At 36.9% G+C, this 57671-nt stretch carries 42 protein-coding genes and 1 other RNA gene (2 of these 43 only partly in view); 14 read left to right on the top strand and 29 right to left on the bottom strand.

The features are described from left to right. Nucleotides 1–241, bottom strand: partial view of a porin family protein gene (locus ACFSR8_RS15875; RefSeq protein WP_380293822.1) — the 5' portion only. The gene continues 341 nt to the left of window position 1, outside the view; the window shows 241 of its 582 coding nt (coding positions 1–241); the start codon lies at nucleotides 239–241; the stop codon falls past the left edge of the window. Nucleotides 242–465: 224 nt separating this feature from the next. Between ACFSR8_RS15875 and ACFSR8_RS15870 the strand changes: the two genes are divergently transcribed. Further along, nucleotides 466–1377 carry a site-specific tyrosine recombinase gene (locus ACFSR8_RS15870; RefSeq protein WP_380293820.1) on the top strand — a complete coding sequence of 304 codons (912 nt, stop codon included), beginning with the start codon at nucleotides 466–468 and terminating at the stop codon, nucleotides 1375–1377. A 67-nt stretch (nucleotides 1378–1444) separates the two neighbouring features. Here ACFSR8_RS15870 and rny read toward each other — a convergent pair whose 3' ends face one another. The 4 genes from rny to ACFSR8_RS15850 form a co-directional block, all read right to left on the bottom strand. Further along, a complete protein-coding gene (gene rny / locus ACFSR8_RS15865) occupies nucleotides 1445–3016 on the bottom strand; it encodes a ribonuclease Y (protein WP_380293818.1) in 1572 nt (523 codons plus the stop codon). A 58-nt stretch (nucleotides 3017–3074) separates the two neighbouring features. Continuing rightward, a non-coding RNA gene (ssrS, locus tag ACFSR8_RS15860) (6S RNA) lies at nucleotides 3075–3183 on the bottom strand. Between the two features lie 56 nt (nucleotides 3184–3239). Next, nucleotides 3240–3533 (bottom strand): cell division protein ZapA, encoded by a 294-nt coding sequence (locus ACFSR8_RS15855; RefSeq protein WP_380293816.1) that lies wholly within the window; start codon nucleotides 3531–3533, stop codon nucleotides 3240–3242. Nucleotides 3534–3547: 14 nt separating this feature from the next. Then, the gene (locus tag ACFSR8_RS15850; RefSeq protein WP_380293814.1) at nucleotides 3548–3838 is read right to left on the bottom strand and encodes a hypothetical protein; all 291 of its coding nucleotides are present in this window, start codon (nucleotides 3836–3838) and stop codon (nucleotides 3548–3550) included. Between the two features lie 174 nt (nucleotides 3839–4012). Between ACFSR8_RS15850 and ACFSR8_RS15845 the strand changes: the two genes are divergently transcribed. Further along, complete coding sequence (locus ACFSR8_RS15845; protein WP_380293812.1) at nucleotides 4013–5698, top strand: M23 family metallopeptidase; 1686 nt, start codon at nucleotides 4013–4015, stop codon at nucleotides 5696–5698. Further along, on the top strand, nucleotides 5652–8174 hold the full coding sequence (locus ACFSR8_RS15840) for a TonB-dependent receptor (protein ID WP_380293810.1): 2523 nt from the start codon (nucleotides 5652–5654) through the stop codon (nucleotides 8172–8174). The genes ACFSR8_RS15845 and ACFSR8_RS15840 overlap by 47 nt, the downstream gene beginning before the upstream one ends. A 15-nt stretch (nucleotides 8175–8189) precedes the next feature. Here the strand turns inward: ACFSR8_RS15840 and ACFSR8_RS15835 are convergent, their stop codons facing one another. Beyond that, nucleotides 8190–9332: a cysteine desulfurase family protein gene (locus tag ACFSR8_RS15835; protein WP_380294056.1), complete on the bottom strand. Its 1143-nt coding sequence runs from the start codon at nucleotides 9330–9332 to the stop codon at nucleotides 8190–8192. 143 nt (nucleotides 9333–9475) lie between these two features. Between ACFSR8_RS15835 and ACFSR8_RS15830 the strand changes: the two genes are divergently transcribed. After that, entirely contained in the window at nucleotides 9476–10387 is a 912-nt protein-coding gene (locus ACFSR8_RS15830) for a hypothetical protein (protein WP_380293808.1), read from the top strand. On the opposite strand, the gene ACFSR8_RS15825 is transcribed toward ACFSR8_RS15830, so the two are convergent. Further along, a complete protein-coding gene (locus ACFSR8_RS15825; protein ID WP_380293806.1) occupies nucleotides 10384–10947 on the bottom strand; it encodes a Smr/MutS family protein in 564 nt (187 codons plus the stop codon). The two genes, ACFSR8_RS15830 and ACFSR8_RS15825, sit on opposite strands and share 4 nt — an antisense overlap. After that, entirely contained in the window at nucleotides 10919–11113 is a 195-nt protein-coding gene (locus ACFSR8_RS15820) for a hypothetical protein (RefSeq protein ID WP_380293804.1), read from the bottom strand. The genes ACFSR8_RS15825 and ACFSR8_RS15820 overlap by 29 nt, the downstream gene beginning before the upstream one ends. 158 nt (nucleotides 11114–11271) lie before the next feature. On the opposite strand from ACFSR8_RS15820, the gene ACFSR8_RS15815 reads away from it, so the two are divergent. The 3 genes from ACFSR8_RS15815 (at nucleotide 11272) to ACFSR8_RS15805 (ending at nucleotide 13986) form a co-directional block, all read left to right on the top strand. After that, complete coding sequence (locus ACFSR8_RS15815; protein ID WP_380293802.1) at nucleotides 11272–13224, top strand: T9SS type A sorting domain-containing protein; 1953 nt, start codon at nucleotides 11272–11274, stop codon at nucleotides 13222–13224. A 126-nt stretch (nucleotides 13225–13350) separates the two neighbouring features. Continuing rightward, nucleotides 13351–13635 (top strand): DUF2752 domain-containing protein, encoded by a 285-nt coding sequence (locus tag ACFSR8_RS15810; protein WP_380293800.1) that lies wholly within the window; start codon nucleotides 13351–13353, stop codon nucleotides 13633–13635. Nucleotides 13636–13650: 15 nt separating this feature from the next. Then, a complete protein-coding gene (locus ACFSR8_RS15805; protein WP_380293798.1) occupies nucleotides 13651–13986 on the top strand; it encodes a CCC motif membrane protein in 336 nt (111 codons plus the stop codon). Nucleotides 13987–14233: 247 nt separating this feature from the next. On the opposite strand, the gene ACFSR8_RS15800 is transcribed toward ACFSR8_RS15805, so the two are convergent. Further along, on the bottom strand, nucleotides 14234–14407 hold the full coding sequence (locus tag ACFSR8_RS15800) for a hypothetical protein (protein WP_380293796.1): 174 nt from the start codon (nucleotides 14405–14407) through the stop codon (nucleotides 14234–14236). Between the two features lie 3 nt (nucleotides 14408–14410). Beyond that, complete coding sequence (locus ACFSR8_RS15795; RefSeq protein WP_380293794.1) at nucleotides 14411–15802, bottom strand: purine-cytosine permease family protein; 1392 nt, start codon at nucleotides 15800–15802, stop codon at nucleotides 14411–14413. 282 nt (nucleotides 15803–16084) lie between these two features. On the opposite strand from ACFSR8_RS15795, the gene ACFSR8_RS15790 reads away from it, so the two are divergent. The 4 genes from ACFSR8_RS15790 (at nucleotide 16085) to ACFSR8_RS15775 (ending at nucleotide 19641) form a co-directional block, all read left to right on the top strand. After that, nucleotides 16085–16837, top strand: a complete 753-nt coding sequence (locus tag ACFSR8_RS15790; RefSeq protein ID WP_380293792.1) for a (Fe-S)-binding protein — start codon at nucleotides 16085–16087, stop codon at nucleotides 16835–16837. Nucleotides 16838–16840: 3 nt separating this feature from the next. Next, nucleotides 16841–18208: a lactate utilization protein B gene (locus ACFSR8_RS15785; protein ID WP_380293790.1), complete on the top strand. Its 1368-nt coding sequence runs from the start codon at nucleotides 16841–16843 to the stop codon at nucleotides 18206–18208. Continuing rightward, nucleotides 18201–18779, top strand: a complete 579-nt coding sequence (locus ACFSR8_RS15780; protein ID WP_380293788.1) for a LutC/YkgG family protein — start codon at nucleotides 18201–18203, stop codon at nucleotides 18777–18779. Before ACFSR8_RS15785 ends, ACFSR8_RS15780 begins: the two co-directional genes overlap by 8 nt. An 85-nt stretch (nucleotides 18780–18864) precedes the next feature. Further along, nucleotides 18865–19641, top strand: coding sequence for a carboxylesterase family protein (locus ACFSR8_RS15775; RefSeq protein WP_380293786.1), 777 nt, complete (start codon nucleotides 18865–18867; stop codon nucleotides 19639–19641). 79 nt (nucleotides 19642–19720) lie between these two features. Here ACFSR8_RS15775 and aldA read toward each other — a convergent pair whose 3' ends face one another. The 6 genes from aldA to ACFSR8_RS15745 all read right to left on the bottom strand — a co-directional run bounded on the left by aldA (nucleotide 19721) and on the right by ACFSR8_RS15745 (nucleotide 28627). Further along, nucleotides 19721–21160: an aldehyde dehydrogenase gene (aldA, locus tag ACFSR8_RS15770; RefSeq protein ID WP_380293784.1), complete on the bottom strand. Its 1440-nt coding sequence runs from the start codon at nucleotides 21158–21160 to the stop codon at nucleotides 19721–19723. 49 nt (nucleotides 21161–21209) lie between these two features. Next, nucleotides 21210–22358 carry an alpha-hydroxy acid oxidase gene (locus ACFSR8_RS15765; RefSeq protein WP_380293782.1) on the bottom strand — a complete coding sequence of 383 codons (1149 nt, stop codon included), beginning with the start codon at nucleotides 22356–22358 and terminating at the stop codon, nucleotides 21210–21212. 3 nt (nucleotides 22359–22361) lie between these two features. Continuing rightward, nucleotides 22362–23651, bottom strand: coding sequence for a class II aldolase/adducin family protein (locus ACFSR8_RS15760; RefSeq protein WP_380293780.1), 1290 nt, complete (start codon nucleotides 23649–23651; stop codon nucleotides 22362–22364). A gap of 62 nt (nucleotides 23652–23713) precedes the next feature. Continuing rightward, the gene (locus ACFSR8_RS15755; protein WP_380293778.1) at nucleotides 23714–25087 is read right to left on the bottom strand and encodes an FGGY-family carbohydrate kinase; all 1374 of its coding nucleotides are present in this window, start codon (nucleotides 25085–25087) and stop codon (nucleotides 23714–23716) included. A 2-nt stretch (nucleotides 25088–25089) separates the two neighbouring features. Then, complete coding sequence (locus tag ACFSR8_RS15750) at nucleotides 25090–26370, bottom strand: sugar isomerase (RefSeq protein WP_380293776.1); 1281 nt, start codon at nucleotides 26368–26370, stop codon at nucleotides 25090–25092. A gap of 151 nt (nucleotides 26371–26521) precedes the next feature. Then, complete coding sequence (locus ACFSR8_RS15745) at nucleotides 26522–28627, bottom strand: bifunctional aldolase/short-chain dehydrogenase (RefSeq protein ID WP_380293774.1); 2106 nt, start codon at nucleotides 28625–28627, stop codon at nucleotides 26522–26524. Nucleotides 28628–29115: 488 nt separating this feature from the next. Here ACFSR8_RS15745 and ACFSR8_RS15740 point away from each other — a divergent pair, with 488 nt between their 5' ends. The 3 genes from ACFSR8_RS15740 to ACFSR8_RS15730 all read left to right on the top strand — a co-directional run bounded on the left by ACFSR8_RS15740 (nucleotide 29116) and on the right by ACFSR8_RS15730 (nucleotide 32374). Continuing rightward, complete coding sequence (locus ACFSR8_RS15740) at nucleotides 29116–30156, top strand: GntR family transcriptional regulator (protein ID WP_380293772.1); 1041 nt, start codon at nucleotides 29116–29118, stop codon at nucleotides 30154–30156. Nucleotides 30157–30306: 150 nt separating this feature from the next. Then, on the top strand, nucleotides 30307–31350 hold the full coding sequence (locus ACFSR8_RS15735) for a GntR family transcriptional regulator (RefSeq protein ID WP_380293770.1): 1044 nt from the start codon (nucleotides 30307–30309) through the stop codon (nucleotides 31348–31350). Nucleotides 31351–31462: 112 nt separating this feature from the next. Beyond that, entirely contained in the window at nucleotides 31463–32374 is a 912-nt protein-coding gene (locus ACFSR8_RS15730) for a Ppx/GppA phosphatase family protein (protein WP_380293768.1), read from the top strand. 48 nt (nucleotides 32375–32422) lie between these two features. On the opposite strand, the gene ACFSR8_RS15725 is transcribed toward ACFSR8_RS15730, so the two are convergent. The 13 genes from ACFSR8_RS15725 to ACFSR8_RS15665 all read right to left on the bottom strand — a co-directional run. Next, nucleotides 32423–33556, bottom strand: a complete 1134-nt coding sequence (locus ACFSR8_RS15725; protein ID WP_380293766.1) for a lactonase family protein — start codon at nucleotides 33554–33556, stop codon at nucleotides 32423–32425. Nucleotides 33557–33580: 24 nt separating this feature from the next. After that, on the bottom strand, nucleotides 33581–36088 hold the full coding sequence (locus ACFSR8_RS15720; protein WP_380293764.1) for a heparinase II/III domain-containing protein: 2508 nt from the start codon (nucleotides 36086–36088) through the stop codon (nucleotides 33581–33583). A 29-nt stretch (nucleotides 36089–36117) separates the two neighbouring features. Continuing rightward, a complete protein-coding gene (locus ACFSR8_RS15715) occupies nucleotides 36118–37188 on the bottom strand; it encodes a sulfatase-like hydrolase/transferase (protein WP_380293762.1) in 1071 nt (356 codons plus the stop codon). Nucleotides 37189–37268: 80 nt separating this feature from the next. Next, nucleotides 37269–38063, bottom strand: coding sequence for a rhamnulose-1-phosphate aldolase (rhaD, locus tag ACFSR8_RS15710; protein ID WP_380293760.1), 795 nt, complete (start codon nucleotides 38061–38063; stop codon nucleotides 37269–37271). Nucleotides 38064–38085: 22 nt separating this feature from the next. Beyond that, nucleotides 38086–39513 carry a sulfatase gene (locus ACFSR8_RS15705; RefSeq protein WP_380293758.1) on the bottom strand — a complete coding sequence of 476 codons (1428 nt, stop codon included), beginning with the start codon at nucleotides 39511–39513 and terminating at the stop codon, nucleotides 38086–38088. Between the two features lie 11 nt (nucleotides 39514–39524). Continuing rightward, nucleotides 39525–41006, bottom strand: a complete 1482-nt coding sequence (locus ACFSR8_RS15700) for a sulfatase family protein (RefSeq protein ID WP_380293756.1) — start codon at nucleotides 41004–41006, stop codon at nucleotides 39525–39527. A 9-nt stretch (nucleotides 41007–41015) separates the two neighbouring features. Beyond that, nucleotides 41016–43376 carry a GH39 family glycosyl hydrolase gene (locus ACFSR8_RS15695; protein WP_380293754.1) on the bottom strand — a complete coding sequence of 787 codons (2361 nt, stop codon included), beginning with the start codon at nucleotides 43374–43376 and terminating at the stop codon, nucleotides 41016–41018. 330 nt (nucleotides 43377–43706) lie between these two features. Next, on the bottom strand, nucleotides 43707–45194 hold the full coding sequence (locus tag ACFSR8_RS15690) for a sulfatase (protein ID WP_380293752.1): 1488 nt from the start codon (nucleotides 45192–45194) through the stop codon (nucleotides 43707–43709). A 9-nt stretch (nucleotides 45195–45203) separates the two neighbouring features. After that, nucleotides 45204–46532 carry a sulfatase family protein gene (locus ACFSR8_RS15685; protein ID WP_380293750.1) on the bottom strand — a complete coding sequence of 443 codons (1329 nt, stop codon included), beginning with the start codon at nucleotides 46530–46532 and terminating at the stop codon, nucleotides 45204–45206. A 9-nt stretch (nucleotides 46533–46541) separates the two neighbouring features. Then, nucleotides 46542–47978 (bottom strand): BNR-4 repeat-containing protein, encoded by a 1437-nt coding sequence (locus ACFSR8_RS15680; RefSeq protein ID WP_380293748.1) that lies wholly within the window; start codon nucleotides 47976–47978, stop codon nucleotides 46542–46544. Continuing rightward, complete coding sequence (locus tag ACFSR8_RS15675) at nucleotides 47968–51474, bottom strand: glycosyl hydrolase (RefSeq protein ID WP_380293746.1); 3507 nt, start codon at nucleotides 51472–51474, stop codon at nucleotides 47968–47970. The genes ACFSR8_RS15680 and ACFSR8_RS15675 overlap by 11 nt, the downstream gene beginning before the upstream one ends. A 94-nt stretch (nucleotides 51475–51568) precedes the next feature. After that, nucleotides 51569–54634: a glycoside hydrolase family 2 TIM barrel-domain containing protein gene (locus tag ACFSR8_RS15670; RefSeq protein WP_380293744.1), complete on the bottom strand. Its 3066-nt coding sequence runs from the start codon at nucleotides 54632–54634 to the stop codon at nucleotides 51569–51571. Nucleotides 54635–54836: 202 nt separating this feature from the next. Next, on the bottom strand, nucleotides 54837–57671 hold the 3' portion of the coding sequence (locus tag ACFSR8_RS15665) for a two-component regulator propeller domain-containing protein (protein WP_380293742.1). 1224 nt of this gene lie beyond the right edge of the window; the window shows 2835 of its 4059 coding nt (coding positions 1225–4059); its start codon lies off the right edge, out of view; it ends in the stop codon at nucleotides 54837–54839.

The following is a 57671-nucleotide window of genomic DNA, read 5'->3' as shown; positions in this document are numbered from 1 at the left end:
TTGTGCCTTGTTTAGATAGAGCAACTTCAAGTTGCATCATAAGATTTTCTAGTAATGACATCACAACAAACCCGCCAACATTAAAACCAGAAAGCAGCTTATTGTCTTGAACATCCCCGCCAAGATTAGATAAATTGTAACCCGCCTTGACACCAAATTGTAAGCCTTTTGTGTTGTCTTGTGCATTGGCTCCTAATAACACGAAAATGGCTAACGCCACCGATAAAAGTAATTTTTTCATAATAATAAAGTTTATAGTTTGATTGAAACAAAGTAAATACATTTTTCTATAATTTTTGATATCTCAAACCTAGTTATTAACATTTTTGTCAACATTTAACGATTAAGTGTTTGATTATCAAACAGCAATACATTAAAAGTTATCAACAATTCATTGAATCATCTTGTTTAAAACATGTTCAAAACCTTTACGCGAAGTCATCAAATTCCCTTATTTTAGTTCCTATGAAATGGGAAAGCGCCTTAAAGGATTACCAATTATACCTAAAGATTGAACGAGGGCTATCCAAAAATTCTATTGAAAACTACAGCCTAGATATTTTAAAATTGGTTTCGTTTTTGGAATCCAATGAAATAAAGGAAACTCCAATCACCATTTCTACTGATACTATCCAACAATGCATCTACGAAGAAGCAAAACGGCTTAACGAACGTTCGCGGTCGAGGTTGATTTCTGGCCTTCGCAGTTTTTTTGACTATTTAGTATTTGAAGACTACCGTAAGGACAACCCATTAGAATTGATTGAAACTCCTAAAATTGGCAGAAAGCTTCCCGACACCTTAAGTGTTGAAGAAATTAACGATTTAATAGGGGCCATTGACCTTTCAAAGCAATTTAACGGAATTAATATAGGTGAGCGGAATAGGGCCATGCTAGAGACTTTATACGGTTGTGGCCTTCGAGTAAGCGAACTCATTAACCTGAAAATTTCAGATTTGTTTTTTGAAGAAGGGTTTATCAAGGTGACCGGCAAGGGAGACAAACAACGTTTTGTCCCTATTGTTGAAGCCACGATGAAGTACATCAACATTTACAAAGACCAAATCAGAACCCACATAGATGTGAAGGAAGGGTTTGAGGACACATTATTTTTGAATCACAGGGGCAAACAATTAACGCGTGCTATGGTGTTCACCATCATTAAACAATTAGTGGAAAAAATAGGGCTGAAAAAAAATGTGTCACCGCACACTTTTAGGCATTCTTTCGCAACGCATCTTTTGCAGAACAACGCCGATTTAAGAGCCATCCAAATGATGTTGGGTCACGAGAGCATCACCACTACTGAAATCTATGTCCATTTGGATAAAAGCCACTTGGCAAAGGTGGTTGAGAAATACCATCCCAGAAAGTAGGTCTGAAAAAAAGAAAAGTCCAGTTTTTAAACTGGACTCTATCAAATAACTTTAAGACCGTAAGTAGTTATTTCGCTATATTAACAGCCCGTGTTTCCCTAATTACAGTAACTTTCACCTGCCCAGGGTAGGTCATATCCGTTTGAATCTTTTGAGATATATTAAAGGATAATTCTGCTGATTGTTCGTCACTTACCTTTTCGCTCTCTACAATCACGCGAAGCTCACGACCAGCCTGAATTGCATAGGCCTTTTTTACGCCTGTAAACCCAAAGGCAATATCTTCCATATCCTTCAATCGCTGGATGTAGCTATCCAAAACCTGACGACGTGCCCCGGGCCTCGCTCCAGAAATTGCATCACACACCTGAACGATTGGCGCCAATAAAGATTTCATTTCAATTTCATCATGATGCGCACCTACAGCATTGCAAACATCACCTTTTTCACCAAATTTTTCCACCCACTGCATTCCTAAAATAGCATGAGGTGTTTCCATATCCGCTTCCGCATCTGGCACTTTACCAATGTCGTGCAATAGGCCTGCTCTTTTAGCCAGTTTTGGATTCAACCCTAATTCAGCCGCCATTACGCCACAAAGTTTTGCCACCTCTCGCGAGTGCTGCAACAAGTTTTGCCCATAAGATGAGCGGTACTTCATCCTGCCGACCATTTTAATCAATTCTGGATGCAAATTGTGGATTCCTAAATCTATCACCGTACGCTTACCAACTTCGATAATTTCTTGTTCAATCTGTTTTGTGGTCTTTTTTACAATTTCCTCAATACGTGCAGGATGTATTCTGCCGTCTGTCACCAGTTTATGAAGAGACAACCGAGCAATCTCACGACGGACAGCATCAAAACAGGAAAGGATAATCGCCTCAGGGGTATCGTCAACGATAATCTCTACACCCGTTGCGGCTTCGATGGCTCTGATATTTCTACCTTCCCGACCTATTATTCTGCCTTTTACGTCATCAGACTCAATATTGAAAACCGACACACAATTATCCACAGCCTCCTCGGTTCCAATACGCTGAATAGTATTGATAATAACTTTTTTTGCCTCCTGTTCCGCAGTTAATTTTGCCTCTTCCAAAGCGCCTTGAATATAAGCCATGGCATCATTTTTGGCCTCGCCCTTTAAGGATTCCACCAGTTGTTCCTTGGCCTCCTCGGCTGATAAACTAGAAATCACCTCCAATTGTTGCACCTGGCTTTTATGAAGCTTATCCAATTCAGATTGCTTCTTCTCCAAAACATCTAAACGATGATCGTAATCCTTTATCTTGTTTTCAAGATTTCCGTTAAGCTTTTTATTCTTGGCCAATTCTTGGGATATTTGAGATTCTTTATCCCGGGTACGTTTTTCTGCTTCGGCCATTTTTTTGTCACGAGCCAATATAACCTTCTCGTGTTCGGCTTTCAGCTCAATAAATTTCTCCTTCGCCTGAAGGATTTTGTCCTTTTTTATCGTTTCACCTTCACTTTTCGCTTCTTTTAAGACGGTAGCGGCATTTTTCTTAGCGTTCTTTATAAGTTTCGATGCATTGTTTTTCTCTATTGTTTTGGCTATGATAAATCCTATGATTAGCCCTACTATTACTCCTCCGGCAATTAATACAATTGGGTCCATTTTTAATTTAGTTGAATTATATATATAAAAAAACCTACATCAGTAAAGCATTTTGTATAAACTCCTTAAAAACAAGTTTAGGGCTAACAAGCTGATCAAGGGTCTGCGACAAAGGCAGCATGCTTTTACAACTTAAACTCACCCTTTTTAAAGAATTAATGTTGAGTTTATCAAAAAAAATAACCGATGTAGGTAGTAACTTTTCTACTTATTTTAAAGAACGTTAAGAGCCTAAATGTGTTTCCAATAGTTGGTTAAGCGCATCTAACTTGCTCTCAACAACCTCATTGTTTGACTCTTTATCTATTGTTTTTTGCTCCGCTTGGGATGCAAACTGTAGGGCACACATGGCCAGTACATCCTGCTTATCCCTAACGGAATAACTTTGCTCAAATTGCCTAATCATGGCCTCAATGTTCTTCGCCGCCTTTCGCAATCCCTCTTCCTGTTTTGCATCGATGGTTAACGGATATACCCTATTGGCTATGGATAGCTTTATTTTAAGCTTCTCTGACATTGATTTTTACTGCATCATTCGGACAACTGTGTAATACAGTGGTCAATATCACGGATTAATGCATTTATTTTAAGCTTAGTCTCTCTTTTATTATCGTCACTACCAAGCATTGAGTTTGCCATTTTCAGAGTATTATACTTTTCTTCCCATTCGGCATTTTGCCTCTGTTGGTTTTGAATTTCTTGTTTTGCCACACTCAATTCATCTGATAATCTCGAATTTGAATGCTTTAAATTCTCTAATCGGTGCAAAACCTTACTGATTTTATTCTCTAGAGAATCAACAATTCCTTCAATGTTACTCATTTACAAAATTCAATACTTACCTTACAAAGTTAACATACCTTGCCTAAAATTACAATTGTTTTTTCATAAAATTTGGAAATGCCCTAGGAATAAGACTTTCGCCAATAATGGCTCGATTTTTGAATTCGCTTTGCCAATTAGTAGCAAATTAATATTTTAGCCCAATACATGCCTATGCGATCTATTTTTGCCCTATTACTGCTCTTTTCGGCATATGTCAAAGCCCAAAATATATATCCTCAAGACTATTTTTCAAGTCCATTAGAAATCCCTTTGATACTTTCGGGAACCTTTGCGGAACTACGCTCCAATCATTTTCATTCAGGGATGGATATAAAAACCCAACAACGCACAGGGTTGAAGGTGAAATCTTGTGCGGATGGCTATGTGAGCCGTATAAAAGTATCACATTTTGGCTACGGAAAGGCACTTTACATTACGCACCCAAATGGCTATACCACTGTTTATGCCCACCTCAAAAAGTTTGGGCCGGCCATCGAAAGTTATGTCAAAAAACGTCAATACAAAAAGGAGTCTTATGAAATTCAATTATTCCCAAAAGCTGATGAACTTTTGGTGAAAAAGGACTGTTTAGTGGCTTATAGCGGTAATTCTGGAGGTTCTGGTGGGCCACATCTTCATTTTGAAATTCGAGACAATGCTGAACGTCCAATTAACCCAATGCTTTTTGGTATCAATATAAAAGACAGTAAGTTACCGACGGTTACTTCAATTTTTGCTTACCCTTTAAACGAAAGCTCTCATGTAAACAATTCTAATAAAAAACAACAGTTGAGATTGATCCCATTGAAGAATGGCGATTATACGGTTGAAAATTTTGAAGCTTTCGGCAAAATCGGTTTTGGCATCACTACTTGGGATCGACAAGATTTGGCCGGAAACAAGAATGGTGTACACAATATCCAAACATTTTTAAATGGACGGAAGAATTTTGAACTGGATTTTAGACGATTTTCCTTTGATGAAACCAAACACATCAATCAACTGATCGATTATGAGCATTACAAGACGAAACGACAACGTGTTCAAAAATTGTTTGTGGACAACAACACATTGAGCCTTTACAAGGATGTTGAAAACGAAGGCGTAATTTCCGTAGAAGACAGTACTTATTTAGTCTATAAAATAAAGGTGAATGATTTTCAGAATAATGCAACCTGGGTCACCCTTTCCATTAAGGGCAAAAAGAGCCAATCAGTTACACCGAAAGTTTCAGACAAAACGCCTTATTTCATCTTTGCTGACAAGGCTACCACATTGAAAGAAGCCCCCGTTGAAGTCAATATTTTCCCCAGCACGTTCTACAACAATTTCTTTATGGATTACAAAATCTCAAACGATACATTAATGCTTCACAAGGACGTGGTACCCCTCAAAAAAAGCGCAAAGGTATCTTTTGATATCAGTAAATATGGCGATTCCGAAAAACAAAAACTATACATTGCCAAGCTATCCGGATACAACAAACGCCCTTATTATACGTTTACCAAACGTAGCGGAGACACCTTGACCACCTATACAAAAACACTGGGGACCTTCACATTGGCTACCGACAGTATAAAACCCTCAATTACGCCAATCAATTTCAAGGATGGGCAGTGGCTAAGCAAGTTCAGGTTTTTAAAAATCAAGATTGAAGATAAAGATTCGGGGATTTCAAACTATAGGGCCACAGTAAATGGAAAGTGGGTTTTAATGGAGTACGATTATAAAAAGAAGACCCTTACTTATGATTTTAATGATGGTATTGTTACCGACACAAAAAATAATTTAAAAGTAATTGTTACGGATAATGTCGGAAATAATTCTACTTTTGAAGCACTGTTTTACAGAAAATAAACTTTGGCAACATTTGAAAACTAACCTTCTCCAAACCCTCATTCTATTTTTTGTTATAATTTCTGCTGGATTTGCCCAGAAAGCAACCATTAAAGGTGTAATTCTGGACGACAATAACAAACCCATCCCTAAAGTTTCAGTTGCCTCTGGAAATTTAGGTACGGAAACCAACGAAAACGGCTTCTATTCTTTGGACATCCCTGCGAATCAGGATGTCGTTTTAGAATTTACGCATCTTTCATTTAAAAAGGTGGTGGCTACATTCAATTTAAAAAATGGGGTAATTAAAGAGTTTAACCCTGTGATGAATATTTCAGTGGAGCAGATTTCAGAAGTGACCATTTCTGGAACGCGTCGAAAAGAAGTCGAGGGCATTGTGACTTTGCAACCAGAAACGATTAGAAAAATCCCAGGAGCTAACGCAGGTGTGGAGAATTTATTGATGACATTACCCGGTGTCAGCAATAACAATGAACTAAGTACACAGTATTCTGTCCGTGGAGGAAACTTTGATGAAAATTTGGTGTATATCAACGGGATTCAGGTGTATCGCCCATTTTTGGTGCGCTCCGGTCAACAGGAAGGCTTGAGTTTTGTAAACTCCTATTTAGTGCAGAATGTGGATTTTTCCGCAGGTGGATTTCAGGCTAAATTTGGGGACAGGCTGTCCTCTGTGTTGGATATCACCTACAAAACACCTTATCAATTTGAGGTTAATGCCGACATAAGCTTGCTCGGCGCAAGTGTTTCCTATGAAAATGTCAGCAAGGATTCAAAGTTTACCAGTATTGTGGGGGCACGTTATAGAGACAACAGTTTGCTGGTAAACGCTAAAGAGACAGAAACTAATTTTCAACCGGTGTTTGCTGATTTACAGGGGTTTTTCACCTATAAGTTCACCAATAAGTTTCATATGAGTTTTTTAGGAAATGCATCTTTGAACACCTATGATTACGAACCGCTTTCTAGGCAAACCAATTTTGGTACACTATCAGAACCGATTGCACTTTTGGTTGTTTATGATGGGCAGGAAAAAACCAGGTATCAGACACTTTTTGGAGCGCTACAAGGCACCTATTTTGCTAATGACGATTTAACTTTGAATTTAACCGCATCTACCTACCATACCACTGAAGAAGAGTATTTTGACATTTTGGCACAGTATAGCTTAGGGGAGGTTAACGGAAATATTGGCGACGAGGATTTAGGTGAAGTAGAATTTAGCGAAGGCATCGGAAGCCAGTTAAGTCATGGAAGAAACGATTTGGATGCCCTAATTACAACTGTCGAGCACAAAGGCGACTATAATATTAACGACAATAGAATTGAGTGGTCCATCAAATACACCAATGAAGATTTCAGGGATCGTTTGGTGGAATGGGAAGTTATCGATTCGGCAGGGTTTTCCATCCGGCCACCCAGAACTATCCCAGGAAACGAACAGCCCTATGAAGCTTATGAAGGACCGCTAACACCATTTACGAATGTAAGAGCTACCAACAAAGTTCAAATTAACCGCATACAGGCCTATGCCCAATGGAGCAAACGCTCAACTATAGGCACTAGCGATGTATGGTACAATGCCGGGGTGCGTGCGCATAACTGGGGTGTTAAAGGTGAAGGGGTTTCTTCTTCAAACCAAACGGTTTTTAGCCCAAGAGCACAATTCGCCATAAAACCCTATTGGAAAAGGGATATGCTGTTCCGGATTGCAGGTGGACTTTACTACCAACCGCCTTTTTACAGGGAATTAAGGGATTCCATGGGCATGGTTCAACCAAATGTTAAAGCACAAAAATCTGTCCATGTGGTCCTGGGGAATGACTTCAGTTTCAAAATGTGGGACAGGCCTTTTAAGCTAACTTCTGAGCTGTTTTACAAAAATCTATCAGACGTAAACCCCTATACACTGGAAAATGTGCGTATTCGTTATCGCGCCAAAAATAATGCTAAAGCATATGCTTACGGGCTGGATATGCGCCTTAACGGGGAGTTCGTGCCAGGAACAGAGTCATGGTTTAGTTTCGGATATTTGAAAACTGAGGAAAATATTGAAAACCGGGGCTATATTTCGCGGCCGACCGACCAAAGATTAAAATTTGCAGCACTTTTCCAAGACTATGTTCCCAATATTCCTTCGTTAAAAATGTACTTAAATTTAGTCTATAATACTGGTTTGCCAGGTGGCTCGCCAAGCTATGCCGATCCTTACCAATATCAGACGCGCCTACCGGACTATAAAAGGGCGGATATAGGCTTTCAATTGGTGCTTGTGGACGCAAAGAAACAGTTCAGCAGAGGCTGGAAAAAACCGTTCAAGGAGCTTGCCTTCGGTTTTGAAATATTCAATGTTTTTGACGTACAAAACTCCATCACCAATACTTGGGTGCGAGATGTGTATACGAAACGCCAATTTGCCATTCCCAACTTTTTAACGCCAAGAGTGTTTAATGTTAGGACAACGATGAAGTTTTAGGTAGAGCAACCTGCATTACGTAGTCAATCTTTTTAATACCCCCACCACATAGTCAATTTCTTGTTTTGTGTTGAATACGCTTAACGAAAATCTTACAGAAGGTTTGTCTAGCTGATCATCATTAAGAATTTCTGTAAGCACATGGGATTTTTGATTACTCCCACTTTGACATGCACTCCCCCTAGAGCAAGCGATACCTTTTAAATCCAATTGAAATAAAAACATAGCCGATTTATTCAGGTCAATTGGCAATCTTACATTGAGAAGCGTATAAGTACTTTTTTCCAAGTCTTCTGAAAGGCCATTAAACTCAATATCTGGAATAGCCTTCTTTAATTTTGAGACAAAATAGGACTTTAAGTTTTGAACATATTCCACTTCGGATTCTAGGTTGTTATATGACATACTCATTGCCTTTCCAAGACCGGCAATATTATGCACACTTTCGGTGCCAGCCCTTAGACCACGCTCCTGCTCCCCACCAAAAATTAAAGGTTTTAGTCCTGAATTCTTTCTAATAAACGCGAAGCCCACCCCCTTTGGGCCGTGAAACTTATGGGCACTGGCAGCCAAAAAATCTACATTTATTTCTTGAAGATCAATATTGTAATGCCCTACAGACTGAACGGCGTCCGTATGGAACAACGCATCATAAGTCTTGCACAAATCACCAATTCGCTTAATATCTAAAATGTTTCCAATCTCATTATTGACGTGCATCAAACTCACCAAGACCTTGCCTGTAGTTTTCAGTAAAGCCCCCAGCTGATCAAAATCTATGGCTCCATTACTATCCAAATCCAAATACGTAATTTGAACGTCGTATTCCCTTTCTAGTTCATTAACAGTATGTAGCACGGCGTGGTGCTCAATTTTTGAGGTGATGATATGCTTTACACCCAAATCCCGAACCGCACTTCTTAATACTAGATTATCAGCTTCCGTGCCACTGGAGGTAAAGATAATTTCACCAGGAGAAGCATTCAATAGCTTGGCAATCGTCTTTCTTGAAGTTTCAATTATAGATTTAGATAACCTACCTAAACTATATGAAGATGAGGCATTTCCGTAGTTGTTTTTCATAACATCAGACATTACCTCAATGACTTCATCCCTCATAGCGGTAGTAGCAGCGTTATCAAAATAAACTGACTTTATTTCCATAAAAAATTATCTCTGCAAAGCAGCTTTCGGTCAAATAAATAGCATTTCAAAGTTCAAAAATACTTGAAATAAAATTATTGGCAATACCTTACGTTATAAATACAATTCCATTATTTTTGCTTAAAATAAAAACCCCGATGCGAAAATTAGTTGTTGTTTTTTCGATACTTAGCTTACTGCTTCCCATGTCATGTGATGACGGAGATGTTTTTGAAGTTGAATTGGATTTTGAAAATGAATATGATGCCTGTGGCGAATCGGATTTGGTGCTATACAAAACCAAGGAGGACCCAACGGAAACCTTATCAGTTTTAATCACTAATTACACCATTGCCAAGGCTTTTGATGAAGATGCGAATGACACCATCGAAAAAACAGGGGCATTTTTTTACAGGACCTATGGCAGGCCCGATCTGCCTTCGGATTTATTCTGCACCAACATCCCTCCTGCAAATCTAAATATAGCTACTAATGAAACTAGTTCGTGTGGCGTAACCTTTATCCGGACTTTAGTTGAAGATGATGATGATGGGATTGACCCAGAATTTGAAGACCTTAATGGCAACGGCAATTTGGAAGATGATGATACTGATGGCGATGGCATACCCAATTATTTAGATGAAGATGACGACGGAGATAACGTTTTTACAAAAAATGAAAACCCTGACCCTAATGGTGACGGCGACCCTGCTGATGCTCAGAATACCAACTCTGATCAAGATGAATTACCTGACTATTTGGATCCAGATGATGACGGTGATGGCACCTTAACAAGAGACGAAGAAAATGACTCCCAAAACCAAGAACCGGCGGATGATGTTACATTTCCCGATGTGGGCCCGGATTATTTAAACCCATCCTTGTCTACAAAAGTAGACGCTAAAGCGTATCGAGAACACACTATCAAGCAAACCTACACTTTGAGAATGACTGTAACGGAAATTAGCTTGAGTATTCTATTGCAAGACTCCTTGGATTTTGGATTTTTTAGTGGCACCAAAGGTTTCAATTTGAATAATGAAAGGACTGTAACACCCACCTTCCCTTAAACTTTATTTTGAAAAATATAGACCTCGGTAGCGCCCTGTCCATATTTTTGGTAGTTGGCATCGTAAAATTTTAGATTCTCATATCTGTTTAATAGGTATTCCAGTTCCAGCTTAAGCACGCCCTCCCCCACACCATGGATAAAAACAATCCGTTGAATGCGCTTTTGAAATGCAAATTCCAATTGACGCTTAGCCGTATCCAATTGTAGAGTCAGCATGTCGTGATTGGTCATGCCTTTTGTAGATTTCACCAATTGATGGATGTGCAAATCCACTTCCATGGGCGGTTGAAGCTTTTCACGACTCCGTTTTTTGGGGGCTTTTCTCTTCTTTGCACCTTCCTTTTCAGAAATCACCTGGCTTACGGTTGCCTCAGAAAATAAGGCTGTATCAATATCTTTTTTAGAACGTTCGACCACTAATTCGCTTTGCGAAAAATTCAATAAAAACCCCTCATCGGTTTCAATGGTAATTGTTGTGCCATTAACTTGTTTCACTATACCGAACAAATCTTCGTCCAAAACAGAAACTCTATCCCCTTTCTTTATTTTCTGTATCATTTTCTCCCTTTTTCTTACTTGGAATGGTTTTTGAAAGTCTGTAAATACCCACCATTAAAACCACAATACCTCCAATTAGTAGGAATTGATTTTGATCGGCACCAGCCTTGGCATAAATGGAGACTGTGGTCCCCAACAGAATGAGAACATAATTGAAATATTTCATGATAAAAAGGTAGTAAAACGCAAATTTACATTAAATAAAGTTGAAAATCAGAAACGGATCAATCGATGAAATTCAATAAAATCATCGATAAAATGCAAAAATAAACGTTGTAATGAAAATTTTTATTATTTTCGCACTTAAATTGTTTAAGTATTATTATGATTCTCTCAGCCCCAAAACTACAAAACAGCGTTCTTGGTGTTTTAAGATACTGTATTAATAACCTGCAAACCACATGGATTTTCCTTGTCGTATTGCTGTGTTGCACCCCACTATTTTCCCAGGATCTATATGTGGATGATAATTCCTACATGTACGCGCGCGATGTTGTGCTTTTTGTAAATGATGATATCCGACTGGAAACAGCAGCATCCAACTTATATCTGAGGGGAGATGCACAACTACTTCAGAATACGGATTCTAAAAATTCGGATGCAGGGGAACTATCTATTTATCAAAACCAAACCACTGGAGTTTTTGAATATAATTATTGGTGCTCACCAGTGGGTGTTTCAGAAAATGGCACTGTGCAGGCCAATGAGGATTTTGACGGGTCTAACATTCACGATCCTGCAGACCATACCGATTTAACCAATGTTACCTCTCCGGCATATACCTTCACTACCGCTTATAACGGTACCACCACAGCGCTATCCAATTATTGGATGTATACCTTAAGGGATGGCGAAGGTTACTACAGTTGGAACCAGATTTTTGATACTGGTGCCGTTGGTACTGGCTATGGTTTCACCTTAAAAGGGAGTCCAAACACAGACGATGTTTTAGACTTTAGAGGACGCCCTAACAATGGAACAATAACCGTAAGTTGTACTTTTGACGGCACCGATGACCAACCCGGATCAGGAACCCTAAATACGGCAGAAACACTCACGGGCAATCCCTACCCTTCTGCATTGGACCTAAAACTGTTTTTTGCAAACTCGGCCGGTAACCAAGCTAATTTAAGCGGTGAAATTTTCTTTTGGGAACAGAAAAATATTAATTCCCATTTCTTAAGGAACTATGAAGGGGGTTATAGCATTTACACCCCTGGGCCACTTGGTGATTTAAGCGATAATGGCACTTATGCCACTGCCCCATTTGAAAATTATAATGGAGATGGAAGCGACAATACTACAACAACGGGCAATACGGCGGACTTTAGCACCAATAATAGCAGGCGGTATGCTGGTATTGGGCAAGGTTTTATTATACAAAGTAGTGGTGCTGGCGGCAACGCTACATTCGATAATTCCATGCGGGTGTATTACCCTGAGGACTCCACAACCGGCGGGAATGGTTCTATTTTTGCAAAACACGGCAATGTAAAAGGTCAAAATAAAGTGGAGAAAAAAAGAGTTATTCCTATGTCGCACAACGGGGTAGATTATAAATCGATTTTTGAAAATCCAACAATCGTCCCTGAAATTAGAATCCATACGCATATAGACGACACCTATTACAAAGAAAACGTGATAGCCCTTAGGGAAGCCACACCCTCTAACGATACTTATAATAAGTTTTTCGATGGAAAGAATATAAATGACCTGGCATCTGATGCATACTTGATGTCCGGTGAAGAGCCTCTTGTCATCAAATCCATAGCATATAATGAAAGTGTCAGAATTCCATTCGTATTGAAAACAGACAAGGATAAGACGGTCTTTGAAGTCAAAACTTTTAAACTCAGGAATACTCCCAACGACCTTCACGTTTATATGTATGACAAATTAGAAAACACTTATACCGACATTCATCACACTGCTTTCAATATTACTTTAAATGAAGGGGTTCATGAGGGTAGGTTCGAGATTACTTTTAATAAAGAGCAACAAAGCTTGGGTGTTGAAGACCTTTCCTCTGAAGATTTCAAAATATTTGAAAACAGAAGGCGTTCCCAAATTGAAATCTACAATCCGCAGAAAGTCGAAATAACCAGTATAGCGCTTTACGATGTGACCGGAAAACTTGTAAGTAGTAGAAAAGTTTCCTCCTCAAAACGCAAACAAAGTATTAAAACAAGATCGCTAAGTCCAGGTATTTACATTGTTTCCTTAAAATTGGCAGATTACAGCAAGCTTAATAAAAAAGTGATTATCTCTGGCAATTAACTATTCCTGGACTCAAAAAATCTATTGGATTAACCCCTAATTACTTTCTCAATTATTATATTAGTGGTTCTATTTTGAGAGACGGCTGTAGCCTTTTTCTTTTGAATCTAACACTGGAGCACTTTTATGTCCAATATTGAAAGTTATATGTTGCCATGCCTTAACAAACATTTGTTTGGCGTTGAATGTATGGGCTGTGGGCTACAACGCAGTTTTTTTCTTTTAATAAAAGGAGACTTTGTCGCCGCGTTTCAGATGTATCCCGCTATTTATGCTTTGACATCCTTATTTATTATTGTAGGCGTCAATAGTTTTTGGCCAATAAAATACTCTCATAAAATTATTACAGCTTTGGCAATACTGAGTGTTGCAACAATTATAGGAAGCTATTTGATTAAAATTTTAACTTAATAAAACTATCATTTTATGGAACAACAAAAATTACCTAATGCAAATATTGCTCTTATACTGGGTATCATCTCTTTCATCGCTTGCTGCTGTAGCACAGGTATTGGAGGATTAATTTTTTCGGGGATTGCCTTGTATTTAGTAAATAAGGATACTAAACTTTATGCCGAAAACCCTGAGCAGTATAGTAATTTCAGTCAGCTAAAAACAGCTAAAACTATAGCTATTATAGGACTTGTTCTTGCGGCACTAACATTAATTTGGGGTATTTATCAAATTATGGCTGTTGGTGGCATAGACGCTTACATGGAGCAAAATAAAGAAATATTTGAGCAAATGGGACTCGGGAGTTAACCTTTGTTCAGTTTAGTAAAAAATAAAAGCCTTGAAGATATAAACTTCAAGGCTTTTTTTATTATCCAATCAGAGGGGGTTTTAATACTCTACAAAGTATTAAACTCTTTTCATTCTAGGTATCAGTGTTGGTGTCAGAACTGCAACTGAATTTAAAAAGACACCAATTAACCAGAAACAACGCCAAAATAACAATTACAAAAACCTTCATAAAAATTCTGATGCTTAAAAATTGGTAATAAACCCACTACTCTTCATCTTCCTTTAACCAGAAAGGCGTAGTAGCAAACCATAGTATTGTGCCAATTAACATAATTGATTTCATATTGGCGGCCTCTATTTTACCTAAGAAAGAAAGTATGCCTACTAGCAGTATCAAAACGCTTATTGATAATACACTAATCAATTTTAGTATTTTCATGATTTAAGATTTTTGAAGTTTCATAATAAGTACATATAATACACTAGAAGCAATCCAACAAGGTATTACGGCATAGGCAGGAAACACACCTTTTGCAAATATAAAGTACAAACCTAACGCTACTGGAATGGTCCAAGCTAGTAAAACGGCTACATTAAAACTAGACCCCTTTTCATCCGCATAGTCTTCAGTAAAGCCCATTTTTTTTGATAGGTAATGGTTAACAAAAATCACCCCACCCATAGGCCCTAAGATGGTACCGTACAAACCTACAAAATCAAGCAATTTACTGGATAGTGTCGGAAAAATACCTGCTGCTGTTGCCACAGCACCAGCCAAAATTACGCCTGAATAGGCTTTTGCATTGGAAGGAAACAAACTTTGAAAAGCCAGACCTGCTCTATATATGGTTGGGTTGGCCGTTGTCCAACCAGCAATAATCACACAGATAATACCTGTCCAACCTACTACACTCCATGCTAAAGCACCTGGATTAGCGGAAATATCTCCTGTTAGTTTAATTTGGGCAGCAAGCATCAATGAGGCGCAAATCCATGCCATATAATGCCCTAAAAACATCCCTATCGAAGGTCCCCATCCTGCACGCGTATCTTTGGCAAAACGCATAATACTTAAGTCAGACATTCCAAAATGCATTGCGGCATTGCATAACCAAGCAAAAATTACAATTTTCCAAAAACCAAAATCTACCTTACCGTTAATGGACTGTACCACACTTATTCCCTGATCCCATTCCGTTAACAGGCTTTTCCAAGAATCAACCTCCATTTGGGACAATGCAGATATCCCACAGGCTGCAAAAACAATAATCATCCAAGGCGCAGCAATGTTGGCAAATTTAGAAACCATATTATAGCCTGCCGCGGCTACAATAGCCATCACTATACCAACAATAATAACTATGCCAGAAAAAGCAGGACTGCTCAATCCAAATATATTTTCAGGAACAGAAAAACTTACACCAAATGGAACCCCAACAGCACTAGCAGAAACCGTAATCATGGCACCCGCTAAAAAGCAAAAAAGTACCCCATTCACTACATTATACACCTTAACAAGGTGCTTTCCAGCTATTTTTTCCAATTGATAATATAAGGTAAGTTTTCTTGATACTGCTATGGGAGCTACTATGTATCTCCAAGTAAGTATGGCAAGAATGTTACCAATAAATAATCCCAGTATTAAATCTTTTAAACTTGCTCCTGCCGCTAAAAACAATGGGCCGATCATAAATTCAGTTCCGGCTGCATGCTCACCGGCATACATTCCCAAAAAAGATTTCCAATTTTTCAGTCTTGACGCAGGTACAGGGGTTCTTTCAAACTCACCTACTGCTAATTCTTCATAATCGTCTTCAATGTTGTGCTGGATCATAAGTGCTTATGGTTTAATTAGTTAGTTGTTGCATTGGCTAATCTTCTAAATTAGTCATAAAAACGAAAATAGGATGACCATTGTATTTTTCTATCCTGTACTGTATGGTATGCCAAATTTGCCAACTGAATAATAAGTGATTCATTCATTGAAAAGTTATTGATACGGCGATAGCGCAAAATAGCAAAAACAACAATTTAAACGGAATTTATCAGGTCAGAACAGGACAGTTTTCATCAAGATATAGGATATTTTTAACTGACTAAAACTTTACTAAACTTAATGAATACAAACTCCATAAAAGTAGGGCTATTTATCCCCTGCTATATCAATCAATTATATCCGCAAGTCGGCATTGCGACCTTGGAACTACTCGAAAAACTGGGGGTCGACGTGTATTATCCCGAGGGCCAAACCTGTTGTGGCCAACCCTTAGGCAATTCAGGGTACGAAGAAGATTCTAAAGGCATTTGTGACCACTTCGTCAAGAATTTTAAAGCCTACGATTTTATTGTAGGCCCATCTGGTAGTTGCATTTACCATATCAAGCATCACTTCGATATTTTAGAACAAACGGAGGACGTAAAGAGGGTAAGAAACAATGCCTACGAGCTTTGTGAATTCATTGTAAAAATACTTGGAAAAACCGATTTGGGTGCATCTTTTCCTCATAAGGTAGGACTTCATAAAAGCTGTCATGGACTAAGAGGCCTTAAATTAGGCAAATGTTCTGAGGTACAAGGCGAACATTATTCTACTGAAGAAGATTTATTAAATAAAGTAAAAGGGTTGGAACTGATGACGCTCAATCGCAAAGATGAGTGTTGCGGTTTTGGAGGTACTTTTGCCGTTTTTGAAGAAGCCATTTCGGCCAAAATGGGCAACGATCGGGTTCAAGATCATATTGATAGTGATGTAGAGGTGCTTACAGGTGCCGACCATTCCTGTTTAATGCACATGGAAGGTATTGTAAACAGAAACAAACAACCGTTAAAGGTAATGCACATTGCCGAAATTCTAAATAGCACCTTTTAAGTTATGGGACACGCACAAAAAGCTACGGAGTTCAATAAAGATGAAGCAAAAGTAAACTGGCATGATAAAGCCCTTTGGTTTGTTAGGGAAAAGCGTGATAAATCAGCCCATAACGTTCAGGGATGGGAATATTTGAGGCAATTGGGCTCAGGTATCAAAGCCCACGTCATGTCAAATTTAGATGAATATCTAATCCAATTTGAGGCTAACGCACAAAAAAAGGGCATTCATGTACACTGGGCCTCAGATGCTGAGGAACACAACAACATTGTTAATGATATATTGAGTAAACATAATGCTAAAAAAGTAGTTAAAAGTAAATCCATGTTAACCGAAGAATGCCACTTGAATCCGTTTTTGGAGGATAGAGGCATTGAAGTAATCGATACCGATTTGGGCGAACGTATCGTACAATTAGCAGAAGAACCACCAAGCCATATCGTGTTACCCGCTATACATAAAACCAAAGAGGATGTTGATGTACTGTTTCAGAAGCATTTAAACACAAAACCCAGTGGCGGTAATCCTGATTATTTGGTTGGAGAAGCCAGAAAGCATTTAAGAGATAAATTCCTTAATGCTGATGTGGCCATTACGGGTGTGAATTTTGCCGTGGCAGATACCGGTGGCGTAGTAGTTTGTACCAACGAGGGCAATGCTGATATGGGCGTTCATCTTGCAAAAGCACATATCGCCTGTATGGGTATTGAAAAAATTATCCCTAAGGAAAAGCATCTTGGTGTTTTTTTAAGGCTACTTGCTAGAAGTGCTACGGGCCAACCTATTACCACGTACTCTTCGCATTTTAACAAACCAGAAGACGGTAAGGAAATGCACATTGTTATTGTTGATAATGGACGAACCGAACAACTCAGCAGACCAGATTTTAGAGCCTCTTTACACTGTATCCGTTGCGGTGCCTGTATGAATACCTGCCCTATCTACAGAAGAAGTGGCGGGCATAGTTATGATTATACAATTCCAGGACCAATCGGTTCTATTCTTTCACCTGGAAAAGATTTGAAAAAACACAGTTCGTTGCCCTTTGCATCCACGCTTTGTGGTTCATGCTCTAATGTGTGTCCTGTTAAAATAAACATTCATGAACAACTCTATAAATGGCGACAAATTATTGTAAAGGAGACCAAACAACCTATTGTTAAAAAATCTATCTTAAAAACGGCAGGTGTAGTGCTATCTAAACCAAAGCTTTATAAAATAGCAGGCAATTCCGCTCGATTTGCATTAAAGCATGCACCGCGATTTATGATTTACAACAAGTTGAATGCTTGGGGAAAAGCAAGAGAACTTCCCAAGGTTAAGAACGACAGTTTTGATAACTGGTATAAAAAAAGACGAAAAAATGGGTAGAGAAGATATATTGAAATCTGTAAAAGCGAACAGGCCAGAACTACTTCCACTTCCAGAAATTGATGTATCTGTCTTTATGGAAGACATCGATTTAATTGAAAGGTTTAAAAACAATATTACCCTCGTAGGGGGAAATATTATTGAAGCAAATAAAGGGGCTATAGATTCACTGATAAAGGAAAGTTACCCCGATAAGTCACAAATCGTTTCAACAACGGATAAATCTAGTTTAGGAACCGTCAAGGTTGATAAAAACATGGATCCGCATAATCTTGAAACCGTGGATTTGGCTATTATTGAAGCAGAACTTGGTGTTGCAGAAAATGGTGCTGTTTGGGTTTCTGCCAAAAATAGCATAGTACGCGTACTGCCTTTTATCACAAACGATTTGGTCATTATTCTGAAAAAGGATAATATTTGCTTGCACATGCTGGACGCTTATGATAAGATTGCTGAAAGAGACAGGGATTTTGGCGTGTTTATATCAGGCCCTTCTAAAACAGCAGATATTGAGCAATGTCTTGTGGTTGGTGCCCATGGTGCTATGAGTTTGACAGTTATATTGGTTTAAAATTTTGTCAATAGAAATTGAATAGCATAACTATTTCAAGACGAAATTATTAAGAATACCAAAAATTAATTTAAATTTTTAAATAATGAAAAAACTAGTTTACGGCATATTTACTTTTCTTTTGCTGACCAGTTTTCAGCAAACACCTGATATTGAAAAGATACTTAATGACATTAACGACACTTTCAAAAACATGGAAGTAAGTCTTTTACACTGGCCTGAAGACTTACAACCCAAATTAGGAAAGTTAAAAAAGACTGCTTTTATCGCTTTCCCAAAAAAGGAAACTAGAGGCAAACTACCACTTCTCATATCATTACACGGCGGTGGTGGAAAAACATGGAGTATTGAAGAGCAACTTCAGCGCTCTTCGGAAGTCAAGGGGCTCTCACTTGCCGAATTAGCCGGTAAAGATTTAATCCTTTTAGAACCCAACTCTTTTGAAAAATGGGATCCTAATACTTTGAATATTATGCTAGATTATATTCTTGAGCATTACACTCAAATAGACCAAAGCCGTATTTATGTGATAGGTCACAGTATGGGAGGACGAGGTATATGGGAATGGATACAGCAATTTCCAGAACGTTTTGCGGCGGCAGCACTAGGAGGATTTAGTGGTGTTTCGGAAAATGACGATTTTACTAAACTTGCTAATTTCCCTGTATATGGTATGGTGGGTGGTGAAGATGGTAAAAACGTAGCATCAGCAAAAAAAATGACCGACCTTTTAAAGGCCGCAGGTAATAAAAATGTAGAGTTTATTGCTTTTCCTGGTGCCAATCATCCACAAGGAAATAAAATGCTATTTAGTCATGTTGAATGTGTTGATTGGATGCTTAACTTTTCAAATAAAAATTAACTAACACTCATATTAAAAAAACAAAGAAGCTCAGCTATTAAATATTAGCTGAGCTTTTTTTATGTACTATATGATATTTCTAGTAGTATTTAGCGTAAACTACTTTTGTGTGTAAATATTCCTCCATACCATATTTACCATCTGCGCCTCCTATACCAGACTTTTTCCATCCAGCATGAAATCCTTGAATGGCTTCAAAATGCTCTCTGTTAACGTAAGTTTCACCAAAATGAAGGCCGTTTGTAGCTTTCATGATGTTATTGAAGTTTTCAGAGAAAATGGATGATGTTAAACCAAATTCCGTGTCATTGGACATTGCAATGGCTTCATCTAAAGTATTAAACTTCATTACTGGCAAAACAGGACCAAAAACTTCCTCTTGAATGATTTGACTATCCTGACTACAGCCCGTAATTAAAGTTGGTTCGAAAAAGTAGCCTCTGTCAAATTTATCTGGCTGTCCACCTCCAACGAGTACTTCTGCACCTTCTTTCTTGGCAAACTCAACCATTTCTGTAATTTTATCCAACTGATCTTTAGACACCAGACTACTCATATCAGCATCAGTTCCTGTTAAAGCCTCTTCAATTTTAACTTCGCTCATCTTCTTGGTTAGCTTATCTACAAATTCATCGTAAATGCTATCCTCTACATATACACGTTCGGCACAGTTACAAACCTGTCCACTAAAAATAACTTTAGAAGATACAACTGAATTTACTGCCAACTCCATATTAGCATCAGCACAAACAATGGCAGGAGCCTTACCTCCTAGTTCCAAAGAAACTTTTGTGATATTTTCGGCTGCCGCACTAATTACTTTTTGTCCTGCACCCACGCTACCGGTTAAACTGATAATGCCTGTGATTGGACTTCCACACAAAGCATTTCCAACCGTTCTACCTGCGCCACAAACAAAATTTAAAACACCGGCAGGTAAATCAATCTTTTGAATAAGGTCCGCAAACTCCATAATAGTATTTGGCGCTTCAGAACTAGGTTTAATAACACAAGTGTTCCCTGTGATTAACGAAGCCGCAACTTTACGGGCCATCACAAAAAATGGGAAATTCCAAGGGCAAATACCTACTGCTACCCCAATTGGTACTTTGTGCAAATAGATATGTTCTTTTTCTCTATCACTTTGAATAATCTCGCCTTCAATTCTTCTTGCCCAACCTGCGTTATAATCAAAATAATCAGCTGTTACGTCTATTTCAACTTGAGCTAAACCAATAACCTTAGCCTGTTCTCTAGACAGTGTTTCAGCTAAAAACACTCTGTTTTCTCTAATAACATCGGCCATTTTGTGCAAATAAGCTGCTCTTTGTATTGCTGGTAAAGCTTCCCAGGCTGGTTGTGATGCCTGTGCCGCTTCCAAGGCGTTATTGGCGTCTTCTATCGTCCCTGTTGATATAGTGCTAATGACTTCTTCTGTACAAGGGTTTAGTATCTCAATTACCGAAGTGGCCTTTGAATCTATAAACCGACCATTAATAAATTGCCTATAATGTTTCATAATATATTGTTTAGTTAGTTAATAATCTGATACCTAAAAAAATTTAAATCTACTTTATTAAATGATTTGGGAAATCACTGGTGGTCTCGCAACATAGTTGATCCATCACTTGTTGCAGTTCTGTTTTCAGCAAAGAAATGGTATGGTTACCTCCTTTTTTACCTAATGCGGAAACGCCATACATAAATGAGCGCCCCATGAATGTAAATTTAGCACCGCTTGCCATGGCTCTTGCTACATCAGGCCCCGAACGAATACCACTATCCATCATTACTTCAATCTTATCTCCATATTTTTCAGCAATAGTTGATAATGGCTTAACTGTTGATTGACCTGCATCTAATTGACGCCCCCCATGATTGGACACAATAATACCATCTAATCCTAATCGGATTGCCTCTTCGGTATCATACTCTGATGCTACACCTTTTAAAACAAGTTTACCTTTCCACATGTCGCGGATAGGCTTTATTTTTTCAGCATTTAGTCTTCCACTAAAGGTTTGATCCATGAATTTACCTAATTGCTTTAAATCCAAATTTTTAGGCATATATGGTTTCAGGGTTGCAAAATTAGGGATACCATGTTTTAAAGTTTGCAAACTCCAGTGTGGGTGTGTAAATCCTTCTAAAATATTTGCCAGATTCATTTTAGGTGGCATAGCCAATCCATTTCTTATATCTCTTGGTCTAAAACCAAACGTAGGGACATCGCACAGAATGACGAGAACAGGGCAATGCGCTGCAGCGGCCCTATTAATAATATCATCCCTTAATGAATCCTCGGCCGGATGGTACAATTGAAACCACGCTTTTCCCTCTGTCAATTCGCTGGCCCGCTCTATACTAGTAGTGGTTACCGTGCTTAAGATAAAAGGAATATTATGCTCAAACGCTGCCTTTGCCAATATTTCGGGCGAATTAGGCCACATTAAACCTTGAAGTCCAACTGGCGCAATACCAAACGGTGCGTCATATTCAACTCCGAATAATTTAGTCTTTAAAGATGAGCCATGGTGTTTTCTTAAGTAATTTGGCTTAAGCTGAACTTCTCTTAGCTCAGCCGTATTACGAATTAAATTAACATCTTCATTACACCCTCCATCAAGATATTCAAATGCAAACTTTGGAATCTTCTTTTGAGCTTTAGCTCTTAGATCATCTATTGATGGATAACGTGTATCAAAACTTATCGCCATATTTTAAGTCAAAAATTTCTTTCTTAAATCTTCTACCTGTTCATCATTTATTGGCACCATTTCCCCAAGGGAATGGCCTAAAACAATTGATTTTGCACTAAATTCTGCAACTTCCAGATAATCAAATGTTTGTAATAATTTATCTCCAGTAACAATTACAGAATCATTCTCGATAATCAATGCCGTTGCGCAATTCTCAACCATTTCTGAATTATTATTTTTTCTGAAATGATCTCCATATTTCAAGAAGTTTATGTCTTGTAAGAAAATCCAGCTTTCAGGAATCGTCCTTACATTTAAATGAGTACCAGTTACACCAAAAGCCATTAAATAAGGCGACTGGGTCATGATTATCGAATTCACATCAGGATTTTTATTATAAATTTCCTGATGAATCCAAGTCGCTCTACTAGGTGTTTTGCCAGCTTCTCGCTTCCCGCCCTTTATTTGAACGATATCGTCTAAATCTAAATCCCATCTATTCGCTCCAGTTGGTGTTATTAAAAAATCGTTGTCTTTCCAACGCATAGATACTGTACCATAAGAACTTATCATTAAGCCTTGTTCACAAGAACGTTGGACAATTTTGCAGATTTCCAATCGCTTTTCAACCTCTTCTGAAGTATAACTAGTGCTATCCATTTCTGGGAGAACTCCCGTTGCCTGCGATTCAAATTCATCAATTTGGTCATCAGTCAAATATCTAGGGGTTCCAATTTGAGAGCCATATAGAATGGTATTTGCACAAAACTCTAAGGCTTCAAAACGCTCATAAGCATCTGTTAAGTCGCTTCCTCCTAAAACGGTGCCGTGATTTTCCATTATAACAGCTTTAAAACCTTTTTTAAATTCATCTGCAATTACTTCGCCTAAATCTTCACTGCCTGGAAGTCTATATTTTGCATATCCAATTGGTCCACAAACATGCTTTGCTTGAGAAATAATATTTGTATTGGGTATTTGACGCACAATACTAAACGACACCAATGCCGGTGGATGCGCATGGATTACGGATTTAATATCTGGTCTAGCTTCATAAATAGCTTTATGGAACGGGAACTCAGAAGAAGGCTTGTGCTTCCCTATAATGGTTCCGTCTTTTTTTACACAAATAATATCGGATGCTCTTAAAGATCCTTTATCAATGGCTGAAGGTGTAACCCAAATATCGCCTTCATCGTCTATAATAGATATATTACCTCCAGAAGTTGTGGTCATACCTCGCTTATAAACTCGGTCTATTATTTCTGTAATTTGATCTCTTGGATGAACTAATTTTATGTTTTTTGACATTTCAATACTATATTGTTTGGTTTATTAATTATTTATTTTCTCGCAACGATATAACGAGTCAACTATGCCTTTACAATAAAAGGCACATGTTTTTTAAGGGCGTAATTCTTCTTTAAAAATTTGGAGTTTAGTTTGTTGTCAGAAATTGAAATGGCAGCTCCCAAAGCAGATCCTAAAGAAGCATCCGTGGTGCTCAATTTCTTATCTCTAAAATAATGGCATAAAAGTTTAATATAAATATCATTATTACTAAATCCACCATCTACATAAATTCTTGCAAAATTGTTTCCTCCTAAAGCATCCTTGATGCACTTGATTTGGATTAAAACCAGCTCTACCATAAGTTGATGGTAGGCGTGTTCAAACTCCGTATAGGGCATATATGTTTGTTCTGGCATATTTTCGCCTTCGATACTCTCCCATTTAAAGCAATGCTTGAAATCCTCTACAATTTCATAGTAGGTGTCATAATCAAATTTCACCTTCATATGATAGTCATCATCTACTCCAAAATGCTTAGAAAGATATGCGACCTGAACTTTGTACTCGTTGCCTAAAAACAGCCTTGTTGCACGGACTGGTCTTCCATTGATACGCATGTAATTCAAGGTATCTTTATCATAGGATTGCTCTTCAATTGAAGTTTCAAAATAGGGATTGAAAACAATACTCCACGTTCCTGTTGAAACCAATACAAATTTTTTGTTGATACTCCGTACATAGGGCAAAAGGGCGGCAGAACTGTCGTGTATACCTACACCTGCTTTTACACGATGCCCATCGTAGTTCATATTTATGCTAGTTTCAGTAGACACAATCGACGGCAGGATTTTGTCTATTCCTTCACTGTAAACCCAACTATGATAGTCCTTCTTTGAGTAGTCCCAAAGGGCGGTATGGCAACCAATACTTGTATATTCGCTAACTGGAATACCCGTAAACAAAAAGCTTAAATACTGCGGTAAGTGTAACGAATATTTAATTTTTTTGAACACCTCTGGCTTTTCATACTTTAACCAAAAAAGTTGGAGGCCAGAGTTAAGCATACTTAACTCGGTACACCCCGTGTTCTTCAAAAATTCTTCCCTGGGCCCGTATTTTTCAAAAAAAGCATCAACAACTTTTCCGTCTAAAGGCTTAGTATAATTGTAAAGTGGTGTAAGAGGATTGCCCTGTTCGTCAATATGTACAAAACTTGCCCCATAGGTAGAAAAGTTGATGGCTTTTACATCATAAGTATCTGATTTTAGAAACTTATCAAATACTTCCTTTACCCATGTCCTTAGTTCGCCAAGATTCTCCGTTGGATGCCCATCCTCATCTTCTATTTCTTTAAACGAAGTGTATTCTGTATAGACCTCATTGAAATTTTTATCAAAGAGGAAAAACTTTTTATTAGTCTTGCCTATATCAAAAACTGCCGTAACTTTTTTCATACTTATAAACCTGTGGCAATAGTGTGCTTTCCTCTTTCTTTGATAAGTCCTCCCCTAACGTCTAAAGAGCGATAGGATTGTATTGGGCTTAAAGCGCCTCCAGAGTTCAACCTTGCTTTTTCCAACAATGGCCTAACATCTGTTCTGTAAGCCCCTTGCAGTATTTCTTGGCACTTTACAACATCATTATCTAGTTGTGCGGCTTTTAGAGCATTTTGGTCAATTAACATTGCTTTTGCATAAGCCTCTTGAATTGCTTCAAGTGATTGAATTAAATCCTCCAAAGGATCTTTTACATTATGACTTGCATCAATCATCCAAGCTAAATCTGGATTTTGTGGATTGTTTTGCATACCATACACCAATTCGTTAAAAATCAAGAACAGAGCATAAGGCTTAATGCTTCCAACTGTCAGGTCGTCATCACCATATTTACTATCATTAAAATGGAAACCTCCCAGTTTACCCTTTAGTTGAAGTATGGAAACTATCTGTTCGATATTTGAATTTGGCAAATGGTGACCTAAATCTACAAGTGTATAGGCCTTATCACCACAACCATTGGCCAACATCAAAGAAGCTCCCCAATCTTGTATTACCGTGCTGTAGAAATTAGGCTCATAAGGCTTATATTCTACAAGCATTTTCCAATCATCGGGCAATCCTTTATAAATTTCTACTAGACTATCCTGCGTATTTTGAAACGCGGTTTGAAAATTATTTTGGCCCGGAAAACAAGAACCGTCAGCCAACCAAACCGCTAATGCTTTGGACCCTAATTTATCTCCTATTTTAATCACATCCAAATTATGTTGGATAGCCTGATCTCTAACAGCTTTGCTTGTATTGCTTAAAGAACCATATTTGTATGATTCCGAAGCATCTTCCTGATCCTGGAACGTATTGGAATTTACGGCATCAAATTTAATGTCCAAGGCATCTGCTTTTTCCTTTATGGCATTGTAGTCCGAAGGAATGTCCCAAGGAATGTGCAATGAAACGGCACCTGCTGTTTGTGTAAGACCATGAATTATTCCAATGTCTTCTATTTTTTGCTCTAAGCTTGAAGGCTCACCATAAAATGAGAACCTCCCAAAACGTGTTCCCCCTGCACCTAAGGCCCAACTTGGTATCGCTACCTGAAAAGTGGCCAATTTAGACACGATGGCATTTACGTCGTGGCCCTGATTTGTTAACTTGTTTGATAAAAAATCGAAATTTTCGTTATGATTTTGTACACCCGATTTATTTGACTCTGAAACTTGCTCTTTACTAATTTTCATAATTTTTGGACTGGTTCTAAAATGATTGGATTGGTTCTAAAAAAGGAAAAGAAACTTCCACAAATTTTATGGTAATTTGTGGAAGCTATCTTTTTACTAAATATACTAAATAACTACTAAAATTATTGCCTAAATAATTTTTTTTTTGATCCTATCGTACAAAGGCATTTGCCATACCACCATCTACATTAATAATGTTACCGGTGGACTTATCCAAAATACCTACTAACGAGAATACACCATTAGCAATATCATCTGGGGTAATGATTTCATGCAATAAATTGCGCTTTGCATAAAATGCTGGCAGCTCTTCTACAGTAATACCGTTAGCTTTTGCTCTACCCTCGGCCCAAGCACCTTCCCAAATTTTGCTTCCGACGATTACGCCATCAGGGTTAACGGTATTAACCCTAACTTTATCTTTTGCCAATTCGGCCGCCAAAAGGCGTACCATGTGCTGTTGGGCTGCCTTTGCCGTACCGTAAGCCACATTATTTGGCCCTGCAACTAATCCATTTTTACTTGCTATAGCAATGTAATCTCCACCTAAACCTTGCTTGCGCGTGATAGCTGAAAATTGCTTGGCCAAATCAAACTGACCTTTAACAAGAATATTTTGTAAAATATTCCAATCCTTATCGGTAGTATCCTCTAATGGTTTTGAAATTGCCAAACCTGCGCTGTGTACCACGATATCTACACCACCAAACTCCATAACGGCCTTTTTGTAGGCACTTGCTATAGATTCAGTATTAGTTACATCGCAGATGGCATAAGCGGAAACATCCCGTGCATAAGTACCATTGGCCTCAATAAGTGCTTCTTCATTGATATCGGTCAGCACAACGTTTGCACCTTCCGCAGCCAATTTATCAGCAATTGCCTTACCTATGCCACCACCAGCACCAGTAACTAATGCCACTTTACGCGATAATGGCTTTTCTTTTGGCATACGCTGCAACTTCGCCTCTTCCAATAACCAATATTCAATATTAAATGCTTCTTGCCTTGGTAAAGACGTGTAAGACGTAATAGCCTCCGCTCCGCGCATTACATTTATGGCGTTGATATAAAACTCACTGGCTACTCTCGTAGTCTGCTTGTTCTTAGCGAAACTAAACATACCAACTCCCGGATAAATAATGATTACAGGATTTGCGTCTCGAATTGCTGGACTATTATCCACTTTACACGTGTTGTAATAATCAACATACTCCTGACGGTATGCCTCAAATGCAGGTTCCAATTTCTTTAAAACAGCTTCCGTATCAGACAAGTCTTCATTTTTATCTAAATCCAGAACTAAAGGCTGAATCTTTGTCCTTAAAAAGTGGTCAGGACAAGATGTACCCATTGGGGCCAAACGCTCCAAATCATGACTATTGATATATTGCATTACGACATCAGAATCAGAGAAGTGCCCTATCATCCGGTTTTCAGAAGAACACAAGCCTCTTAGCAATGGCATTAATTGCACTGCCTTTTCCACACGCTCATCTTTAGGAAGGCTTGATACTTTTTCGCCACCAAAAACTGGTCCACCAGCTTCAATTTTTTTGGCAATGTAGTCAGAAGCCATTTCAATAACTTCCAAACTGTTAATGTAACACTCGTAGGATGTATCTCCCCAAGTAAACAATCCATGGCTTCCTAGAACAATGCCCCTAATTCCAGGATTATCGGCTAAACATTTTTCCAATTGCAGACCTAAATCGAACCCTGGCTTTTGCCATGGTACCCAGCCCATAGTATCTCCCCAAATTTCTTTAGTAACCTTCTCACTATCTTTGGCTGCTGCAACGGCAATCAGTGCATCTGGGTGCAGGTGATCTATATGTGCAAATGGCAACAAACCGTGTAAAGGTGTATCAATCGATGGTGCTTTACTATCCAAATCGTATATACAATGGTTAAAAAGCCCTACCATCCTGTCTTCATCGTGCAGACCTTGATACACATTTTTAAGGTCTCTAAGCCTTTTGGTATATAATCCAGCGATACCGGATCTTTTTAGAGTTCCTATATCACCACCAGAACCTTTTACCCACATTACTTCGACCTCTTCGTTTGTCAATGGATCAGTTTCAATTGTCTTGCAACTTGTATTTCCGCCACCGTAGTTTGTTATTCTTAAATCGGCTCCCAAAATATTTGAGCGGTAGAGAAATAATTCTACTTGATTGTCGCCCAAAGATGCCGCTTTTTCTTCATCCCATAGGTAATCGACATATTCGAAGGTTTTTGTAGTGTTTTTCATTTTTTTTATTAAAATAAGTTATAAAACCAAAAATACTGTAGGGGACAAACATTCCTATCCTGTACTGTACCGTTTGCGGCGCCATTGATAGCAAAACTGTTTTAGACACACATTTTAAACATTGTCTTGCGGAATACTTTGCAACCCAATTCCTTTAAAAATAACTTCCCGATTCCGTCACTTAAAATGTGCTTGCCAAAAATGTTTGGTTTAAACTAAGGCCATTGTGACAGGAAGAAACAGAATTAGCACCATAAGAACCAACAATAAATCTAAGGGACAGAGAGACAATCAATAATAATTTTTGTCGGAAGTTTAATAATCAGTTTCTTTTATATTTTTGCAACTATAATTATATGAATTATGATAGGCCCATATTCTAAATTATTGTTTTCATCAGCGATATGCCAGCCTAAAAGGCATAACTCCCAAAATGTTGGCGTGGCAACTTTATTTATTAGAATATCGAGATTAAAATATTGAAGGAAATGATGAAGTTTATAAAGATTGACAAAAATTCTAGGGTGCCCAAATACCAGCAGATTATTGATTCGATAATCCTTAATATTTCAATGGGAAATCTAAAGATGGACCAAAAGATTCCTTCAATCAATAGTTTTAGCGAAGAATTTTATCTTTCCCGAGATACCGTAGAAAAGGCTTATAGCATACTTAAGGAACGTAATATAATTACCTCAATACAAGGGAAGGGCTTTTATATTTCCCGAACCAAACTGATCAACAAGCTAAACATTTTATTTCTCATTAATAAATTGAGTTGGTACAAGATGGAAATATACTATTCCTTTATGAAAAGTATTGGCCCCAACGCTTACGTCGATCTTCACATCTACCATTGTGACGAATCCCTCTTTCTGAATTTATTGGAAAAACATAAAAGGACCTACGACCATTACGTTATTATGCCCCACTTTAAAACGGAAGACCAACAACATACGAGTACAACAGTAGATGTAACCCAGGCCATGAGTAAAATTCCCCGGAACAAACTTGTGATTATGGGTAACGCACAAATCCCAATTGAAGATAACCCAATTACGGTTTATGAGGATTATGAACAGGACATTTTCAATGCACTTAACAAAGGGGTGAAAAAGATAGCCCGGTACAAAAAGATAATCCTAATATACCCCAGAAAAGCTGTACATCCGTATCCAAAAAGAATTACTCGAGGCTTCACAAGATTTTGCGTAAAGCATAATTTAGATTTTGATATTTTTGATAAGGTACATGACGATATGATCCTGTTTAAAGGGGATTTGTTCATCACAATTGAAGAAAATGATCTGATAAACTTAATGGGATTATTAAAGGAGAAGAAACTTTCTCTGGGAAAAGATATTGGTATCATATCATACAACGAAACACCCTTAAAAGCACTTCTGGGCATTTCAACAATATCCACGGACTTTAAGTTAATGGGAGAAGCCACAGCTCATATGGTTCTGGACAATAAAAAAGGTAAAGTTAAAGTTCCTTTCAGGTTTACTAATAGGAATTCAATGTAGATTGGCAAATCTCTTTACCGCAGAACATACTGCCATATTCATATACAAAAACTCCATAAAGAGTTGCTTCTTTATTGAATTTTTTCAAAAAAAAGTTTTACTTTACAATAATTAAAATTTTTGACTCGTAAATCTCCCTCCCTAATGGAAATGATGAAATTCATAACGATTGATGAAAACTCTAGGGTGCCAAAATACCAGCAGATTATAGATTCAATTATCCATAATATTTCAATTGGAAACTTGACGATGGATCAAAAGATCCCATCCATAAATATGTTTAGCGAAGAGTTTTATTTATCTCGTGATACTGTCGAAAAGGCCTATAGCATATTAAAGGAGCGCAATATAATTACCTCAATACGCGGAAAAGGGTTCTACATAACCAGGACCAAATTAATTTCCAAAGTCAACATACTTTTTCTAATCAATAAGCTAAGCACTTATAAATTAAGAGCTTACAACTACTTCATCAACAGTATTGGTGCCAATTCCCATACCGATTTGCATGTGTATCATTGTGATGAAACTTTGTTTCTTAATTTATTGGATAAAAATAAGGCGGCATATGACTATTTTGTAATTATGCCTCATTTTAAGGCAGAGGACTTAAAGCATGTTAGCTTTACGGATAAAGTTTTGGAAAAATTACTATCCTTGCCCCCCGAAAAATTCATTTTACTCGATAATAGCAAACCCATCTTTAACGGAAAGACAAATGAAATTTATCAAGACTTTGAAAATGACATTTACTTTGCATTGACAGAGGGCCTTCAAAAAATTAAGCGATACGAAAAGCTTGTATTGATATACCCCGAGAAAGCCGTTTACCCTTATCCTAGGCGTATTTTACACGGTTTCAGGAAGTTTTGTGTTGAGCACAAATTCGAATTTGAGGTATTAGACAAGGTATATGATGATATGATTTTGAAGCGTGGCGATTTATTTATTACCATTGAAGAATCCGATCTGGTAAGCCTTGTTAAGCAATTACGCGAGGATGAGTTCATTCTTGGCAAAGATATTGGCATAATTTCTTATAACGAAACGCCTCTAAAGGAATTACTTGGTATCACTACAATTTCGACAGACTTCAAGGTTATGGGTGAATCAGCGGCCGAGATTATTTTAAATAAGTCCTGCGGAATTAAAGTAAAGGTCCCGTTTAATTTTGTTGAAAGAGAATCGCTGTAGCCAATTTTGCCTCACCTGAAAATTGGAACACTAGAAGCCCTACGTTTTAATGCTTTGAAATAATTGTTTTTATATTTATTGATTAATGTAACCATTTAAAATTTGTACGCATATGAAACTAGCTTCAGTTGATATCGGGTCCAATGCCATAAGGCTTCAAGTGGTAAGAGTTTATGAAGACCAAGATTTGGTAAGTTTTAAAAACCTGCAATTGCTGAGGTTTCCCTTGCGCCTGGGCCATGACGTATTTTCCAAAGGAGAAATTTCCCCAGCTACCGAGGAGAAGTTCATAAAATTAATGAGCACATTTAAGCATCTGATCGATCTTTATGAGGTTGAAGGCTATTATGCCGTAGCCACATCGGCAATGCGTGAGGCTGTTAATGGGGATAAAATTCAGCAGGCCATAAACAATACTGTAGGTTTAAAAATAGACATTATCCCCGGTAAAAAGGAAGCCAGCATATTAAACAAAGCTATTTTGCCCATTTTAAGCGACAAAAAGTACGTGCACATTGATGTAGGGGGAGGTAGTACAGAACTCAACCTGATTGAAAATGGACAGCTTATTGAAAATCACTCTTTTAAAATTGGATCGGTGCGCCAGCTTCCCGCAGATGAAAGAGCGGAGGTTTTTAATTCCATAAGAGAGTGGTTGCGCGCCACGCCATTCTACAAATCAAAAAATATAATTGGCATTGGCACGGGTGGTAATATCAACCGCTTGTACAAATTAGCCAATAAAGCATCGAACATGGCAATTTCGTATGTTGAGCTTAAAGCATTGCGAGCTTATGTAAAAGAGTTTAGCTACGAGGAGCGCATGTCCATCCTTAAAATGAATCCAGATAGGGCCGATGTAATCATACCTGCATCAGAAATATACCTAAGAGTGATGAAAGAAATGGGTAGCGATCAAATTTTGGTGCCTAAAGTAGGCCTTAAAGACGGATTGGTTTACGAACTTTATGAACAAAATACCAAGCGTAACTTGAACAAAATTGAATATTTGGGCTACCAATAAACCGCTTAAGAAGTGGACTGCCTATTTCACCATCACAAATTTTGTTTTTTACTCCGAAATAGTATAGGTGAATATCTGAACACTAGACGGCGTTTTCACTTTTATATCCTTATCTAGTTTTGTTAATTTTCCGGTTTCTAAGTCTCTCTGAAACACAACAACATTATCGGTAAACATGTTTGTAACTAACAAATATTTTCCTGAAGGGTGAATCGCAAAATTTCTAGGGTGTTGGCCTCCCGTATCCGTTCTTTCTACCAAAGTTAGTTTGCCGTTTTCTTGATTGATTTGAAACACGGTTATGGTATCTTCTTCAGGCCCTCTATTTGAAACGTATAAAAACTTGCCATCTGGTGAGGTATGAATATCCGCTGTTCTATAAATATCTTGTTGTTGACCGTAAGAAAGGTAATCTTCTATAAAAACCAAATTGCCATTGTTATATTGATACGCATCAACTTTACCACTCAATTCGTTTGCCAAATACCCAAATTTTCCATTGGGATGAAAGGCAAAATGTCTAGGGCCACTACCTAGTTTAGCTTTAATATCCATTTCATTTTCTAATACACCATTATCCTTATCCGAAAAGCTAAATCTTCTCATCTTATCTGCTCCTAAATCCTGAGCAAACAAGTACTTATTATCAGGTGAAAAATATGACGAATGAATATGAGACTTATCCTGACGCCCTTTTATAATACTGCTATCCTTAAATTTTAGTACTTGACTTGGCGCACTAAGACTTCCATCTTTATTAATCTTAAATAAGCTTAGACTTCCATCGGAGTAATTTGAATTGGTCAAATAATTTCCAGTGTGGTCAATTTGTAAATGTACTGGGTTAAGGCCTCCACAGTCCTGCATATTTATTAAATCTATTTTTTGATTTTTGGCATCTACTTTAAATGAAGCCACTTTACCGTGGTGTGTCATTTGGCTTTCTACAACAGAATACAAATATTCTCCATTATCAGATAGTTTTAAAAAAGAGGTGTTTGTTATACTATCCAAAGTAAACTTTAAAACACTTTCTCCAGTTTCGTTATTAAACTGGTAAACATGAATACCTTCACCTGGTTGTTTATCAGTATAACTACCCACAAAAAGCAAGGTTTCGTTAGTACTTTTTTGGCAACCAAAAACAGTAATCAATAATAAAAAGATAAGTAATTGTTTCATTTTAAATAGTGTTTGTTATTAGAATTATTTACTATAATCTTTATAGTAGGATTTTGATGAATTTGTAGTAACAACTTCATTTTTATAAGATAGTTTTTGCCCTTCTCCAATATAAATACTTTTTAAGGTTTCATCTGCATTTAAGGTGATTATTGCAAAAGTCCCTTCAAAGTAAATATCTAATGCTTCATTTTGAAAGATGTCATTTTTAGACTGCGTAATTACATACTGAATTAAAGTTTCCGAAGGTGTTTTACTCACAATTTTTAAGCCTTTGTATAACCCGTTCTGCTCAATTTTAGTAACGGATTGAATGGATGGCGTTTCTGTTTCGCTGTAGGATTCAAAAACTACCACGAATGGGTCTTTCCATGCTTCGCCTACTTTTCTAATGACTAAGGTTGGTGTTGGTAAACTATCGTAAGGTTCGGGAGACTCGAAAGTTGTTGGCGCCATTACTTTGGTATAGGTTCTATTTTCAAAACCTGGAATATGCAATTGCATAAAAATATCGCCTTGTTCTAATTTTTTAGTATGAAATGTGGCTTTTACATCACTTGCATACGATTTTGATGTATTTACATCTTCGAAGAAATGCCATCCCGGGTGTCTATATTGTTTATTGCGTATCCATGGCGCGTTGGCATTCGCCATATATCTATCAGGTGTTTCTTTAAAATCCAAATCCTCATTGTCGAAAACCAGTTCATCCCCAATATTATGATATAAGTAGTCGTGATATTCATTAGGTAGTCTGGATTTTGAGCGGAATACATCTACATAATACCCCGTGGTTGGTGAGGTTCTAATTAAAGCCAAGGTGCGTTCTTGTGTGGCTTCAGCCTTATCCCCTTTATCGTCTTCAAAACTTGTTAAACTAAAAGAATGGTATGGTGACACCCCTGTTTTACCAACTTCGGGCTCCATAGAAATCAATTTAATTTTATTGATTTCTAAATCAACCCATCCGCCTTCACCTCGAGAACTCCCGTTTACAATAACGGTGTTGTGCCCAGCAAAAATTCGGGAATAGTTTTCATGAAGATCAACACCATAGCGATTTCGGCCGTTATCTACTCCTAAAACTTGTCCTTCACCGTATAATTCAATATTCATACCTTCCGCATGCCCATGCACCATGTGCGCACCACCAACAAAACACATCAACCCTTCTTTGGGATTTTTGGTGCTACTTAAATTACGCTGTAAAACAATACCAGCATGATACACTCTATCCGTCCGCGACAAGTCTATAGTTGTAGATGCATTATCAAAACTACCATCGTACCAAAACAAAGCCTCAACCCCTTTTCTTTTATATTTCCCTTTGCGCATTGCCCTATTAATCAGTGGTGCAAATTTATTTTGAATGTCCGTTAACCCATCCATTTTAGCCACAGCATAGGCATCATCATAAGCTTCATAAGGCACATGAGCATGCCTGTGTCCATCTCCCCAACGCACAATTTCATTGTTAGGATATACAAAATAATCTAGTCGTGGTAAAGCATGCAAAACATTGGAGTGCTTTTCCCCCAATTTTAGAGTTGGATCGTATTTATTTAATACCAACATCAATCTTGATAAAATGGATGTGGTATGGTTTAAATATTGAGAGGTTTCTGGCCAGATATCACCTTCATCTTTATAATTCTTAACCATAACGTTTAAGGCATCTTGGTTTTCGGTACTTTCTGTGAAGAAATAGGATAACCATTTTTCTCGATCCGTTTCATCATCCATCGCCAAGGCATTATACACCAAACTTGGTGCTTCTAAAACACTATGATTTGAGCCCGATTGCCCATAATTTACCGTTATGTTTGCATAGGCCTTAAACACTTTTTGAGCCTCATCAAAAGGAAAATTCACGTTTTTGTCTTTAAGGATATCAAAAGCTTTTCCCTCTTCTTTTAGATAATGATGGATAAAATCATAAATTAACGGTAATCTATACCCTATAACTCGTACCTCACGAAAGCCATCATACGGAAATAACCAACCGCCTCTATGACGCCAAGTAGACACCTCAGATTGTTGTACGGATTTTAAAAATGAATATAAAATACTGCTTGCCACATAAGCATATTTCTCATCTTGGGTGATGTAGTACATGGTACCACAATCTAAAGCCACTTGCAAATGTGTAATTAAAAGTTCGGCAGGTTTCCAGTCTTCCTCGGTAGCATTATCCAAGTTTTCTTGAACACCATTCCGTATATGGGTTGTTTTAAAAAATGGTGGATAATCATTTTGTTGTTTTTTAGACCAATCAAAGGGCAATTGTTTGATATATACTGATGGGTCTTTATAAAATTTTTTAACCTCAGCATCCGAGGTAAGTTTCAGCGTATCATAAATGTGTTTAGCCCATGGTTGGGCATTTATTTTTTCAAGGATTTGATTACGTTCACTAGATTTTACGAAAATAAAAGGACGTTCTAGTTGTTGCCCAAAGAACTTGCCTCCAAACAATATAGCACAAAGTATTATTATGCTTTGTGATTTCAATTTTTGTTTATAATGGTTCATAAAGAAATTATTTTCAAGTTATTAAAAACTTAATTATTGATAAAACTTAGCATCGCCTCTCTATAATGAAGGTAATCGTTAGGTGGAGATCCAGCATTCTCATCTAGATACGTTTTTATCCATTTAGGGTGATCTAAACTTTCAGGGTTTCCATCAAAAATATTTTTAAGAAAAGTTCCCGTTGTACTAGATTGCTTAAGGTAATCTACTTTAGAAGTATAGCCTTTTAGTGCTGGCAAACCCATAAAATGGTTGGTCATTATAGCTACATCAGGAGATTCTGCATAAGGGATGGTTGCTCCTTTTTTAATACCTGGTCCATAAAAATTCATATAAATCTGCCAAGAAGAAAGTTGTTCTGAAAGATGATTACTTTTCTTCAAAATTCCCATGCCATGATCGGCAGAAATAATAAAAAATGAATTTTCCCATAAACCTTCATTTTTTAAAAAATCCACTAATCTTCCTAGTTGCTCATCTACATTTAAAATGGCCATTATATACTTAGAATCTGGATTGGTTTTTCCTTCTGGGCCTTTCCACGAGCTTCTAATTTCTTGCAAATGTAATCGTACCAATCTAGCGCCATCTTCTTTGATGTGTTTAATACCAAGCTCTACAACCTTTTGGTCTGGCATAATTTCTGCATAATGGGTATCTGCTGTGGTAAACACATCATACAAAGTATGACCGCCAACATAAACAGATTTAATTCCTTTTCTTCTTGCTGATAAAAAGATATCATCTAAATGTTGTGTTTCAAAAACGTGGGTTCCTGTATGCATTCCAATATTAGGTGGAGACGCTCCTCTCCAAGGTTCACTTCCATCGGGTAATTTTACCCTTCCAACAGGACTATTAGAATAAGCTTCTTCAACAACAACTCCGTTCTCTGCAAAATATTTCAAGTGCTCTGCTCCTGCATCAATTGCAGTTTCTACTGCATCTTTCATCAAACCATCAATAATAAACTGTACAACCAATGGTTGCTTATTAACCAATTTCTTAGAATAGGTTGTATCTAACGGTTTGTTTTGTTTTAACTCAATACAGCTTACCAGTAGCAATAGTGCTAAAATTGAAGTACTAACTATTTTCATAATGTTATTATATCACTTCGTTTTGAATATTAATATAATGCATTTAACTGACTACTTATTCACTAAAATTAAAACGAAATTTATGTAAACTGTTCTAATTCTGTTAACTGCGCATTTGAAAGTCCTGCTGGTTTAAAACCTGCTGACCAACACATCATCAAAAGTTTGGCGCCCTTATTGGCTACATCCAAAAAGTCCCATGCTTTTTCAACATCTGGTGCGGTTGCTGTAGCACCGTGCTTTTCCCATAAAGATACGTTTCTTTTTTTAAAAGCTTCGATAGTAACTTTAGCCAAATCTGCGGTACTGGATAACGCGTAAGGCGTACAATGAATGCCTTTTGGGACGAATACCTTAACCTCTGGACACATCATCCACACCTGTCTATTCAATTCTTCTTCATCATCAAATAATTCATGGTGACTCAGGCATATTAGTTCTAGCGGATGCGTATGCACAACTGCCAAGTTTTCTGGTTGGTTAATTGAATTAAAAAGGTGAATGCTTGAATGCGAAATAAGCTCGCAAGTAGGTGCAAAATCAGTTCGTTTTCCTCCCCATATTATGGAATAGGCATCAGAGCTTTTGTTGATATGTAATATACAGGATACCTCTTCAATTTGATCGACCAAATCCCTTAAATAGCAGCCAGTACCTGTTATATATATTACAAAACCACCCAACCCTTTGGGGAAATTAAAAGGCACTTCTTTACCTATACCTTGAAGGTCTTCATTTTTAAAAAATGATGTTAAGTTTATTGAAATATTTCCTGCATTTCGTTCTGCCCATTCACGTTGCCATAAATATCCCGCAACTTTAGACACCTTTTTTAATTCGTTCTCAACCTTTAAGGGTAGTTTTATAGCATGCATAACTGTTTATTAATGCCGTTAATTAGTTAAGAAAATCTTTTCCCCATTTAGCTCGCAATTCTTTAGCGAGTGCCTCAACCGTATCTTGATATTCTGGTTTTTCTGCGAGGTTATCCAACTCTAAGGGGTCGGTTTTATGATCAAATAACATGCGGGCATAAGCCACCCCATCATCACTAGTCCATTCTGTATAAAACAAATCGCCTTTAATCAGCGTAACGGCATCTTTAAATTTAGAAACCGCCCAGTTTTTTTCTGGAGTTTTTCCATTTAAAATGGGAACAAAACTTGTGCCTTCAATTGTTTTTGGGGCTTTTATACCAACCAATTCTGTTAAGGTAGGATAAATATCTATATATTCAGTAATGGCATCTGTTTTTTCACCTTTAGTTTTTCCAGGAACTTTGATAATGAGTGGTGTTCTTAGAGCCGTTTCAAATGTAACATGCTTACACCATAATTTATGATCTCCTAAATTCCATCCATGGTCTCCCCATAAAATCACGATGGTGTCATCTTCTAACTCTAAACGTTTTAATTCACCTAAAACTAAACCAATTTGTGCATCTATATAACTTACACAGGCATAATAGCCATGAATGAGTTCTTTAGCTAAATCTTCAGGTAAATCACCTTTTTTTGGAATATTATTATACTGGCGTAATTCTCCAAAATTGTGAAATGCCTTTCGAGGTGTGCTTTTAGGTTGAACATAACTTTCGGGAAGTTCAATGTTATTTCTATCGTATAAATCCCAATATTTTTTTGGAGCGTTAAATGGCAAGTGTGGTTTCATAAACCCTAAGGCCAGAAAGAAAGGCTCTTTTTTGTTTTTCAATGCACGTAAATCAGCGATTCCCTTTTGGGCTATTTTTCCATCAAAATATGCGGTATCGTGAACTTGGGCCATTTCATGAGAAATGGCACCGCCTTGTGCTTGACCAGAACCAGCGTTATCCTTAACATTCTTTTCAATTTGGTAGTCTCGAATATTGCCTTCTGGAAACCACCTACTGCTCCAAGCTAGACCATCATCTTCATTATTGTGGTAAATTTTTCCATTGGAAATAGTGGTGTATCCATTTTGCTTTAACAAATTTGGCAGGGAAATGGCATCAGGAACATCAATATCTGCTCTGGTTTTATAGTTTATAAAACGATGTCTTGTAGGCCTCATTCCCGTTAATAAACTTGCTCTAGATGCACCACAAACTGGCACATTACAATAGGCTCTTTCAAACACTAAGCCCTCTGACGCTAGTTTGTCTAAGTTTGGCGATTTTATATGATTTGCACCATAAAAATTAAGTTCTGGCCGCAAATCATCTACAGCTATAAATAAGATATTTTTTGGTGTTTTTTGCTGAGTTACTTTCAGAGCCTTCTTTTCGTCTTTACATGACATTAAAGATAAAAACAAGCTTAATACAAATATGAGTGTTTTATTCATTTTTAAATATTTTACCAATGTTCTATTATGGTGTAATCCTTTATGTTTAAAGTGTTTTTTATGGAATCTGGAATTTTTCTTCTAGGCGTATCTTTATCTAACTTAAACCCTCTATTTCCTTTAGGAGTTATTAGAGGCATATTTCCTTTTTCTTCATTTAGGAAATCATTTTGAGATTCCATCCATATAAACAGGCCTTTTGTCAACTCTTCTTTTATTGATTTAAGTTCAGGGTTTTTAGCTAAATTATGTAGCTCAAACGGGTCGTTTTGCACATCGTATAATTCTTCAAAAGGTTCATTTTTGAATGCGTTTGCTCCTCGTTTGATAAAATAATCGACATTGGGCTTTCCCGTTAAATTCTGTTCAACAACTTCTATCGAATTAAAATTCCTGATGTACTTATAACCTTGATTACGAATCATTCTTGATGGAAATACTTCAGAATTTAAAATATTTTGATTGGTTCTTACACCGTAAACGTATTCGTTAACTTGTACATCGTCGCCTTTTAAAAGTGGCAAAAAGCTTTTTCCATCGATATCTTCGGTTGGCTTTCCTCCAGCTATGGCCATAAATGTTGGCAAAACATCTGTATAATGAATGAGTTGATTGGATGTAGCACCTGCTTTGATAACTTTAGGCCAACGTACTACAAAAGGTACTTTTAATCCAATGTCTTTTACTGCAAACTTTCCCGAGACACCATGGTCTGCGCTGTAAATAAACAAAGTATTTTCGTCTAAATGAGCATCTACAAACTTTAACACCGCTTCTATTTGTGTGTTATCTTCTTCAATACTTCGATAGTAACCTGCTCTACTTTTTATGTATGATTCGCTATTTTTTTTGTTCTGATCAAATTGGTAAAACTTGAGGTTTTCGGCCTTTGGATTTTCGACATCAAAGTACTTACCATGTGGATATTTAGAGGTAATAAACATGCAAAACGGTTTATCTGTTGTTTTAAAATAAGCTTCAATACTATCTAAAGGCACGTAATCTCTTGGCACGTTTTCTTTGGGAACGGGTTGCCATTCTCTATCCCACTGGTATACACTAGCTGGTTTTACATGACTTTTTCCTGCAAGTACTACTTCATAACCCAAGCTTTTCATTCTAGATGTCACACTTTCTATAGACGGTTTTGTAGCTGTATGGTTTGCAAAACAGCCATTTTTAAGTGGATATTTTCCCGTAAACAACTGAGACCTACTAGGTGCGCAAATAGCCTGAGCTGTAAAGGCATTGGTAAACAACATGCCTTCTTTGGCTAATCTATCTACAGCCGAAGTATTTACTTTTTCGTTGCCATAACACCCATAATCGTAAACGTCTTGGTCGTCGGCGAGGTAGAAAATGATATTTGGTTTATCTATTTTATAACTAGAATCTAAAAATTTAGACGTTTCAGCTTTATTTTTTTTTGAAGAACAAGATGATAAAATCAATATTAAACAGAATACTATTGATAGATTTTGAAACAACTTCATACTAAAGTTTTAATTAAATAGCAGTTTTTTAGATGAATTTCTAATTTTTAAAATGTACAATCCTTTTGAGAAATTAGAAATATCTATTAACCGACCTCTTCCAGATAAAACCTTAACTCCAGTAATTGTAAATACTTCCCATTTTTCATCAACCAGCAGTCCTGTTATCGTAAAAATTCCTTGAGAACTCGGATTTGGGTAAAGTATAAAATCTTGACTTAGTTGATTTTTGTTTACTGATAAAGCATCTTCTACAAATGTTGCATTTATACTTAAGTCTGAATTAACCGTTATCGTTAGCGGGTTTTCTGTACTTGAAATATCTCCAGACCAACCTTGAAATTCCCAACCTGCATCAGGATAAGCATTAAACGTAACTTCATTACCTGTAAAAACAGTACCGCCAGAAGGAGAAACTACACCAAAACCTTCAGTGATATTGGTTGCTATGGTATGCTCTTCAATTCCAGCTTTAAGCATTAATTCCATACTATTAATTTCTACTGTACCGCCCAAACTTGACCTGTTAGCAACCTCAACATTAAAAGAATCAATGGTGCCATTCCAATCTGCATCTGCACTTAAATCTACAGTATAGGTATTAAAGGAAGTATCATTAATTCCTGGACGAAAACGACGCTGATGTTTTACACCATCCTTATACCAAACAAACCAAAAAAGATCACTATCTGTTACGTTTTTAATATCAATCTTAAACCTATCGAAATTATCAACATTAAATGATGTATCGTAACTAAGTTTCGGGAAATTACCATTAATAGACATATTAATTATACCTCCAGCTATTGTAGATGTCATTTGAGATGTGGAAAATTGTTCAAAATCTTCGTTAGTTGTCCATTTGTATTGTGGCGTATTTAATACCGTTACCAAATTAGTATTAGTCTTAAATTCGATTTTTTCAAATGCAAAAGATGGGATTTCTGTATTCAAAGTAATTACAGAACCTGATTTACCATCTGTTCTGGCTATTGTTTCAATAGTTTGCCATTCTGTATAAGTATGCGGATTTGGGTTTTCATAGGCTTCATAAGCCGTAAACCCTTCTTCTGTTAAAGTTCTATCTGGACTACCTTTTTCATCAAATCCACTTTTTACAAAACCAGAATTTTCTATTAAGAAATTTTGAAGTTTGTTATTGTCTTTACTGTAAGCTATACTTCTATAATAAAGTGGTGTCCCTTCAGGTAAATCTGACTTAAATGAAAGACTTACCACTTCACTATCTCTATAGTTTAACGAGCTGTTATTGTAATTATATAATAACACATCATATTCTGTACTACCTTCTTTTTTAGCAAAAATGGCATCAATATCGTTGGTTACTGTATTTGGTGTACCAGAAACAGTTGTATCGTAATGAGTTTTAGTATTCATGGAATTTAAAATACTAATTGCTGGAGGGTCTTCAGAACCTAATCTATTTCCCCATCTGTATATTAAATCTAAACCTTGGTCTTTATTTTTGTAGTAAATATTAGAAAAGTACAATTCAACTATTTCTGCGTGAGACGTTTCTGCATTAATAAGCCCTTTATCATCAGCACCTTGCATAGTGGTTACGGTTGCGTACTCCATTAAATCTATAGTTGCACTAGAGTTCCATTTTGGATGATTTACTAAATCTGCAAATAGTTTATCGTATTTGCCTTTCATATTTCGCAAATTGCTATTTCCTAGAACAACGTAACTTGATACGCCCCAAAAATCATATCGTACATTATTATCTGCACAATATTCAATCAAATCTTCTGCAAAAGAAGCAAAAGGCTCTCCTTTGTAGTTCAATACAGTTCCGTTTTTATATAAAAAATCTGGAGCTCTAGTATGCAAGCCAACAACAGCGTTTGGCAGTACAGCCCTTACTGCTTTTTCAGTATTTTCAAAATGCTCTATAAAATCTTGTTTCGTTCCATACCAATGATCTGGAGTTTCAATTTCAGACCCCACTCTAAAACGCCAAGACAACACTTTTTCTTCACCATAAGTATCAACCAATCTGGTCATTAAGGCTTTTATATAATCGTGGTATGCTACTTTGTCTGCTGGTGGTAAAGAATTTCCATAAGTGGATATTTGTTCGTTTTCTCTAAAATTAACGTTATCCCTGGTTCCTTCTGGAATAAATGTATATCCGTGTTGAAAAGCCCAAGGTGGCTGATCCAATACAATTTGATAGATTTCTGTTTGAGAATTGATGATTTTATTCAATCTTTCAATTAAAGGCTCAAATCTGTATACATACATATTATTGATAGAATCATACAAACAAGTATCAAAATCAAGGTCTTTTACATTTTCTCCATTTACAACTTTTTTAATACCACCTATCATTCTTATGGTGTTCATTTTAAGTCCAGGACGTACATTTGACCCAAATTTTGGACTTATTCTATTTGCGACTGACCATATATTGTGTAAAGGCTCGTTTTTTTTCGTATCATCCGTAAAATCTGTTGAAACTTGAACTTGAGCATTAGTGTTTGAAAAGAAAAAAGTAAAAAATACTAAGATGAAAACACTTTTCATATTATGGATAAACCACATAGCTATATTTATTAAATTCTACTATTGCTACAAATCACTGTAAATTAATTAAACAATTAACTATCCTGAGTGTATTGAAAAAATTTTAAAATTTAGAGATTTATAGTATTATAAACCTTTTACTAGTTGTGTTTAATTATTACTAGTCCTTGCTTTTTGTTCTACAAAATAAGGTTGAAAGGTATAATTTGATTCGGCATCCCATTTCGAGTTTTCTTTAGGCAACAAGGCTTTCATTTTTTCAATTTGAGCTTTGTACTTTGGATTTTCCGCTTCGTTTGTCCATTCATTAGGGTCAAAGCTGTGGTCGTAAAATTCTGTTTTGCCATCTTCATATTGAATATATCTATAGCCATTTGTTTTAACGGCATGATTATTCATCCCAAAAGTGGTAATTGCTCGTGCGTCATTTAAACCTTCATCATTCTGCATCATGCTCACTAAACTACTGCCTTCATTACGCTGGTAAGCGGGCAAACCGCTCAATTCCAGTAAGGTTGGATAAATAGATAACATTTCTACAGGTGCTTCAATCTTCTTTCCTTTTGGTAAATTTGGCCCTGCGAACATCAACGGTGCTTTTGTGGCGGTTTCCCAAAGGGCGTGTTTTGCAAATGTGCCTTTTTCACCTAAGCGATAGCCGTGGTCAGACCACAATACTATTACTGTATTATCAGCGTGTTTACTACTTTCTAAAGCATCTAAAACACGACCTAACTCATAATCTACATAACTCATACACGCCAAATAAGCCTGTACAATTTTTTTCCACTCGCCACTTTCTTTTGCCCATTCTGTAGATGGCATCATAGGCAAATCGTTAATTTTCATACCAACGGGGGGAATATCATTTAAATCATCAGACTTGTAAGGCGGTGTTTCAATGGCTTCTAAAGGATACAAGTCGAACCATTTTTGAGGTACATATAACGGTACATGCACACGTAAAAATCCAACGCCCAAAAAGAAAGGTTTATCATAATCTCTTTGCAAACGCTCTATTGCCCAATTTGCAGAAGCATGATCTGGCATTAAGGTGTCATTTTCAGGGAAAGCGCCCCAATCTGTACTGGTTCTACCATGAGTCCCTCTAATGCCTTTTCCAAAACCATCCCAAACAAAACGTTTTTTGGGATAAGGTCCAAAACCTTTTACGCGCCCACCCGATTCGTTAAACACACTGTCCGGAGCATGAATGTGAAATAGCTTGCCAATACCCATGGTATGATAGCCATTTTGCTCAAAATATTCAGGTAAAAACGTAATATCTTTTGTGGCTGGATTACCCGGTCTTCTTATTTTGTTATCGGGTGTCATCCCATAAATACCTGTGGTTGATGGACGCAAACCCGTCATTAAAGAAGCTCTTGACGGTCCACAAAGTGGTGCTTGCACATGGGCATTAGTGAACGTTACACCCATATTTGCCAGCCTATCGAAATTTGGGGTTTTGACGTTGGAAAAATTTTGAATTGGACTAATCCAATTGTTTAAATCATCTACTGCTATAAATAATATATTTGGTTGAGATGTTTCTTCCTCTACAACTTCTTTTTTTTCGTTTTTACATGAGAAAACAAAAGCTAATAGTAGCAATAATATTAAGTGTGTATTTTTCATAATGTTCTATTATTTTGCTCTAAACCCTTTTATTTTTTCTTTGAGTTCTTCAACTATTTGAGGATTGTTTTTAGCAATATTGTTTTTCTCAAAAGGGTCTTTTTCAATATTAAACAACTGCACCACTTCATCTTTCTTTCTAACAGGATCTGGAACAATAATTTTATAGGGAGGGAAAATCGCCATATTGTAGTACATACTATTTTCAATCGTATCAAAATCATGTGCATATACCTCTCCAAAAATTCCTTTGCGCTCAGTTAATGATTTTTCATCTAATACACTAACACCTGGAAGGTTTGCTGGTTTTTCAATCCCCAAAACATCAAGTACTGTAGGTACCATATCTATACTACTTGTAATGGTTTTGTCATCCATTTTAGGTGTAATCTTACCTTTCCATTTGTACATTATTGGAGTACGAATACCCATATCGTAAGGTGCGCGTTTAGAGTGCTTCAAATACCCGCTTTTTTCAGGGTTCTGAGCCCATCCATTATCGCATACATAAACGAATAGTGTATTTTCTGTTAAGCCCTTTTCTTCAAACATATCAAATAATTGTCCGCAAGTTTCATCAAACCACTCACACATCGCCCAATACTTTGCTAAATGCTCTGAGTCTGTTTTCTTCTTATACTTTTCGAATAAGCGTTTCGGAGGATTATGAGGTCTATGCGGCAAAAATGGCGCATACCATAAAAAGAACGGTTTCTTTTCCTTTAATGATAAATCAACAAAACTATTAATCGTATCTAAGCCTTTTCTTCCAATTTCTAAACCATAATCACCATGTCTCCCACCACGCTCTGGATCTCCGTGTGTCATACCATAATCGAAACCTCCAATTTTGTGGTTACCATGCCACCACTTTCCCGTTTGAAACGACAGATAGCCTTTTTCTTTAAGCATATCTGGAAGTGTGGTTTGTTTTTCAAAAGCAGAAATAACAGGTTTATAGGCTTCTGCTCTTTCCTTTCCTCGTATGTTTCCACGGTCGTAGACCTTATCATTTCCTAAAATGCCATGATCTTTGGGATATAAGCCTGTAATGATTGTTGCCAAAGAAGGCGAACATAATGGTGTTGGTACGTAAGATTGTGTAAAGGCTAAACTTTCCGATGCAAATTGATCTATTCTTGGAGTCTCTATATTTTCATCCCCCATAAAACTATAATCTGTCCATGATTGGTCATCAGAAAGAATAAATACAATGTTTGGTGTTTGATTTGTCTTATCAGACTCTTGCTTTTTTGCTTCTGATGTTTTGGTTTTATTTCCACAGGAGCAACATATTAGCACTAATACAATATAACCTAGTTTGTTCAATTTGTTCATCGTTGTTACTTAATTGTTTTGTTTTTTGTTCTTTTTTAAAACTTCAGCTTCATTTTTTAAGCGTTGTATTGGCCCACTATCGCCTAACAAATACATGTTTCTAAAATCAGTCCCTGATATTTTTTCCCCTACAATAATCCTAGCATCCGGATGTGGAGTATCTATAAGAGAAGATATCACAAATCCAGAATGTTCTCGTTTTAAAAAAACGGTGTTCTTTTTAAATGTCTTTCCCCCATCGGAGCTATCCCATCGGCTTATTTCTCCAACATCACCATTAGTTTCATGTTCTAGATATACGCTTATTTCTTTTGCTGATGTTACTTCTAAATCTCCATTACCTCTGGGAAGATCTGTATTCTCACTTTGTAACCACGCTTGTCCATCCCACCTAAAAAGTTGTAAACGTTTAGGGCCACTTCTTTTTTCGCCTATGTCAGGCCCAACCAAAACACCAACATGAGGATTGCCATTTGGGTCAACGTCTGCTATACCTTGAAACGTCCAATCTTTGGGTATTTGCTTAACCAAGGCTTTTTCATCAGCCATTTCTTTGGTTAAAGGCATTTCTAAAAGTTCATTTTTAACATTTTTCCATTGCCCTGTCTTTGTATCAAAAACCATATAATAGAGGTTGTGACGTTCTGGAATATGCCCACGTGCATCTTGTGCATTTTTATTGTCCCTACAAATATGATAATCAAATGCTACAATAATATCGTCTCCATTACCTTTACTCAACCATGGATACCATGAATCTTCGGCTTCAATCTCTGTTCTTCTTTTATGCTTTAAAAAGGAAACTGGCTCCTCAAATGTTTTACCATTATCAGTTGATTTTTGATACACCCAATTGCTTCTATGTGCACCATGACGATAAAACAAATACATATCGCCATTATCCATTTTTATAAACTGACTATAAGTTCCAAACAATGAAATATTATCTAGTGTTTCCCACTCTGAAATATCTAATGGCTTTTTAGAAACCGCATGTAAATTTTTTCCATAGTGATGATTTCCTAATGGGTTTTTACCATCATCGGGGGTTCCTCCATGACCTCCAAAAGCAATATGAATATAGTCAGCATCATCAATAAGAATAGCTGGTTTCCCATGATTGTCTATTTTCTTTTTACGGTTTGGATCTTTCCCCATTTCACTAACACCTACTTTAAAAGGGCCTTTCCATTCTTTGGTAGTATGATTGTATGAAGCCACATAAGGATCTTCCAATGTACCTTGGTAAGCCACGTAAGTAACGCCTTTGTGATATACCCCTGATGGATGTTGCACAATGGCCACCGCATTTCCGAAGCCATTATCAGCAAAATAATCTACCATTTCGCTACCCGCGTCAATTGTCTTTTGTTCTTTGGCTTTATTGGCACAACTCAACAAACAAAAACAAATCATCAAGTTTATAACCAAATATTTATTCATCATTACTTTCTAGTTTTACGGTTTCAAAAAATATAAGATTTACAGGCCCTAGCAGACCAGACTTTAGCAGATCATCATTCTTATTATAGTGATTCCAACTGGCAAATGTTGTTCTTTTAGATGGTCGTTCTGTATGATTTAATAACCAATCTGGAAGCGGTTTTGCACGCTTGCCTTGTCTTGGATAATCCAATTTTAGTTTTTCGTCACCAATCAATCGATTGGGCCATAAATTGGTCACCTTAACTTCTAAAGTATTCTTCCCTTCTTTCACAAATTCATCAATGTTTACTCTGAAAGGGGCTTTCCATAAAGATACAACATTATTGCCGTTAACTATGACTTCTACTATAACGGATACACTTCCTAAATCTAAGGTCACACTTTTATTCGGCTGTATCATCTCTTTGGATAACACAAACTCTTTTTTATAAGATGCTGTTCCTGAAAAATGCTGAATCGCTTCGTCTTGCACATCGGTCCACGAAATCAAATTAGGAAACGTTTCTTTTTTTGAAGCTTCTGAATTTATTGGAAAAGAAACTTCCCAAGCGCCTGATAGCTCCATTGGTTTTGAAACAGATTTCACTTCTGTGGTTTTTGATTCTCCTGATGCTAACGTGTAATTGATCTTTCCTGCATAAGGTGTAGTCCAACTTATGGCATCATTTTTAAATTCTAATACTGGTTTTGATATGTCTTTAGACAATTTTAAAAGTTGCCCTTTCGGAATAAACATAGTGCGGTCTTCTCCATCAGTTTTATAGCTGATTTTTAAAACGGTTTTATCGCCTTCTGGAATTTGATTGTCAATTAATTCATTAGACACCAAAATATCATAAGTTCCCGAGTTTACTACCTTTTTTATTTTATCGGTAACATCAAAAGTTTTATAATATTGAGGAATACCCGTTGTTTCCCCTTTAAATTTTCCAAAAACAGCTTTTAAAACTTTTAGTGATTTATCTCCATCACCAATATAAATATGCTCGCGTTCTTCAGCATAAATCTGCTTTTTGGTATCACCTATTTGGTATTCCATTCGAAATTCTTTTTTGTAGCCCATTGCTGGGTCACAATCGCAAAAAGCCCTACTCATTTTAAAGTCTAATTTGCCACCTTTTATAGCTTTATTTACTTTGTCAGTAATATCTATTAAACCTTCTTGTAAAAACGTGCCGTACTCTGCTTTTACAATTTCTAAATTAGACAATGGTTCTGTTTGATAAGGTTTGAGTTCTGTTGAAATTTCTTCTAAATGATTCGGATTTGCAGTTTTTTTAAAAACAATAAAAACCGACTCTTCCAAACCTAATTGTAAAGGTACAGTTGTTGTTCCATCCTCATTGTCTTTAAAGACTACTGCATCTTTGATAGTGCCTTTTTCTGAGTTCCAGATTTCAGGTTGTTTTCCTGAAACTCGAAAACGTGCTGTAATTTCTCTGGCTTCTTTTCTAGCATTGGCGATGAAATAAATATCAGCATTTGCTGTTTTTCTGTGGATGAAACTCAAATCCGAATTATCACTACTTTCTATTTTAAAATCAGGTATTTGATTGCTTAAAGCTTCTTCAATGGAAATTTCTTTAACCAAACGACTTCCCCACAATGCATCAACATAAGCTGTAACTTTTTCATCACAATTTGGATAGTTGGTCAAACTTGGCGATTGCAATGGCTTTTTACCAATAACTGTTGCGCCACCATCTACCAATGCTTTTATTTTTTCTAAAGTTTCTGGTTTTATAAAATCCGATTCTGGCAATACCAAAAGTTGATACGCATTTCCAACTGATGAGAAAATTGTTCCGTTTTTAACGGTTAAGTCTTTTAATTTATTAGCGCCAATCAAATCATAATCAAAACCCATGGCTTTAATTTCTGGTTTTATAAACCCTGTATTGGGTGATGATTCTCCTGTAAATACCAAAACATCAGCCACATTTTTACCTTGTTGTAGAAGATATTGTGAACGTGCTAGGTAATCCATATACCCCTTACTTTGTTTCCACCAAGTATTTAATCGGTTAAAATCAAAACCGTGATAACTTAATGCCAAACCTGGTGCTACATCCCAAGGTTGATGCACATAGGTATGAAAAATAAATCGTGTAATGCCTTCTGCCCATGCACGATCTCCAATCGATTTTAGGTTTGCTGGGTGTTTGTCCCAACCACCAATACCTGTAAAAGACTCTGCTCCCACAATGGCACTGCCATTTAAGTGTGCGATGGACGATACAAATTTTGGCGAATCGAAAAACGGATAGCCACCACTCCAAAATTCACACATCACAATATCGCCTTGAGCACCAATTTGCATATTATCAAAAGGGCCCCAATAGGGTTCTACAGAGAATTTTAGTCCGTTTTTATGGCATAATTCGGCAAAATGCGCATAGTAATTTTGGGCAATTAAATCGCCAATAGTTCTTCTAAAATCCCAAAGAAATCGTTCTGAAACTTCTCCACTTTCTACATAGTACCCTGCTAAAGTTGGTAAATATGCCGTTAAATCATAACCTCTTAAATTCTCAAACTGAGCATCAAAACCTGTAGTCCAATTTTGAGTTTCTACTTCATAACTATCAATCAAACAATTGTTAACAGTTGTTCCTATTAAGTCGCCTAACTTATCAATTATAGGTTGCACACCTCCTTTCCAATAGGCATCAACTGCTGTTTTACTCATTTTATCCACTTCTAAACCTTTGGCTTCTGGAGGTGCAGGACGATTTTGCGTACCTATTGGTGTATGCCCTAATCGTAAAACAACCCAATCACCTTGAGGTGCTTCCCAATTTAAAACACCATCTTCAGATAGTTTTGAAGTTAGATTGATAATGTTTTCTTTTAAAATAACAGCCTCATTTGAAATGCCTTTCCTATCGGGTAGTAAATGATTTCGAACACGTTCAGATAGCATTTTATAATCTAAACCATCTATCTTTTTTGTTGCTTTTGGTTTTGGAAATGCCAAAACGGCTATGTCTTTATAATAGTCGAATTTGGTTTCTGGTCGTGGTATTTTTTTGGTTATCGTTTTTCCGCCTTCAACTGTAAGTTCACTAAAAACAACCGTTTGCATCGCATGTTCTTCAGTAACCCAAGGTCCTCCAGAAGACGACCAACCTGCGCTGTTGTGGAATGCCAATTCTAGTCCTAATCGTTTGGCTTCTTCTGCCGAAAATTTGAATAAATTTAGCCATTCTTCACTTAAATATTTTACAGGCCCTTGTGGAAAACCCAAATGCACATTAAACAATTGTGCTTCTTGAATACCAACCGCTTTCATCGCTTCTAAATCTTTGGTGATGCCCGATTTTGAAACATTACCACTTATCCAATGCCACCAGGTTCTGGCTTTGGCTTGGTTTGGTGGGTTTTTAAATCCTTCTTCAAGATTGACGTCTTTTTCTAAAACACTCTTAACTTTCTGATTTTGGCAAGAAGTTAAAATTGAAATTACAAGACTTAATAATACTACTATTTTTTTCATTCTTTTGGATGATTAGCATTCTTTTTTTATGGTTTATGAGTAACTGTCTTTCAAAAGAATGATTCTTAAAGTTAATTTCTATTGAAATTGAACATTAATCAATAAACAACTCATCAATATAAGGTGCGCTCTCTCCTGTGGTTTCTAATTTGATATTATTAGCTCCAGATTGCAGTACAATAATGGTGGGTACAAACTTCCATTCTTTTTCCCAACCACCTGTTGCTTTGAACTCTATATTCCTAACATATTCATCATTCACATAGAGCTTCATAGGGTGTAATTTCCCCTCATTATTGTGCATATATCTAAAGCGAATGCTATAATCTCCTGGTTCACCATCATTTTCTTGATACCAAGTAATTGAACCTTCACCTCCTTTAAAATCCACAAAACCAGTTCCTTTAAAACGACGTGCACCTCTGCTCGGTTTTGCTGAGCCTGTTAAAATACCATCTTCGGCAGAAATATTAACACCTCTACCAATCCACATATCAGCGGAATGTTCATCACCCCAAAATAAGCCTTCATTTTCACCAAAAGTTTCTTCCATAGTTAAAACAAGAGCTCCATTTTGTTTCACTATAGCCTTTACGGTAGTACCGTCTTCAACTTTAAAAGGCTTGGTATAGGCTAGACCATCTGTTTCAGGGTTTTTACCATCTATCGTATAAAGCACCTCAAAATCATTGGAAGCATCATTTCCAAACAACGATACAGATTGCACATCAATAGCAATGTCATCTGAGACATATAAGGCTTTATCCCCTAAAATGGAACCAACAATTATAGAGGCCTCTTTTGCATTTTGAGCTTCTTCTAAAAACAATCTAGTCTTTCCGAAGAACATACTTCTATAATCGGCTTTTGTTCTGCTGGTAGGGTCTATTGGATTTCCGTTTTCCATAGACACTTTATCCACGTCACCAACGATGTTATAATACACCCTATTTTCTGCATAAGGATTCAAATTATCGTTGACATCCATTCCTTCTGAAGTTAGAATATAACTTGCCCTAAAATCGCCTTCTGCCTCCAACTTAATTACTGTATTTTGTAAAGTAGATGGTTGTTTTGCGGTTGAAAAAGACGTTCTATTCACTTCTTTTCCATCAATATAACCAACTGCCTCAATGGTTCCTTCTTCATAAGGCACTAACCACTCACATTGCATTTCGTTCCAAACGGTTCCCGGTTTGTCTTTTCCTAAGGATTTGCCGTTTAGTAAGAGTTCTACCTCATCTGTATTTGAATAGACCCAAACCGGTATTTTGGTTCCTTTTTCCATGCGTGGGTGCGTCCAATGTGGAAGCATGTGAATCATTGGTTCTTCAGTCCACTGACTTCTATAAAAATGATATAAATCCTTTTCAAAACCAGCCACATCAATAGCACCACCCATGAATAGGTTAAAAGGCAGACCACCGTGTACCAAACCTGCCTCACCGTAATAATCGAAACCTGTCCAGCGAAAATGCCCACTATGCCATGGCGTATCACGCATGACTTCCCAATATTTTCTTGCTGAAACGCGTACCGTAGCATTATCATACGATGAGTTAAAGCGTTGTTTCCTATTTCTCCAATCTTTAGGATTCAAACCTTCGTAAAAGAAGATTTCTTTTTCTGTAAGATTAGGCAATTCGTATGTTCCTGGTAACTCATTATCGCGCCACCATGTTTGGGTACGGTAATACCCTCTGGTTTGCCAAGTGTGAGGCGCTTCAGTAGAGATAAATGGTTTGGTTAATTTATTATTCTCAATAAACGATTTAGTTTCAGAACCGCCATTAACCCCCTGAATATCCATATCCTCTGGGTTTCCTGCACCTGATGTGAATAATCGTGTTGAGTCTAAATTTTTACCAAACTTAACCATTTCTGGTGCAACATCACTATGGGTTTCGTTACCTAAACTCCACACAAAAATACTTGGGTGGTTACGGTCTCTGGTAATCCACTCTTCAACATCGCGTTGCCACCATTCATCAAAGGCTTGCTTCCCATAATCTTGAGGGGCTTTTTTATGCCAACCATCAAAAATTTCATCCATGACTAACAGGCCAATTTCATCACAGATATCATAAAACATTGGTGGTGCTGGATTATGAGACGGACGAATAGCATTAATACCCATTCCTTTAAGCAACTTTAACTTCCAACGTAGCATTGGCTTCGTCCAAGCACCACCAACGGGCCCGCCTTCCCAATGCTCACAAGTACCTTTTAGTTTGACGTTTTCACCGTTTAACCAAAAACCTGTTTCGGTTTTCCATTCTACAGTTTTAAAACCAAATGTGGTAGTTGTTTCATCTAAAACCTCATCACCTTTCAGTATTTGGGTAACTGCCTTGTACAATGTTGGACTTTCTGGGCTCCACAACTTAGGAGTTTCCACCTCTAAATTTGTTTCTGATTTTGATGCTTCAACACCACTTGTTGCAGAAGTTAAAACAGTACCATCTGACGCCAGAATTGTAATTTTACTTTCTAAATTATCAGATACACTTACTATATTAAACTTCACATTTACAGAAGCTTTATCTTCTGCAATACTAGGCGTAGTAATAAAAATACTATTAAGCTCAATGTGTGTTGGGTTCTTTTCAATTAAAGAGACGCCTGCATAAATACCACAGGGGTGATACCAACGGGCCGAGGGTTCTAAACTATTGTCTACACGAACCGCAATGGTATTTTGTCCTTCTTTTAAATGTTTTGAAATATCGTATCGAAAACTAATGTACCCATAAGGTCTTTTACCAAGACGGTTACCATTTACCCAAACCTCGCTATTCATATATACTCCATCAAAATTGATGTAAGTTACATTTGATAAGCTTTCTTTTGAAACGCTGAAGTACTTACGATACCAACCAATTCCGCCATCGTGATAACCACCACCTTGACCTTGATCACCTCCTTTTCTAACACCTTTTTCGAACGACCAATCATGAGGTAAATCTAGAGTAGTCCATGCGCTATCATCAAGTTGTTCTTGAGAGAACTCTGCTTTATCTTCGTCTAGGACAAAAAGCCAATTATCGTTAAAATTTACACTTAAAGTTTCTGTTTGCTGAGTACCACAGGATACTGAAATAATCCAGAAAAGGACACTGACTAGGGTATAAATTTTTGAAGGCTTTGATACTTTTTTCATTTTGAATTAGTTGGTTTTTCTTGTGATATTCTATAAAAACAAACTTAACCTATTAAGGGGTAAATCTAATCCTGAGGTGTCCTGTGGTTTTGGGAAAACCTTTCAAATTAAAGACATTTTATGTAATATAAAAACGTCCCTTGTTTTAATGCTTACAATTCCATGTATTTTTCCCCAAGAGCACCTTGTTTTAGTATTACAATTACTTGAAAGTTCCATTAAATTTCTTCGAAAATTCTGAAGGAGTCAAGCCAAACTTTTTTTGAAAACGTTGACTAAAGTATTTTGGCCGTTTAAAACCGACTTCATAAGAAATCTCAGCAATATTTAATCTGTTTAGCTCTAGTAATTTGGCCGCCTGATTCAATCGTACATCTTGAATAAAATCGTTTGGGGTTGAATTAGTCCAGGCTTTTATTTTCGTAAAAAGCATTGAACGGCTTACTCCCAGTTCTTCACAGAAGTGAGCGATGTTAAAATCCTGGTTTGAGATATTATTTTTTACTACTGCCAAGGCTTTATCAAAAAACTGTTGGTCCAAAGATGTTAGGGAGACATCTAGAGTTTCAAAATCTTTATCTGATGAAAATTTGCCCTTCAAACGTTCTTTAAACTCCAGTAAATTCTGGATTTTAAGACCAAATTCCTTGAGGTTAAAGGGTTTACTTATGTAGTCATCAGCCCCACTTTCAAGACCTTCAAATTTATAAACTAGAGCAGAGCGGGACGTCAATAGGATTACCGGAATATGGCTTGTGGCCAGGGTTGTCTTTATTTTAGAACAAAGCTCGGTGCCAACCATCTCGGGCATCATAACATCACTAATAATTAAATCTGGGGAGTGCTCTATAGCTTTTTGCAAGGCTACCTTTCCATTCTCGGCCTGTATGACGTTATATTTTGGCTTTAGAATTTCTTTTATAAATGACCTTAGAACAGTGTTGTCCTCGGCAACAAGAATTGTATGTTTCTTCTCCTCAATCATCAAGTCTTCAGGGGTGTTAGCATTCATTTCTATATCTGAAATACTAATTTGAGTGGCGTACTGGGATACGTCATCACTCATTTTAAAATTCTTTAATATTTCGCTTTCAGCCAGATGAGCTTTACCGAGCTTTAATTTTACAGTGAAAACAGCCCCTTGCGGTTTTATATTATTAACTTTAATCTCTCCTTTATGTAATTTGACAATGCTACTGGCAATTGATAGCCCTATGCCCGTACCTTTATTAAAATCCTTGTTCGTTTCGCTGGAATTTGGAACTTCAAAAAAACGATCAAAAATTTTATCCAAAAATTCCTCGGGCACCCCTATACCGGAATCCTTCACTTGTATTACAACATCACTATCCGTCCTATTGATATTTATACTGATGTCCCCGCCGTGCTTTGTATATTTAAAAGCATTTGAGATTAAATTGTAGAATACCCTTTCTAGTTTATATCTATCATAAAAAGCAAATATTTCTTCATGGGAAGTATTGAAGCTGTAGTTGTATTTTCCATCTTTGGCATATTCTGAAAAAGACAAAAATATTTCCTGTAAGAACTTAACAATATTTCCTTCGGCTGTCTCTAGTTTTAATTGGTTACTTTCTAATTTTCTAAAATCCATTAACCTATTAATTAGACGTAGCAAATGATTGGCACTACCGTCAACAATCCTTAGCTTTTTATAAATGGAACTTGGGCCAGAATAATCATTTAAAATACTTTGTAGTGGACCTAAAATTAGGGTTAGAGGGGTCCTAAATTCATGAGAAATATTTGTGAAAAATCTAAGCTTTGCCTGATTCATCTCCTCTTTTCGTTTATTCTCAATGTATTCTAATTTTAATTTCTGTTGTAAGCGGGATTTCGATTGTAGCATCCAAACGATTCCAAATACGATTCCGAAAAATAACAGGAAATAAATGGTATAGGCCCACCGGGTCTTCCAAGGGGCTGGTTTTACCACTATCTCTAAACTGGTGGGCTTCCTATTCCATTGATCATTATAATTGGCGCCCTTTACTTCAAAAACATAACTACCGGGGTTTTGTATTGTAAATGATGCTTCGGTTTGCTTGGTATAAATCCACTCCTCGTCCAGCCCCTTTAGCCTATAAGCATAGATATTACTTTTTGGGCTTACATAATTGGGCAATGCATAGCTTATTGAGAAATTAGAATTATTATGATCTAATTCTATGACATTCATATAGTTTAATCCCTTGGGCAAAATACGGCTACTATCACCCACTTGAACGGATTGATTTCTTATTTTTAAGTCTGATAACAAAACTTTTGACACCTTCTTGGATTGTACAATTTGTTTTGAATTAAATGTGGTTACCCCTTTTAGGTCTCCAAAATAGAACCAATTTTTAATATTTGTGCCCGAGTTGGGCATGAAATCGTTGCTCTCGACGATACTTTCTTCTTCATAAACAATAGCTGTTCTCCTTTTGGGGTTATACCGTACTATGCCCTTATCGGTGCTTAACCACAGAATATTCTTTTCATCTTCCAATATTTTATAAACGGCTGAAACCCTATTTTTAACTGAAAGAAATACTTTTTTAAAATCCTTGCCAGTAAACTTGTACAGGCCTCTTGTATTAGTGCCTGCCCAAACGGTACCACTAGAATCCTTATAAACAGAGTGGATGTTAAAACTCAAATAAGGGTTTTTATCAAAATAAGTTGAAAAATTATAGGTTTTAACTGCATTTTCTTTTAAAATGTTTACCCCACCAACACCTCCTGTATAAACCGTACCGTTGTTATCAATATGTATGGACTTGGCTATGTTTGTGGTTAATTCAGGCTTAGAGAATAATGTTACTTCTTTATTCGCTAAACCATATTTTATGAGTCCTTTTCCAAAAGTGCCAAACCATATATTAGATTGGTTATCCACCTTTATATCATACACACCTGTTTTTTCAACGCATTTACTTAATTCTTTGGAAATCAAGTCTCTTCTGAGAGTTTTTTTATTTAAGTCATATACAAAAACACCGTTATTCATGGTCCCCACCCACAGCAAGTCAGG

This window comes from Hyunsoonleella rubra, from assembly GCF_042684665.1.
GTDB classification, from domain to species: domain Bacteria; phylum Bacteroidota; class Bacteroidia; order Flavobacteriales; family Flavobacteriaceae; genus Jejuia; species Jejuia rubra.
Note: the sequence above shows the minus strand (reverse complement) of the source record. Positions and strands in the feature narration are given on the sequence as shown.

Bases quoted from the DNA above. Each gene is read 5' to 3' on its own strand.
- ACFSR8_RS15870 (WP_380293820.1), top strand. From the start codon at position 466: ATGAAATGGGAAAGCGCCTTAAAGGATTACCAATTATACCTAAAGATT.
- rny (WP_380293818.1), bottom strand. From the start codon at position 3,016: ATGGACCCAATTGTATTAATTGCCGGAGGAGTAATAGTAGGGCTAATC.
- ACFSR8_RS15855 (WP_380293816.1), bottom strand. From the start codon at position 3,533: ATGTCAGAGAAGCTTAAAATAAAGCTATCCATAGCCAATAGGGTATAT.
- ACFSR8_RS15850 (WP_380293814.1), bottom strand. From the start codon at position 3,838: ATGAGTAACATTGAAGGAATTGTTGATTCTCTAGAGAATAAAATCAGT.
- ACFSR8_RS15845 (WP_380293812.1), top strand. From the start codon at position 4,013: ATGCGATCTATTTTTGCCCTATTACTGCTCTTTTCGGCATATGTCAAA.
- ACFSR8_RS15840 (WP_380293810.1), top strand. From the start codon at position 5,652: ATGTCGGAAATAATTCTACTTTTGAAGCACTGTTTTACAGAAAATAAA.
- ACFSR8_RS15830 (WP_380293808.1), top strand. From the start codon at position 9,476: ATGCGAAAATTAGTTGTTGTTTTTTCGATACTTAGCTTACTGCTTCCC.
- ACFSR8_RS15825 (WP_380293806.1), bottom strand. From the start codon at position 10,947: ATGATACAGAAAATAAAGAAAGGGGATAGAGTTTCTGTTTTGGACGAA.
- ACFSR8_RS15820 (WP_380293804.1), bottom strand. From the start codon at position 11,113: ATGAAATATTTCAATTATGTTCTCATTCTGTTGGGGACCACAGTCTCC.
- ACFSR8_RS15815 (WP_380293802.1), top strand. From the start codon at position 11,272: ATGATTCTCTCAGCCCCAAAACTACAAAACAGCGTTCTTGGTGTTTTA.
- ACFSR8_RS15810 (WP_380293800.1), top strand. From the start codon at position 13,351: ATGTCCAATATTGAAAGTTATATGTTGCCATGCCTTAACAAACATTTG.
- ACFSR8_RS15805 (WP_380293798.1), top strand. From the start codon at position 13,651: ATGGAACAACAAAAATTACCTAATGCAAATATTGCTCTTATACTGGGT.
- ACFSR8_RS15800 (WP_380293796.1), bottom strand. From the start codon at position 14,407: ATGAAAATACTAAAATTGATTAGTGTATTATCAATAAGCGTTTTGATA.
- ACFSR8_RS15795 (WP_380293794.1), bottom strand. From the start codon at position 15,802: ATGATCCAGCACAACATTGAAGACGATTATGAAGAATTAGCAGTAGGT.
- ACFSR8_RS15790 (WP_380293792.1), top strand. From the start codon at position 16,085: ATGAATACAAACTCCATAAAAGTAGGGCTATTTATCCCCTGCTATATC.
- ACFSR8_RS15785 (WP_380293790.1), top strand. From the start codon at position 16,841: ATGGGACACGCACAAAAAGCTACGGAGTTCAATAAAGATGAAGCAAAA.
- ACFSR8_RS15780 (WP_380293788.1), top strand. From the start codon at position 18,201: ATGGGTAGAGAAGATATATTGAAATCTGTAAAAGCGAACAGGCCAGAA.
- ACFSR8_RS15775 (WP_380293786.1), top strand. From the start codon at position 18,865: ATGAAAAAACTAGTTTACGGCATATTTACTTTTCTTTTGCTGACCAGT.
- aldA (WP_380293784.1), bottom strand. From the start codon at position 21,160: ATGAAACATTATAGGCAATTTATTAATGGTCGGTTTATAGATTCAAAG.
- ACFSR8_RS15765 (WP_380293782.1), bottom strand. From the start codon at position 22,358: ATGGCGATAAGTTTTGATACACGTTATCCATCAATAGATGATCTAAGA.
- ACFSR8_RS15760 (WP_380293780.1), bottom strand. From the start codon at position 23,651: ATGTCAAAAAACATAAAATTAGTTCATCCAAGAGATCAAATTACAGAA.
- ACFSR8_RS15755 (WP_380293778.1), bottom strand. From the start codon at position 25,087: ATGAAAAAAGTTACGGCAGTTTTTGATATAGGCAAGACTAATAAAAAG.
- ACFSR8_RS15750 (WP_380293776.1), bottom strand. From the start codon at position 26,370: ATGAAAATTAGTAAAGAGCAAGTTTCAGAGTCAAATAAATCGGGTGTA.
- ACFSR8_RS15745 (WP_380293774.1), bottom strand. From the start codon at position 28,627: ATGAAAAACACTACAAAAACCTTCGAATATGTCGATTACCTATGGGAT.
- ACFSR8_RS15740 (WP_380293772.1), top strand. From the start codon at position 29,116: ATGATGAAGTTTATAAAGATTGACAAAAATTCTAGGGTGCCCAAATAC.
- ACFSR8_RS15735 (WP_380293770.1), top strand. From the start codon at position 30,307: ATGATGAAATTCATAACGATTGATGAAAACTCTAGGGTGCCAAAATAC.
- ACFSR8_RS15730 (WP_380293768.1), top strand. From the start codon at position 31,463: ATGAAACTAGCTTCAGTTGATATCGGGTCCAATGCCATAAGGCTTCAA.
- ACFSR8_RS15725 (WP_380293766.1), bottom strand. From the start codon at position 33,556: ATGAAACAATTACTTATCTTTTTATTATTGATTACTGTTTTTGGTTGC.
- ACFSR8_RS15720 (WP_380293764.1), bottom strand. From the start codon at position 36,088: ATGAACCATTATAAACAAAAATTGAAATCACAAAGCATAATAATACTT.
- ACFSR8_RS15715 (WP_380293762.1), bottom strand. From the start codon at position 37,188: ATGAAAATAGTTAGTACTTCAATTTTAGCACTATTGCTACTGGTAAGC.
- rhaD (WP_380293760.1), bottom strand. From the start codon at position 38,063: ATGCATGCTATAAAACTACCCTTAAAGGTTGAGAACGAATTAAAAAAG.
- ACFSR8_RS15705 (WP_380293758.1), bottom strand. From the start codon at position 39,513: ATGAATAAAACACTCATATTTGTATTAAGCTTGTTTTTATCTTTAATG.
- ACFSR8_RS15700 (WP_380293756.1), bottom strand. From the start codon at position 41,006: ATGAAGTTGTTTCAAAATCTATCAATAGTATTCTGTTTAATATTGATT.
- ACFSR8_RS15695 (WP_380293754.1), bottom strand. From the start codon at position 43,376: ATGAACACCATAAGAATGATAGGTGGTATTAAAAAAGTTGTAAATGGA.
- ACFSR8_RS15690 (WP_380293752.1), bottom strand. From the start codon at position 45,194: ATGAAAAATACACACTTAATATTATTGCTACTATTAGCTTTTGTTTTC.
- ACFSR8_RS15685 (WP_380293750.1), bottom strand. From the start codon at position 46,532: ATGAACAAATTGAACAAACTAGGTTATATTGTATTAGTGCTAATATGT.
- ACFSR8_RS15680 (WP_380293748.1), bottom strand. From the start codon at position 47,978: ATGATGAATAAATATTTGGTTATAAACTTGATGATTTGTTTTTGTTTG.
- ACFSR8_RS15675 (WP_380293746.1), bottom strand. From the start codon at position 51,474: ATGAAAAAAATAGTAGTATTATTAAGTCTTGTAATTTCAATTTTAACT.
- ACFSR8_RS15670 (WP_380293744.1), bottom strand. From the start codon at position 54,634: ATGAAAAAAGTATCAAAGCCTTCAAAAATTTATACCCTAGTCAGTGTC.